Genomic DNA, 55,121 nt, shown 5'->3' on the forward strand with positions numbered 1-55,121 from the left:
ACGCGGAAAACCCGTCGCTGTCGGCAAGCTCGATCTCGATCCTGTCGCCGAAGCGCGTGAACACCGCCAGGCTCTCGATCATGTGATAGCCATCGGCGCGCCTGCCGGTGACGTGCAGCGCGAGATTTATCTTGGCGTGCGCATGCCACGCCCGGACAGTGATGCCGGAATCCACGGGGTCGGTCGCGAAGGGGATGATGTCAGTCCTTGGCCAGCCGGTATTCGCCGGTCTTCGGGTCCTTGACCAGCGTGCCAATTGTGCCGTTGGTAGCCTGCTTTTCGGTGCGCCGTATCTTGGCCGTCACGCGCTCGGCTTCCCTGACGAAGGAGCGATAGCCGAAATAGGCGAGCAGGCCGACTGTGATGAAGAAAATGATCTGTAGCATGTCAAACTCCTCCCTCACAAGGCCGACTGCGGCGGCCGGTCGGGTCGGTCAAGCTTTCAAGTTAAACGCTTTTACCGGTTTTTCAAAGCCCGAAGCGCGCCCATAATGCGCGCTCTTCCGCCGCATCGATCACGCTGCTTGCGGCAGCCGCGGCGATCTCGGGCGCCGAAAAACCCGCTCTGCTCGAGCCGAACCAGCCGAACCGGCCGAACAGGCCGCGCGGCGCCGTGATCAGTTTGAGCTGGGTCTTTGGCCCGAAACGGGTCTTCAGCACGCTGCGCATATCGCCGAGCGCATCGACAAGGCCGAGCTCCAGCCCCTTCTTACCGGTCCAGAACAGGCCGGTGAACAGGTCCGGGTCGTCCTTGAGCTTGGGGCCGCGCCGGTCCTTGACGAGATCGATGAAGGTCTCGTGGACATCGAGCTGCAGCGCCTTCAGCCGCTCGATATCTTCCTTCTTCTCGGGCTTGAACGGATCGAGCACCGCCTTGTTCTGGCCGGCAGTATGGACGCGGCGTTCGACGCCGATTTTCTTCAACAGCTCGGGAAAGCCGAACGAGGCCGACACCACGCCGATCGAACCGACGATGGAGGACGGATCGGCAAAGATCTCGTCGCCGGCGATCGCTATCATGTAGCCGCCCGAAGCCGCCACGTCCTCGACGAAGACCAGAACCTTTTTGTTCTTCTCGGTCGCCAGATCGCGGATGCGTCTGAAGATCAGCCGCGACTGCACTGGCGAGCCGCCTGGCGAATTGATCGAAATGGCGACCACGGGCGCATCGAAGGAAAACGCCTTCTCGATAGGGCCGGCAGTGGATGCGAGCGACAGGCTCGGCCGGAACTGGCCGCCGCCGGGCATGATCGTGCCGTGCAGCCGGATAACAGGAATAACGACGATGTCGGAGCGCCAGGATTTCGGCAGCAGGCGGTTTAGGAAGCGTTTCACGGGGTCTCCGGTCAATTGGCTTGAAGGCATGTAGGGATTCGCCGGCCAACGGCAATGCCCGCGCCGCTTGCTGGTAGAAAAGGCTCAGTCGCCGAACAGCGAAGCCAGCCCGTTGTTGATCATCTCGGTCCGCTCCGTTGGTCCGTCGCCCGATTGCGCATGCAGCATGAGCGGCGGGCGGATCGACAGTTTTCCGCGTGAGCCGAGTATTGCCCTGACGACGATGCGGATCGCCGCTGCTTCGGGGCGAGGGTGGACGGCCAGCATCTCGGCGTCGCCGAAGCGGCCTGATATCGCATCGAGGATGGCGCCGAGCTGATCGGGCCTGGCAATCACGGCAAGACCGCCGCGCGGCCTGACCACAGCAGCCGCACTTCGAATCCAGCTGTCGAACAGCCGATCCTCCATGACATGCGCCGCCTTCCTGAGAGGGTCGGGCGTGGCGCGATCCTCGGCGGCGTTGAAGGGCGGGTTCATGATGACGAAATCGAAGGAGTTGTCGGCAAGCCCAGTGGCTGTTCGCGCTTGGCCCGACAGCGCAACATCGGCGGCGAGCACCGAGGCGCGGTCGTTGAGATGCGCATTGCCGGGATGGGCAAGCGTCGTTGCGGCGAAGGCTGCCATTTCCGGAGACCGTTCGATGAGCACGGCCTCGGCATCAGGACAGCGCGACAGCACGGCCAGGCCTGCGGCGCCAGCGCCCGCGCCGAAATCGGCAAGGCGCCCGGCGAAGGAGGACGGCACGGAGGCCGCTAGCATCATGGCGTCCATGCCGGCGCGATGGCCGGCTTGTTTCGGCTGCACCAGCCAGAACCGCCCGCGATGGAAGGCATCGACCGTATGGGCCGGCGTGTCCTGGACAAGGGTGGCGCGCGCCGCGGCCATTATTTCTGGCGCATCTCATTGGCGATGCCGGCATCCGTCAGGATGCGCCGGGCCGCATCGGCCTGTTCGGCTTCGACCATGATGCGCCGGGGCAAGATGCCGATCGAACCGTCGAGCACGCTCATGTTCTGGTCGGCGACGAAACAGCCGATGCCGGCATCGCGTAACAGCGATTCGACAAAGGAGATGATCACGGCATCGTTGGTGCGGATAAGCTCTATCATCGGACGAAACTCGCAGGTTGCAGCGTCTATGTAAACGTGGGTGGCTCCCGCCGCCACCTCGACCGCGCCAAATCGCCTCTTGCCGTGCCTGTGGGTACCGCCCTAGAGTCTGCAGCGGTATCGGGGTGCCGTCGTGCGCGTGACTTAAGACGGGAGTTTGTCGTGGGTGTCGTTCTCAACATCGAAAACGGGAAGCGGGAAGCCGCATCCATCAAGGATCTCATCGATCTGACGGCGACCGATATGGGGCGCGTCAACAAATTGATCCTGTCGAAGGCCGGTTCTGACGTCGAGATGATCCCGGAGATTGCCAACCATCTGATCTCTTCGGGTGGCAAGCGGCTGAGGCCAATGCTGACGCTCGCCTCAGCCCAGATGTTCGGCTATTCCGGCGAGGGCCATGTCAAGCTCGCCACATCAGTCGAGTTCATGCACACCGCCACGCTCCTCCACGACGATGTCGTCGACGAGAGCGGCATGCGGCGCGGCAAGAAGACCGCCCGCATGATCTGGGGCAACCAGGCGAGCGTGCTGGTCGGCGATTTCCTGCTTGGCCAGGCTTTCCGCATGATGGTCGATGTCGGTTCGCTGGAAGCGCTCGACATCCTGTCCAGCGCCGCCTCGATCATTGCCGAGGGCGAGGTGATGCAGCTCGCCGCCGCCAAAAACCTCGAAACCACGGAGGATGAGCATTTCGCGGTGATCAAGGCCAAGACCGCGGCCCTGTTCTCGGCCGCCGCCGAGGTCGGCCCAGTCATCGCCCAGGCGACGCGTAACGATCGCGCGGCGCTGCGCTCCTATGGCATGAATCTCGGCCTTGCCTTCCAGCTGATCGACGATGCGCTGGATTATGGCGGCACCAGCAAGGATCTGGGCAAGAATGTCGGCGACGACTTTCGCGAAGGCAAGGTGACGCTGCCGGTGATCCTCGCCTACCGGCGCGGCACCAAGGCCGAACGCACCTTCTGGAAGCGCGCCATCGAGGACAATGTCACCGACGACACCGGGCTGGAAAAGGCGATCGGATTGATGACCCGCCACGGCGCGATCGCCGACACCATCGGGCGCGCCGGCCATTTCGGCGAGATCGCCCGCGACGCGCTGGCGCCGCTCGAAGCGACGCCGCAGAAATCGGCGCTGGTCGACGTCATCGATTTCTGCATCAGCCGGGTGAACTGAAGGACATCGCCGATATTTGGCCGGCACGGCGACCGCTCGTCATTTTGGTTGCCCCGGAAGAACCGTTGCAGCGAGCAGGCTGACAACGATGCCTGCCGCAGCGAGCCAGATAGCGACCTCGATACCGTCGGCGATAGCGATCTTCAAGGCATCACCTGTCAATTCGCCGACATGGCGGTTGGCAATCGCGATCAACACCGCCATGCCAATCGCATTGCCGACATTGAGCATGGTGGAGGCCATCCCCGATGCGACACCTTGCTCGTCATGGGAAACACCCGAGGCGGCGGCGATCCACATCGCAGTCCAGACGATGCCTTGTCCCACGCCCGAGATGACCAGGCCGGGCACGAGGGACATATAGCTGCTGTCGGCGTTTGCGCCCGATACCATCAAGGCCGTCCCGATCGCGCCGACGACCATGCCGCCGACCAGCGTGGCACGCGTCGAAAACCGCGTTGCCAGACGTTCACCGACCTGCGTGCCGGCCGCGATGGCGACCGATGGCACCAGGAACGCCAAGCCGGTCTGCAAGGCGGTGAAGCCATGCACGTTCTGCAGCAGCACTGTGAGAAAGTAGGGCAGCGCCCCGAATGTTCCCATGTAGAGGAAGGTGATCGTCATGCCGGCGACGAGGCTGCGGTTGTGGAATAGGCGCAGCGGCATCAGCGGGTCGGTGCTCCTCGCCTCTATCACCGCGAAGGTGGTCAGGAAAATTACCGCCAGCAAGGCGCTGGCGATGATCGCGGTCGACCCCAGCCATATTCAGGCCCCTGAACCAGCGTGAAAACAAGCAGGGTCGCGCCGGTGGTGACGGTCAGCGCGCCCGGCAGATCGAAGCTGCGGTGTTCGTGCCGCTTGCTGTCACGCGGAATGATGGCGAAAGCCGCGACGATGGCGACCCCAGCCAAGAGCACGTTGACATAGAAGATGGACGGCCAGCCGAAGGCGCTGGTGAGAAGCCCTCCCGCCAGCGAGCCGAGCGTCAGGCCGCTCGCTCCGGCGCCGCCCCAGACCGCGAGCGCGCGGTTGCGTTCCGGCCCCTCGGCAAACAGGCGATTGATCAGCGAGAGCGTGGCTGGGAACAGGAACGCGGCTCCGATGCCTTGCACCGCACGGGCCGCGATGATGACTTCCGGCGACCAGGCGAGGCCGCCGACCAGGGATGAAAGCGCGTAGAGCCAAAGCGCGAAGATGAAAACGCGCCGCTGGCCGATCAGGTCGGCAGCCCGGCCGCCGAACAGCAGGAAGCCACCGGTGAATACGGTGTAGGCGCTGACCACCCACTGCAGGGTCTGGCCCGAAAAGCCCAGCCCCGCGCCGATTTCCGGCAACGCCACGAAGACGATGTTGAGGTCGAGTGCGATGATGAGCTGCGCGAAGGCGAGCAATGCCAGCGTGGCGCCGCGCTTCGCGCCGATCCCTCCTGTTGCCGCGGCGCCGAACGGCGCACCTTGATCGAGTGAACTCATGTCAATCTCCATATCGATGATTCTTTGTCGATCGGCAAAGAATTGAGTTTGCAATCCGAAGTCAAGCGGATTATTTGTTGATTGATAAAAAATGGAGATCGCAATGGCGGGAAGGCCAAGGGAGTTCGATCGGGACCAGGCGCTGGAGAAGGCCCGCGACGCCTTCTGGACGCGCGGCTATGAGGGCACCTCGATGGCCGATCTGGTGTCGGTGCTTGGTTTGGCCTCGCCGCGCATTTATGCGGCGTTCGGCTCGAAGGAGAGCCTGTTTCGCGAGGCGGTGGCGCTTTACGAAGCCAATGAAGGCGGCTTCGCCACTCGGGCGCTGGCGGAGGAACCGACCGCCCGGCAGGTCATCGAGCGGATGTTGCGAGAAGCCGTCGAGACATATACGAGGCCGGGGCGGCCGCAGGGCTGCATGGTGGTGTCGGCCGCGACGAACTGCGCCGTTGAAAACGACAGTGTGCTTCACTGGCTGGCGGAGCATCGCCTAGCCCGCACCGCATCGATTGTCGAGCGGCTGAAGCAGGGCGTTCGCGACGGAGAGCTGCAGCCGGATACGGATGCCGAAACATTGGGCGATTACTACGCAACGCTGATGCACGGTCTCTCTGTGCAGGCGCGCGACGGAGTGCCGAAAGAGCGGCTACACGCTCTGGTCACCGTCGCGATGCAGTCGCTGGACGCAAGACCTTCGGGGAAACCCTGAATTTCACGCATGTGGATGGGCCGACTGTGCAGCGCGGTCCGGCACGCGGATATCGGATACCTGTATACAAAAATCCGGCTTGCCGCAGATCCTTCAACGGAGCATCGCCTGCTCATTTGGATTTATCGGCCGATCTTTTCGGATTGACTTCTGGCGTCGGCGGGTCAGGTGTTTGCATGACGACTGGCTTTGGCGGTTCCGGCTCCGTAGCCGGCGCCTCCGGGCCGCCCTTGCCCAGCGCGACCGACAGGCCGAAAACCTTCGATTGACGGTCCACCGGCGCAAACAGCAGCTCGAAATTGACCTGCATGGGGACGGAGGGAAAGAAACCGGCCATGTGTAGCATGCCGTTCGGTTCGATCTGTGGCAGCAGGGTGAGTTGCGGCTCCAGCACGGCGCATCGGGGCGCCGGTGCCGCAGCAGGACAAGCACGGCGGTCTGCTAGGCCGGCAAAGTGCGATCTACGGCCGCGGTCGGCTGCCCTTAGCGTGCTTTGTTAAGCGCATGACCCGATTGTGAATTCGGGCCGGGTTGAAGCATGACCCCAAAAAGGCCATGCTTTGCTTGGAAAAGATCGAGTCTACGGCGATCCCGCTGACGCGGGCATGGCTTTGACTGAAAGGGATACGATGCGGCAAGGATTCGCGCACTGGCTGACAGGGCTGGCAATTGTGACGGGCATGGCGATTTCCGGTCTGCCGGCCCTGGCCAAAGAGACCACCGAGCCAGTTAATATCACATCGTTCTCGGGAGCCTATCTTGCCGCGCGGGTAGCCGAAGGCGACAATGATCTCGACAGTGCCATCGCCTACTACAAGCAGGCGCTCGCGTTCGCTCCCGGTGATACCTCGTTGCAGCAAAGCCTGATGCTGTCGCTGATCGCGCAAGGGCGCTTCGAAGAATCTCTGGTCTATGCCGACAAGCTCAAGACGGTTCCCGACGTCGAGCGGTTCTCGCGCCTGGCGCTGGCCGTCGGCTCCTTTAACAAAAAGGATTTCACCAAAGCCGAATACTGGCTCAAGCTTTCGCTCGAATCCGATCTCGACCGGCTGATCTCCGGTATTATGACCGGCTGGGCCAAGCAGGGCGCCGGCGACGCCAGCGAGGCCATGGCCTCCATCGACAGGCTGCAAGGGCCGGACTGGTTCGGCCTCTTCAAATCCTTCCATCGTGCGTTGATTGCGGATGCGTCGGGCCTGCCCGAAAAGGCGGATGCGATCTACGCCGCGACCCTGCAGGACACCGCGACCGGTAGTGCGGCGCCCGAAACATGGATGCGCAATGCGCAGGCCTATGCCTCCTTCCTTGCCCGCAAGGGCGACAAGGACAAGGCGCTGTCCGTGCTCGATCAGGCCGAGGCATTTGCACCCGGTAAGGTCGAGATATCAGCGCTTCGCGACAGGATCACCAAGGGCGAGAAGGTCGAACCCTTCGTTGCCGGCCCGTCCGATGGCGCCTCGGAAATTCTGCTTGATCTCGCCACCGCGCTCAATCGCGGTGGCGGCGAGCCGTTCGTCCGCCTCTATCTGCAATATGCCCTGGCACTGAAGCCCGACAGCGACGCGGCCCTTGTACAGCTAGCCGCCGTTTCCGAGCAGTTGAAGGACGGCGAGGGCGCCATCGCTTTCTATCGCCGCATTCCGGCCAGTTCGCCGCTGAAGGAGCTTTCGGAACTGCAGCTCGGTCTCAACCTTGCCGATCTCGACCGCCATGACGAGGCCATCTCCCATCTGAAAGCCCTTGTCGAAGCGCATCCCGACGACATGCGCGCCTATCAGGCGCTCGGTGGCGTCTATGCCTCGAAGGAGGATTTCCGCTCCGCGGCCGGTCTCTATGACAAGGCGGTAGCGATGCTGAACACCCCGACCCGCGCCGACTGGAACATTTTCTACCAGCGCGGCATCGCCTATGAGCGGCTGAAGGAGTGGCCGAAGGCCGAGCCGAATTTCCGCAAGGCGCTGGAATTGTTCCCCGACCAGCCGCAGGTTCTGAACTATCTCGGCTATTCCTGGGTGGACATGAACATCAACCTCGAGGAAGGCCTTCAGATGATCCAGAAGGCCGTCGACCTCAAGCCGAGCGACGGCTACATCGTCGATTCGCTGGGCTGGGCCTATTTCCGCCTGGGCAGGTTTGATGACGCGGTGCGCGAAATGGAGCGTGCCGTGTCGCTGAAGCCGGAAGATCCGGTGCTGAACGATCACCTCGGCGATGCCTATTGGCGCGTCGGTCGCAGGCTGGAAGCCACTTTCCAGTGGAACCAGGCCCGCGACCTGAAGCCGGATCCCGACGTGCTCGCCGCGTTACAGCAGAAACTGCTGAAGGGCCTGCCACCGATCGAATCCAACACGGCGCAGGAAACCCCGAAGGTCAAGCCCGAACCGGCGCCCGCGCCGAAGGGCTGACCCTTCGCCTTGACGCTTGGCGGGCGGCGCTCTAGAGCCTGATCCCGAAAAGTTGCAGACTTTTCGGACAAGATCATGCGGTCTCATCCAACAGGTGCCGCATCCCGCCGCTCCGTCGAGGCCGCCGTGACCGTTGATATCCCAGCCCATATGCATCCCAGCCGCTCGTTCCAGGGGCTGATCCTGACCTTGCATAACTACTGGGCCGACTATGGCTGCGTCGTACTCCAACCCTATGACATGGAAGTCGGCGCCGGCACATTCCATCCGGCGACGACGCTGCGCGCGCTCGGGCCAAAGCGCTGGAACGCGGCCTATGTGCAGCCTTCGCGCCGGCCCAAGGACGGGCGCTACGGCGAGAACCCGAACCGGCTGCAGCACTATTACCAATACCAGGTTATCCTGAAGCCGAACCCGCCTAATCTGCAGGAGCTTTATCTCGGCTCGCTGGCGGCCATCGGCGTCGATCCGCTTCTGCATGACATCCGCTTCGTCGAGGACGACTGGGAAAGCCCGACGCTCGGCGCCTGGGGGCTGGGCTGGGAGTGCTGGTGCGACGGCATGGAAGTGTCGCAGTTCACGTATTTCCAACAGGTCTGCGGCATCGAATGCGCGCCGGTGGCGGGCGAGCTTACCTACGGGCTGGAGCGGCTGGCCATGTATGTCCAGGGCGTCGACAATGTCTACGACCTAAACTTCAACGGCCGCGACGGCGCCGACAAGGTGACCTATGGCGATGTCTTCCTGCAGGCCGAGCAGGAATATTCGCGGCACAATTTCGAATTCGCCAACACCGCGATGCTGCTTCGGCATTTCGAAGACGCCGAAGCCGAGTGCAAGGCGCTGCTCGAAGCCGGCGCGCCTTTCTCCCCCCTCGAGGGGGAGATGCCCGCGAAGCGGGCAGAGGGGGTTGCCTCAGAAGGCACCGCAAGTAGGACGTCGAGCACTACCCGAGCGACCCCTCCCGGCCAGACTTCGTCTGGCCACCCTCCCCTCAAGGGGGAGGGGAACCACCGCCTGGTATTCCCCGCCTACGACCAGTGCATCAAGGCCAGCCACGTCTTCAACCTGCTCGACGCGCGCGGCGTGATTTCCGTCACCGAGCGGCAGAGCTACATCTTGCGGGTGCGCAATCTGGCGAAAGCCTGCGGCGAGGCGTTTTTGCTGACGCAGGCAGGTGGACTGGCGGCTTAGCTCCAGAGGCAATTTGCGATTTCGACTGAAGCGCTGATTGGCAGTACGGCTTGGCCGCTGGAACCAGCCATCGTCCGCAGCGCCTGTCTAACGCCAGGCATCGTGAACGTGCCATGAGCCTGCGCCGCGAAACAGGCGCTGAGCGCGAGGATCTGCAGGAATGTCGATGCCGTCTTCATGGTCGTTCAGCCAATAGTTCTCTGCCTGAGCGTTGGTCGCTTCAGCGCTGCGTTCGGTTCATGGAAATCTGTGATCCAAGGACGGATAGCCCCGCTTCGACCCGACAGGCAGCGGAATATATTTGGAAATCGTCGGTAAACATGCCGATTGCATGGGGAAGGGTGACAGCAGCCAGCCGAGTTGCTATGCCCCGCCCGGACCATTTTGCCGCGTGAGCACAATCAATGCCCGACCTGCTTTTAGAACTCCGCTCGGAAGAGATTCCTGCTCAGCCGCGTGACCGCAGCGCCGAAGGCGCGAGGACGCGCAAACAGGAAAATGACATGCGGGCGGAGAAACTCTGATGCCGGATCTGTTGCTCGAACTTCGCTCCGAGGAAATTCCCGCTCGCATGCAGCGGAAGGCTGCAGGCGACCTCAGGAAGATGATGACGGACGGGTTGGTCGCGGCCGGGCTGACCTATGAGGCGGCGCGCGAATATTGGACGCCGCGCCGGTTGGCGCTCGACATTCGCGGCGTGACCGCGCGCTCGAAGGACATCAGCGAGGAGATCAAGGGGCCCTCGACCAAGGCTCCCGAACAGGCGGTGCAGGGTTTTCTGCGCAAGGCCGGTCTCTCCTCGATCGCCGAGGCGCATATCCATGCCGATCCGAAGAAGGGAGACTTCTATGTCGCCCATATTGCGAAGCCGGGCCGGGTGGCGGAAGAAATCATCGCCGAGTTGGTTCCAGGCGTCATCCGCGATTTTCCATGGCCGAAATCGATGCGCTGGGGGCCAGCCTCGGCGAAACCCGGATCGTTGCGCTGGGTGCGGCCGCTGCAATCCATCCTCTGCACCTTCGGTCCGGAAACCGAGGAGCCGGTGGTCGTCGATTTCGAGATCGACGGCATCCGCTCGGGCAATGTCACCTATGGCCACCGTTTTCACGCGCCGGGCACAATCATCGTGCGCCGCTTCGACGACTATGCCGCCAAGCTGGAGGCGGCGAAGGTCGTGCTCGACGCCGACCGGCGCAAGGAGATCATCCTTTCCGACGCCAGGAATCTCGCCTTCGCCAACGGGCTCGACCTTGTCGAGGACGAGGGGCTGCTCGAGGAAGTGTCAGGCCTGGTTGAATGGCCTGTGGTGCTGATGGGCGAGTTCGAGCAGGACTTTCTCGCGATTCCGGCCGAGGTGATCCGGCTGACCATCCGCGCCAACCAGAAGTGTTTCGTGACGCGGCCGCAGGGCGTCGGTGAAGAGCTTTCCGACCGCTTCATCCTGACCGCCAATATCGAGGCCAAGGATGGCGGCAAGGAGATCGCCTACGGCAACGGCAAGGTGGTGCGCGCGCGGCTGTCCGACGCGCTCTATTTCTGGAAGACCGACCAGAGCGACCTGCCTGATCTCGACCGGTTGCAGGTATCGGCGGAAAAGTTCGGGCTCGATCTCAAAAAGCCGCTCGACCAGCGCATGGCCCGCCTCGACCATCTCGGCGTCACCTTCCATGCCAAACTCGGCACCCAAGGCGAGCGGGTGGAGCGGATTGCACGGCTTGCTGAGGAGTTGGCGCCGATCGTAGCGAGTTCAATCTCCCGCCTTGAGGGGGAGATGCCAAGTGGTGGCAAAGACGGCAGGCCAGAGGGGGTCGCCCCGCGTGAAGCGCCGGCATCCTCTGTCCGCGATAGAGCGTTGCGTCAGGGCGTACCGACCCCTTCTGTCGCCTTCGGCGACATCTCCCCCTCAAGGGGGAAGATTCCCGCACTCGCATGGCGCGCCGCGGTGTTGGCCAAGGCCGATCTCACCACCGAGGTGGTCGGCGAATTCCCCGAATTGCAGGGCGCTATGGGCCGCAAATATGCGCTGCTGCAAGGCGAGCATCCCTCGGTCGCCACCGCAATTGAGGAACACTACAAGCCGCAAGGTCCATCCGACCGCGTACCGACAGATCCAGTGTCGGTGGCCGTCGCGCTCGCCGACAAGCTCGATACGCTCGTCGGGTTCTGGGCGATTGACGAAAAGCCGACGGGGTCGAAGGATCCCTATGCGCTGAGAAGAGCGGCGCTGGGCGTGGTGAGGATTTTGGTTGAGAATCGTGTCCGGCTTGCGCTGACATCTCTCTTCGACCGCGCTTACCAGTTGGCGAACTATCTCGCGTCGGGACGGCCCTTTAGCGCCGATCTCCTCGCCTTCTTCCACGACCGCCTGACGGTCTATCTCCGCGATCAGGGTGCGCGGCACGATCTGATTGACGCGGTGTTGTCAGCGGGCTCGCGCCCAATCTCCCCCCTAGAGGGGGAGATGTTGGCGAAGCCGACAGAGGGGGGCGCTGTCCCGCCAACCTCTCATCCTGTCGCGCCCCCCTCTGCCCTGCCGGGCATCTCCCCCTCTAGGGGGGAGATTGGCCAATCGCCGAACGACGACCTCCTGCAAATCGTCCGCCGCGTCCAAGCACTTGGCTCCTTCCTCGACACCGAGGACGGCAGGAACCTGCTTGCCGGCACCAAGCGTGCGGCCAACATTCTGGCCGCCGAGGAGAAGAAGAAAACGACGATTGCCGAACGTTTTGAGCCGGCTCTGTTCAGGGAAGAGGCCGAGAAAGCGCTGTTTGCCGCGGTGAATCAGGCCGAGAGAGAAGCCGGCGAAGCGATTCAAAACGAAGACTTTTCCGCCGCCATGCTGGCGCTTAGCGCGTTGCGTGAACCGGTTGATTCATTCTTTGAACGCGTTCTCGTGAATGATGAGGACCAGGCCGTGCGTGCCAACCGCCTCGCACTGTTGGCACGCATCCGGGCAGCGACCGACCAGGTTGCGGATTTCTCGAAGATCGCCGGCTGAGGCTTGGGAAATATTTCTTTCCCAATAGCCGATTCGAGCCGGCTTACAGTCATTTGAAAATGATCTCCGCGTGGCACAAGGGACATGTTCCCCAACCCACGGAGGCTTCCATGAATTCCGCTCGCGACATCGAAGAGACAGAAGAAATCGCCGCCGACGCGCTTGAGCCCGTTTCCGAAACAACCCTCGACGAGGCCGCCGCTGCCGCGATCGAAGCTGCCGATCTGTCTAATGATGATGATGAGGACGGTGACGACGACGAAAGCCAAGCGACGGCTGAGGAAGGCGCTGCAGACGACAAAGCCGCCACCCTCTCGGATGAGGACGAGGAAGACGAAGAAGATGACGACGACGAGGAAGACGAAGACGACGGCGTGAAGGCCGAAGCGTCGGACGCTGACCAAGAGGACACCGACGAAGAGGAAGAGTCGGACGCCACCGACGCGGACGAAGAGGTCGCGGCCTAGGTTTTTTCAGGCGGCGAAATTTTACTCAGTGAACCAGACGGCGCGCGAGCGTCGTCCTGGCCACGGACGGCTATCTGGCCTGGTCGATCTCGGGAATGGGCGTCGGTTGCGGCGTTGCCGGCTCAGGCGGGCTGTTCGTTGCCGTTATCTTTTTGTCGGATTTGGTGGCCGCCCCAGGTGCGGCAGCGGTTGTCGCGGCAGGTGCGGCGCTCGGGGCCGGCTTTACGAAGGCATCGCCGACGATGCCGCCGCGAATGATCATCGGGCTTTGCATGAAATCATGCTTGGGCTTGGGCTGGCTCGGGATCGCAGCAACTTTTTCATAGGTGACATCAGGCACTGGTTCGCCGAGCGCCACGATCGATGGCGTCGAGGGGCTCCCAGCCACCTTCACCGGTTCAGGCGCGCCGAGCTTGACGACGGACGGCGTCGAGGATGGTGCACCGGGAACAACGAAGGACGAAGCGTGTGCTCCGCCCGCCGCCAGAGCGAGACCAAGCGCTCCCAGGATACGCACCCAGACCATGATAGATCCCCTGCCCAACACGCAGGCAGCATACTGTCCGGGAATTGATGCGGGCTTGCGAGGAAAGCTAGCATTTTAGCGATTTAGTAATTCGCTAACGCCCGGACTTGCCCCGTAAACGTCACCGTATTACGCACCCACATCTGTGAGGTCCCACATCTGTGAGGTCCCGCATCTGTAAGGTGATGAGAGTGGCTGAGATACTTGCCGCCGGCGAGGCGATGGAGCGGGCGCTGGCGCTGCTCGAAGGCGGCGATGTCGTCGCCATTCCGACGGAAACCGTGTACGGGCTGGCCGCCGACGCCACCAATGGCGTCGGCGTGGCGCGCATCTTCGAGGTCAAGGGCCGGCCGCGCTTCAACCCGCTGATCGCCCATGTTGCCGATCTGGCGATGGCCGAGCACATCGCGCTGTTCGATTCCCTTTCGAAAAGACTGGCGCAGACATTCTGGCCGGGACCGCTGACGATGGTGCTGCCGCAGCGGCCCGGCAACGGCATTCATCCGCTGGTCACCGCCGGGCTGGATACGATCGCGCTGCGCATGCCGAAAGGCTTTGGCGGCGAACTGATCGCCAGGCTCGGACGCCCGCTCGCAGCGCCGAGCGCCAATTCCTCAGGCAAGATCAGCGCCACGACAGCCGAGGCAGTGGCGGCGGATCTCGGTGCAAAAATCAAGCTGGTGGTCGATGGCGGCGCAACGTCCGTCGGGCTCGAATCGACGATCGTCAAGATCGAGGGCGGAAAGCTGCGGCTGCTGCGACCGGGAGGCATTGCCGCCGAGGAGATTGAAGCGGTCGCCGGCACGACGCTGTCGCGCGGTGCGACGGGCATCGAGGCGCCGGGCATGCTCGCCTCGCATTACGCGCCGGGTGCTGCGGTGCGGGTCAACGCCGCAAAAGTCGCAAAGGGCGAAGCCTTGCTGGCGTTCGGCCCCCGCCGTGCCGAAGGCTGGCAAGGTGCTGCCGCTTTGCGCAACCTGTCGGAGACCAGCGACCTGCGCGAAGCCGCGGCCAACCTCTTTGCCCACATGCAGGATCTCGATCGCAGCGGCGCCAAGACAATCGCCGTCGAGCCGATTCCGTTCGACGGGCTGGGCGAGGCGATCAACGACCGGCTTTCGCGCGCTGCCGCCCCTCGTGACAAGATCGATTGGGCACCATAGTTTCCACCTATGAACGACATAGCCCGGGATATCGACCTCGCCCTCATCGACCGTTTTGCGGCAGTCGTCGGCGACAAATACGCGCTTCGGGACCAGCAGGATATCGCGCCTTATCTCATAGAAAGGCGCGGCCTTTGGCATGGCCGAACGGCGCTGGTGCTGAGGCCGGGCAGCGTCGACGAGGTTAGCCGCATCATGCGGCTGGCGACCGAGACGGGAACGCCGGTCGTGCCGCAAAGCGGCAACACCGGGCTGGTCGGCGCGCAGGTGCCGGATATGTCCGGCCGCGAGATCGTGCTGTCGCTGTCGCGGCTGAACCGCATCCGTGAGATCGACCTCCTCTCCAACACCGTCACCGTCGAGGCCGGTGTCATCCTGCAGACGCTGCAGGAAGCGGCCGACGCCGCCGACCGGCTGTTTCCGCTGTCGCTTGCCGCGCAGGGCTCCTGCCAGATCGGCGGCAATCTCTCTTCCAATGCCGGTGGCACCGGCGTGCTTGCCTATGGCAATGCGCGTGAGCTCTGCCTCGGGGTCGAAGTCGTGCTGCCGACCGGCGAGGTGTTCGACGATCTGCGCAAGCTGAAGAAGGACAACACCGGCTACGATCTGAAGAACCTGTTTGTCGGCGCTGAAGGCACGCTCGGCGTCATCACCGCCGCCGTGCTCAAGCTTTTCCCCAAGCCCAAGGGGCGCGAGGTGGCCTTTGCCGGCCTGTCCTCGCCGGAGGCGGCACTGTCCCTGTTCAGCCTGGCGATGGATCGCGCCGGCGCTGCTCTCACCGCTTTCGAACTGATCGGCCAGAGGCCCTACGATTTTACGCTTCTGCACGCGCCAGGCGTCGTGCGGCCGCTGTCCGGGGATTGGCGGTGGTATGTGCTGATGCAGATCTCGTCGGGGCGCTCGGCGGAGGATGCGAGAGCCCTGATCGAGGAGGTGCTCTCAGCCGGCCTCGAGCAGGGGATCGTCGGCGATGCAGTGATTGCGGCGAGCATCGCGCAGGGCGATGCCTTCTGGAATTTCCGCGAGGTGCTGCCCGAGGCGCAGAAGCCAGAAGGCGCCTCGATCAAGCACGACATCTCGGTGCCGGTGGCGGCCATCCCGCAATTCATCGAAAAGGCGGCCGGCGCCGTTCAATCGGTCAGCCCCGGTGCGCGGGAGGTGTGTTTCGGCCACATGGGCGACGGCAATCTCCACTACAATATCTCCCGGCCGGTCGGCGGCGATGACGAAGCGTTTCTCGGGCTCTATCACGCCATGAACAAGGCCGTGCACGATGTCGTGCGCAGCTTCCACGGCTCGATCTCGGCAGAGCACGGCATCGGCCAGTTGAAGCGGGATGAATTGATCGCGACAGCGCCGCCGATTGGGATCGAGCTGATGCGCAGGGTGAAGACGGCCTTCGATCCGGCCGGCATCATGAATCCCGGTAAGGTTATCTGATTCTTTCGCCGTCTTGTGCCTGGTCGTATTCCGATAACCATCCCCTCGAGATCAGCAAAATTTAACCGACTTTCTTAAGCGCTGCGATAAGAAGCCCGCGCTAATGTTTCTCCACAACGAGGCTGGAAAAACCGGCCCGGAGAACCGGAAGACCGGCTCTCAGGAGAGACAGGAAAGGCACAATATGAACACTGGACTGAAGCCAGTCTGGGCCGGGCGCAACATGCGCCTCGACCCATTCCGCCTGCCGCAGGTGGTGAGCTACGCCACGCGCGACGATTATGGCGACGTTACCTTCACCATCGACCACCGTGGCGCCGTCATTCGCCGCATGCTGGAGATGAGCGGCGTGCCGGCGTTCATCGCTCTGCCCGCCAACGCGTTTCGTGGTGTGGCCGCCCGCGCGATGGAGGATCCGGATGGCAATGTCACGGTGACGCTGGAACTTCTGCACAATGATCCGATGCTGTCGGTGCCGCTGCTGGTGGCCGACGATCTCGAGGATGTCGCCGCCGACTGGCGTGCCTGGGCCGATGCCTACCGTCTGCCGATGCTTCTGATCGAATCGGACGGCATCGCCCGCACGCTGGAGGAATCGCTTGGCGCCGCCATCAAGACATTGCCGGCGCAGAACCGCCGCAAGGGTCGGGTTTCGACCACGCGTCGTCCGCGCTTCCTCGCCCGTCGCAGGGCCGGCGATCTCGGCCTCAGGCTGGTGATTGGCGGCCAGGAGATTATTTCGCGCGAGTAGTCCACATGCGCCTCTTCCTTCTCCCCTTGTGGGAGAAGGTGGCCTCGCGAAGCGAGGTCGGATGAGGGGTGTTCCAGGAAACGCGAACGCCTCATTTCTTCCAACACCCCTCAACCGTCTTGGCGCTGCGCGCCAATCCACCTTCTCCCACAAGGGGAGAAGGGAACGGGCCCCTACACCAGCGGCTTAAGCGCCACCCACAGTGCGCCGCCGATCATGCCGAGGAAGATCAGCCAGCCGACCTGGTTGTTCGATCTGAACAAGAGCATGCACTGGTCCGGATCGTCGATGTCCAGCACTGCGATTTGCCGCGCCATATGCGCTCCGGCGGCGACCAGTCCGGCCAGCGCCGGCACGGGCGCCTGTGCCGACGCGAAGGCGATGGCGAAGCAGACCAGCGCCCCGCCATAAAGCCCGACGAGCCAAGTCTTGGTGTTGTCGCCGAACAGGCGTGCGGTCGAGCGCACGCCGACGATGGCGTCGTCTTCCTTGTCCTGATGCGCATAGATCGTGTCGTAGCCGATCACCCAGAGGATCGAGCCGATATAGAGCATGACGGGCGGGCCGTCGAGATCGCCGAACTCGACCGCCCATCCCATCAGCGCACCCCAGGAAAAAGCAAGGCCGAGAACCAGTTGCGGCCAGTTGGTATACCGCTTCATGAATGGGTAGATGGCGACGATGGCGAGCGAGCAGATGCCGAGCAGGATGGCGAAGCTGTTGAACTGCAGGAGCACAGCGAGTCCAATCAGTGCCTGGATAACGAGAAACGCCCAGGCCTGCCGGCGTGTGACCTTTCCCGCCGGCAGCGGCCGTGAGCGCGTACGTTCCACCTGGTTGTCGATGTCCTGGTCGACCAGATCGTTATAGGTGCAGCCGGCGCCGCGCATGGCGATGGCGCCAATCAGGAACAGCAGCAGGTACAAAGGTGTCGGCAGCAGCGAGAGCAGCGGATCGGTAGGGCGTGAATAGGCACTCGCGGCAAGGGCTGCCGACCACCAGCACGGCCACAGCAGCAACTGCCAGCCGATCGGCCGGTCCCACCGGGCAAGCTGCGCATAGGGCCACAGCCAGCGCGGCAGAATGCGGTAGACCCAGTGGCCGCTCGGCGCATCGGCGACGCGGCCCTGGGCAGCTTTCGATTGGATGGGTTCCATCGTGCTGGAGTGGCAGCAGAGGCGAACGCCGTCAAGCATCAAGCAGGCCGACCCATTCTCGTTCCCGTGTGGAATTGCTTCAAACTCTCCCAAATGTCTTGACCCATCGTCCGGGGCGCAATAGCGCAGTCCTGATCGTGGAATGGCAAGGGATCTGGGCATGCGTGTTTTGTTGATCGGCTCCGGCGGCCGCGAGCATGCGCTGGCCTGGAAGATCGCGGCCTCGCCGCTGCTGACGAAGCTTTACGCGGCCCCCGGCAATCCGGGCATCGGCCACGAAGCCGAGCTGGTGACGTTAGACATTGCCGATCATGCGGCGGTGGCCCGGTTCTGCACGGAGAAAAACATCGACCTCGTCGTGGTCGGGCCGGAAGGGCCGCTGGTTGCCGGCATTGCCGACGACCTCCGCGCCGCGAACATTCGCGTCTTCGGCCCATCCCGGGCGGCGGCGCGGCTGGAAGGCTCGAAAGGCTTCACCAAGGACCTCTGCGCGAAATACGATATCCCGACCGCCGCCTATGGCCGCTTCGGCGACTTGGCGTCGGCCAGGGCCTATGTCGAAAAGATGGGCGCGCCGATCGTCATCAAGGCCGATGGCCTCGCCGCCGGCAAGGGCGTCACCGTCGCCAAGACGTTGGCCGAGGCGCTGGCCGCACTCGATGCCTGTTTCGACGGGTCCTTCGGACAGGCCGGCGCCGAGGTGGTGGTCGAGGAGTTTCTCACCGGCGAGGAGGCGAGTTTCTTTTGCCTGTGCGACGGCGCCACCGCGTTGCCGTTCGGCACCGCACAGGATCACAAGCGCCTCAGTGACGGCGACATCGGCCCGAACACCGGCGGTATGGGGGCTTATTCGCCGGCTCCGGTGATGACGCCGGAGATCATCGACCGGACCATGCGCGAGATCGTCGAGCCGACCATGCGCGGCATGGCCGAACTTGGCGCACCGTTTTCCGGCGTGCTGTTTGCCGGGCTGATGATATCAGGCGAGGGGCCGAAGCTGATCGAATACAACACCCGTTTCGGCGACCCGGAATGCCAGGTGCTGATGATGCGGCTGAAGGACGATCTCCTGGTCCTGCTCAACGCTTCTGCCGACGGCCAACTTGCACATACCTCGGTGCGCTGGCGCGACGAGGCGGCGCTCACCGTGGTGATGGCGGCAAGCGGTTACCCCGGCACGCCGGAAAAGGGCTCGGTCATCCGCGGCGTCGAAGAGGCCGCGGGCGATGGCGTCGAGATCTTTCACGCCGGCACCGCCATCAACAGCGGCGCGCTGGTCGCCAATGGCGGCCGTGTGCTCGACGTCACGGCTGTCGGCGGCACGGTCGGCGAGGCGCAGAGACGAGCCTATGCCGCGCTCGACCGGATCGATTGGCCGCAAGGTTTTTGCCGCCGCGACATCGGCTGGCAGGCCGTCGCGCGCGAGCAGGCGCGCTGACGCCGAACGGCTTTCAACTTTCAGCGCTGGCGATGGTCGAACTCGGTTGATGCGGTGCTGACCGGATCGCCGGCGGCGGGCGTGGCTTCAACCGCTGATGCCAGGTGCTTTTCGTTCCGCGTCCAGGCCACATATTCGGCAATCCCGCGCGGAAGGCGCAGCAACGTCTTCACAGCAGGCATTTGAAAGTTGCTGCGGAACTTGGCCCAACGGGCGCTGAACATGGCGGTCATTTCGGTGAAGGTCGGTGGTGCCACCACGGTGGCGTAGGTGATGGCATTGCCCGCAAGGCCGGCCTCGCGCGAGAGAGGCACCGGTATCGAGGCAAGGTAATCCGGCTGCACATCGATCAGGCCGCCGAAAGGCCATTGCGCGCGCAATGTGGCGGCATCCATCGGTGCGACATTGACGTCGATATCGTTCGGCGTGCCGGCCACCCGGTAAGGACAGCGGAACCGGCCGCAATTGGCTTTTGCCGAGAACTGCCAGAGTGCGTAGCCTTGCCAGTTGCCCATCGGAAAATGCACGCCGATGTCCGGCTTGTAGCGCGCATACCAGAGCGGCAGCCGCGACAGGAGCCGGTATTTGTACTTGTTGTCGGCGATGTGCCTGGCGGTCTTGCCGTTGGTGTAGAGCACCGGAAAGCGGCCCAGCCGCCGATGCACATGGCGGACGAATTCCTCTGCATCCTCGAGCGACATCCATTTCGTGGGGTCGTCATCCTCGATGTCGAGGGCGAGCAGGTCATCCGGACCAGGTTTCGCGAAGTTGAGGAAATTATTGGCCTGTCCCACGGGGTTGCCGGGGCGGGCGAGATGGTAAGCGCCCCATTTCAGGCCGAGCGCCTTGGCCACCACCTTGCGCGTCTGGAACAGTTCCTGTGCCACCGCATGGCGCTTCCACAACGCCTTGCAGAGCCGCGTCTCGGTCTCGTCGCCGAAACAGAAATAGGCTGGCGGCATCCCGTCGGACGCCTTGTTGATGAAGCCAACGATCCGCTTGTCGGTCGCAAGTCCAGCCCAATCGATGGAATTGTATTCGTAGGCGTCGATCACCAGCGCCCGGTTGGCATCCTTCCACGGCTCGGAGAAATCCGAGGCTTTTGCCGGCCCCGACGCCATTGTCATCGCAGTCGCGACGACGAGGGGCCCTAGACGGCGAAGAGGATGCGCCGGCGGCTTCAAACAGCAGATCCTTGCTGGCCAAAGCCTAATCCTGAACCGCCATGGTTAAGGAAATGCTTTCGGCCGCCCGCGGCGAATGCCGCAATTCTGCCGGTGGTGGCTTTGCTGGTCATCAACGGCGGGAGAGCGGTTGGGTCTGGAGCGGGTCGGGCACCGGCGCTTGCGGCAGCGTTCCCTCGGCCTCGCGTTTGCGGTTATGGGCCAGCGAGCACTGCGGCGAACACAGCGTGCCGCGATCCGACCAATAGGCGGCGCCGTCCTCGATCTTGCCCCGATAGTGACGAAAACCTGCCGCTCGATAGGGCAGGCCGCATTCGATGCAGCGATACGCGTCAGGTCTGGCGAGCACGGGCGGTCCGATCCGGTATTCTTGATCTGTCGCCGGTCGAGCTGTCCGGCTTTGCCGATTTTAGCTTGAACAGCTCCAATTGCAAAATCCGCGTGACAAAATTTGACGTTTACGTAAAAAGAAGGTGGGAGAGGTGACCCAAAAAGCAGATGGTTTTGTGTTGGCACGGATTTTAAGTTGCCCTGCCGGACAGAGGAGGAGCGAGCAGCATGTACCGGGCACCGGTCGAGGAAATCGCCTTCACGCTGAAGCATGTCGCCGGCCTGCGGCCGGCGCTTGACGCCGGCACCTTTGGCGACCTTGACGAAGACATCGTTGACGCCATTCTGGCGGAAGCCGGCCGCTTCGCCACAGAGGAGGTCGCGCCGCTCTACAAGATCGGCGATGAACAAGGCCCGGTGCTAAAGGGTGCGGCCGTCACCATGCCGCCTGGCTGGAAGGAACTTTATCGCCGCTGGATCGACGGCGGCTGGAACGCGCTGTCGGCACCGGAGGAATTCGGCGGCCAGGCGCTGCCGACCATGCTGGGCGTCGCCGCGCTCGAAATGTGGAACTCCGCCGCGATGGCCTTCGGCATCGGCCCGACGTTGACCATGGGCGCGGTCGAGGCGCTCGACAAGCACGCCTCACCGGCGCTGAAGGCAAAATACTTGAAAAAGCTCGTCTCCGGCGAATGGATGGGCACGATGAACCTGACGGAGCCACAGGCGGGCTCGGACCTGAATGCGTTGCGCGCCCGCGCCGAGCCGGCTGGCGACGGCACCTACCGCATCTTCGGGCAAAAGATCTTCATCACCTATGGCGAGCACGATTTCACCGACAACATCGTCCATCTGGTGCTGGCGCGGCTGCCGGACGCGCCGGCCGGCACACGTGGCCTTTCGTTGTTCCTGGTGCCGAAATTCCTTGTCGGCGACGATGGCGCGCTGGGCGCGCGCAACGATGTCTTCTGCTCCGGGCTGGAGCATAAATTGGGCATCCACGCCTCGCCGACCTGCACCATGATCTATGGCGATGGTTTCGAAGGGATGGCGCCCGGCGCGATCGGCTGGCTGATCGGCGAGGAAAACAAGGGCCTCGCCTGCATGTTCACTATGATGAACAATGCGCGGCTCGCCGTCGGCATGCAGGGCGTGGCGGTCGCCGAAACGGCCACGCAGAAGGCGCTCGCCTACGCCAATGACCGCCGGCAAGGTAAGGCCGCGAACTATAATGGCAACGGCATGGCGCCGATCGTCCATCACCCGGACGTGCAGCGCAACCTCCTGACCATGAAGGCGCTGACCCAGATTGCACGCGCCATCAGCTATTCCTGTGCGCATGCCATCGACAACGCGCGGATATCCAGTGGCGATAAAGCCGCCCACTGGCAGGAGCGTGCCAATCTGTTGACGCCGCTGGCCAAGGCCTTTTCCACCGATGTCGGCGTCGAGGTCGCCTCGCTCGGGCTGCAGGTGCATGGCGGCATGGGTTTCATCGAGGAGACGGGTGCGGCAGCACTTTATCGCGACGCGCGCATCGCGCCGATCTACGAAGGCACCAACGGCATCCAGGCGATCGACCTGGTGACGCGCAAGCTGCCGCTTGGCAGTGGCGAGCATGTGCATGGCTACATCGCCGAACTGAAAGCCATCGCCAATCAAGTGCGGACCTCAAATCTTCAAGGTTTTGGCCGCACCGCCGATGCTCTCGACCAGGCGCTCGACGACCTCGGCCAGGCGACGCGTTTCCTGCAAGGGCTGCTTGCCGACGGGCGCTCGGACGAGGCGCTGGCCGGTGCGACGCCGTATCTGCGGCTGATCTCGCTTGCCGCGGGCGGCGCCTATCTCGCACGCGGCGCGCTTGCCGACCAAAGCCGCGTCGCCCTTTGCCGTTTCTTCGCCGAAAACCTGCTTGGCGAGGCGGGCGCGCTGAAGGAGCGCGTCATCGGCGGCGCCGAAAGCCTTGCCGCTGCCGGCAAGACACTGATTTCTGCCTGACATCCACAAGGTTGCCGTTTCACGAACAGGCTGACGTTCACAAAGGATCACCCGTGACAGACCATATCCTCGTCGAGCGCCAGGGCGCCATCCAGATCATCCGCATGAACCGTCCGGACAAGAAGAACGCGCTGACGCGCGCCATGTATGCGAAAATGTCGGCGGCGCTTGCCGGGGGCGACGCCGATCCGGCGATCCGCGTCCATGTCTTCTTCGGTGTTTCAGGCGCCTTCTCGTCCGGCAACGACCTTGCCGATTTCATGGTCGTCGCCACCGGCGGCGAGGGCGGCACCGAGGTCTGGGATTTCCTGATGGCACTGGCCAGGACGGAAAAGCCCATGGTTTCCGGCGTCGATGGCATCGCGGTTGGCATCGGCACCACGCTCAACCTGCATTGCGACCTGACCTTCGCCACGCCGCGCACAATGTTCCGCACGCCCTTCGTCGATCTCGGCTTGGTCCCCGAGGCGGGGTCGAGCCTGCTTGCGCCGCAGATTCTCGGCCGGCAAGCCGCCTTCGCGCTGCTTGGCCTCGGCGAAGGTTTTTCTGCCGAGCGGGCGAAAGCTGCCGGACTGATCTACGCGGTGGTCGAGGAAAACGAGCTCGAAGCCTCTGTGCTTGCCGCCGCCAGCCAGATCGCGGCCAAGCCGCCGCAAGCGCTGAAGATCGCGCGTGACCTGATGCGCGGCTCGCGCGAAGACCTCATTGCCCGCATCGGCCAGGAAAGCGAGCATTTCCGCGAGCGGCTCAAATCCCACGAGGCCCGCGCTGCTTTGATGGCCTTCATGACACGGAAGAAAGGGATAGGCTGACTGCCGTGTGGCCTGATGACGGGGCCATGGTGTTGGCGATTTTACAGGGCCTGCGGCCACCGTTGGGCGGCTTGCATGACGGTGAGGATTTCGACAGTCTCGCCGTTGACGCGATAGGGGACGAAATACGGAATATCAGCCAAAATGAGTTCGCGCGTCGCCTTGATGCGCCCGATGCGCCCCATGGCCGGCTGCTCGGCGAGATGTTCCGCCGCTGTCACGATGCGCGCAATGACTCGGGCGGCCGCCTCGGGGTTGTCTTTCTCGATGTGTGCGCCGATTTCGTCAAGCCGACGCAGCGCTCGCATGGTCCAGCGGATTCTTTTGCGGCTCATGCTTGCCGGGCGGACTTGACGTATTTCCCGACAACAGCGGCTACATCACGGTCACTGGCAAAATCGCCGCGCTCGGCTTCGGCCAACCCGGCCTCTATCTCGGCGAGTTGCCATTCCTCACGGACTACAAAGTCCTCAATGGCTTGCGCAGCCACATGGGAGCGCGAGCGGGTCGAGCTTTTCGGCAAGCTGGTCAAGCCTGTTTGCGGTTTCGTCCGGGACGCGCACGGTAAAGGCCGTCATGGTCATAACTTTCATTTGGTTCATTATGATTATTGGTGAACCAAGGTGGTTCGTCCAGGACTCCCCCTAAGATGCCCTTGGGGCATTCCTGGCGCGAGTTATTTCAAACGCCGGCCGGCGCCGTGTAGCGCGCTACAGTAAAACGATGCCATATTGCCGCGCGCCCAGCTCTCCCTTACCCATCGGTGAAGCTGCTTAAGGGACCACCCTCTCAGGGATAAAGCCTTGTCTTGTCCCAGCCGCCCTCAGCGTTACGGGAAAAGACGAGGCGGTCGTGCAGCCGGAAAGGCCGATCGTGCCAGAACTCGATCGTCTGCGGCACGATACGGAAGCCCGACCAGTGTTTGGGTCGTGGGATCTCGCCGATCGCATGGCGCGCCGTGTACTCCGCGACGGCTTTTTCCAGTGCGAAACGGCTTTCCAGCGGTCGCGATTGTTTCGAGGCCCAAGCGCCGATGCGGCTGCCGCGCGGACGCGTCGCATAATAGGCGTCCGCTTCCGCCTCGGTAACGATCTCCACCGGCCCGCGTGCGCGCACCTGCCGGCGCAACGATTTCCAATGAAAGCACATCGCCGCCTTCATGCTGCCAAGAATCTCGCGGCCTTTGGCGCTCTCGAAATTCGTATAGAACACAAATCCGTTTTCATCGAACCCCTTGAGCAGCACCATCCGCACATTCGGCATGCCCTCGGCATCGACGGTCGCCAGCGCCACGCCGTTGGGATCGTTGATCTCACTTTTCGTCGCGTCGTCGAGCCATGTGGCAAACAGGCGGAATGGCTCGGCAGCCTCGGTAAAGTCACCGCTTGTTAACTCAGTTTCGCTCATAGTTTTTCCAAATTCTATTGCCGGCCGGGGAGATTGCCGATTGTCGCGCATCGCGCAACCTTTTGACAGCAGGCAATGGAGCCTTATTGCTTCGGCCAGCGCCCAGGCTGCGGTCAAGGTCGCGATCGTGCTGGTCGCCTTGCCGCTTGCCGCCTGCGGTGCCGGCGGCTTCAGTTTGGAGCAGGCGGAGGTCGACCGTACGATCCTGACCAGCAGCACGCCTGCTGCTGCCTCAGCGATCGATCAGGATCGCGCCTCGGACCAGGCGACGATCCGCAACGCGGTGTCTTCCGCCGACATCCAGGAACTTGGCGGGCAGGCCGTTCCCTGGGCGAATTCCGATACCGGTTCGCGCGGCTCGATCACAGAACTGACCGAGTCTAGGGGCAACGGCCAGCTTTGCCGCCGCTTCACCGCCTCGCGCGAAAGCTTCGACGGCGTAGCCCTGTTCAAGGGCGAGGTGTGCCTGGCCGGCGCCGGCGCCTGGCGGATGCAAGGCTTCAAAGCGCTCTGATTTTCCGCCATCATATGACCGCGCGCCACTGGAATTTCTTCCTATGCGAGCGCATATAGATGGCAATCGTGGACTCACTCCTTCTCCAGGGCAGGAAGCATGCGCGACCCCTATGAGGTGCTGGGCGTTGCCAAGAACGCATCGGCCAAGGACATAAAATCGGCGTACCGCAAACTCGCCAAGGAGTATCATCCGGACCAGAATCCGGATCCCAAGGCGAAGGAGCGGTTTGCCGCAGCCAATCAGGCTTACGAGATCGTCGGCGACGAGAAGAACCGTGCGGCTTTCGATCGCGGCGAGATCGACGCCGACGGCAAGCCGCGGTTCCAGGGCTTCGAGGGTGCCGCCGGCGGCGCCGATCCGTTCGCCGGTTTTCGCCGGCAGCAAGGGCCGGGCGGCTCGCGCTTCGAGTTTCGCTCAAGCCGTCCGGGCGGCGATCCGTTCGACGGCAACAGCGACATCTTCAGCCAGATATTCGGCGAGACCTTCTCTCGCGGTGCCGGTGCGGGCACCGGCCGGCAGGCGCCGTCCGGCGCCGACCTGAACGTGACGCTCGACGTCACCATCGAGGAAGCGGCGACCGCGGAGAAGGTGACGGCGATGTTCCCCGACGGACGCAAGGTCGCCGTCAAGCTGCCAGCCTATGTCGAGGACGGCCAGACCATCCGGCTGAAAGGCCAGGGCGAGCAAGGGCCGGGGCAGCCGGGCGACGCGCTGGTCAAGATCCGCTTCCGGCGGCACCCGCGCTATCGAGTCGAAGGCCGCGACCTCCATGCCGACCTGCCGGTTGCACTGGCGGATGCCGTGCTGGGCGCCAAGGTGGCGGTCGAAACGCCGACCGGCAAGCTAGCGGTCAATGTTCCCGCCTGGTCGAGCTCGGACAAGGTCCTGCGGCTGAAGGGCAGGGGCTTGCCGGAAAAAGTCGGCGGACACGGTGATCTCTACGCCCATGTGAGGCTGATGCTTCCCGAAGGGGGCGACAGCGATCTCGAAGCGCTGATGCGCAACCGGAAACGCTAGCGCATGACTCCCTAAAATCGAAGGCCGGCGTCGCAAAAAACGGAATCGATTTTCGGAAAAGATCATGCGCAAGGGTAGGTGCTACGGCGTCCTTTGTGCGTCCAAAGGGACGCGCAGCGCTGTGGAGCGATGCTTTTGTCCCCTGAACTGTTCCGTGTTGAGCGCTTGAAGGGGCTCTGTGCCTGTGCGATAGCCACTCCACAAAGCAGAAGATATTGCGGAGAGTGCTCACATGGCGGGTGGACAAGGCATTATGGCCGGCAAGCGCGGGCTTGTGCTTGGCGTCGCGAACAATCGGTCGATCGCCTATGGCATAGCCAAGGCCTGCGTCGACCACGGCGCCGAGATCGCGCTGACCTATCAGGGCGAGGCGTTCAAGAAGCGCGTCGAGCCGCTGGCGGCGGAACTCAACGCCCATGTCGCCGGCCATTGCGACGTGACCGATCCCGCAACGCTGGATGCGGTGTTCGACGACATCGCCAAGCATTGGGGCAAGCTCGATTTCCTCGTCCACGCCATCGCCTTTTCCGACAAGGACGAACTGACAGGCCGCTATGTCGAGACGACGCGCGACAATTTCCTGCGCACCATGGACATTTCCGTGTATTCCTTCACCACTATCGCCAAGCGCGCCGAGGCGCTGATGCGCGAGGGCGGCTCGCTGCTGACGCTGACCTATTATGGCGCGGAAAAGGTGATGCCGCACTACAACGTAATGGGCGTCGCCAAGGCGGCGCTCGAAGCCAGCGTGCGCTATCTGGCCGTCGACCTTGGCGCCAGGAAGATCCGCGTCAACGCCATCTCGGCCGGGCCGATCAAGACGCTTGCGGCCTCCGGCATCGGCGATTTCCGCTACATCCTGAAGTGGAACGAATACAATTCGCCGCTGAAGCAGACGGTCACTCAGGAGGAAGTCGGCGATTCAGCCGTCTATTTCCTGTCCAACCTTTCACGCGGCGTCACCGGCGAGATCCACCATGTCGATTCCGGTTACCATGTCGTCGGCATGAAGGCAGTCGACGCACCTGATATTTCGACCGTCAAGGAATAGACCCGCCTCGAATATACTCTCCCGCCTCCAGCCTGCTCTCGACCGCTCTCCGGATGACCTAATGTTTCCGCTCGTCTACATCGCGCGCCATGGCCAGACGGTGTGGAACGCCGAGTCCCGGCTGCAAGGACAGGCCGACACCGATCTCAACCCGCTCGGCCGCGAGCAGGCGACCCGCAATGGCCATCTGCTGGCCGAATTCGTTCATAACCCCGAAGATTTCGATTTTGTCGCCAGCCCGATGCGGCGAACGCGTGAGACCATGGAACGCATTCGCATGGCGATGGGGCTCGATCCCCAAGCTTACCGCACGGATCCGAGCCTTGTGGAAATGAGTTTCGGCGACTGGCAGGGTTTCACCTTTCCCGAACTCGAGGCCCGGCATCTGGGCTCGCGCAGGGAGAGGGGCTTCGACAAATGGAATTTCCTGCCGCCCGGCGAGGGCGCCGAAAGCTATCAAATGCTGCTCGAACGGGTAAAGCCGTGGTTCGACGCGCTGGACCGCCAGACGGTCTGCGTGACCCATGGCGGCGTCGTGCGCGCCCTGTTCCGCATGGTGCTGGGAATGCCCGAGAAAGAAGCCGCAAACCTGAATGTGCCGCAGGATCGCTTGCTCAAGCTGGAGGGACGACGCCTGGAGTGGCTCTAAGGGTCGAAACCCAATCACTCTGAACGACCGTGTTCAGCCCCTCTCGTTCTCGCTTCACACCGGCCGGTAAAGCCGTCCGACGTGCTGACTTTGAGGACACCTGCCGATCTTGACGCCGTGGCGACGATCATCGCGGTCCCGATCCGGTCGAGGGCTGCGAACAAGCTCTGGCTCGATGGAGCTCCGGGCATGAGTCAGGCCGAGATCTAGCCGGAACTCTTCACCGGCCATTTCGACTATGGAGCCGCCCATTTGCCGAGCAGGCGTGGTGCGCTGCCCGACGGAGTGTGTCGTGAACGAAGGCCTGAAGTCGGCTGAACGAGTTTGACCGAGACGATGATCCCGAACCGAGGGTTCGGATAAGATCGTGGTCAAACGACTTTCATCCCGGCCTTTCGGATGGGTCAGCCGGAAAGCCTCTATTCGGTTGAATCCGGCAATTGCATATCGGTGATGACGTTCTCGCCGTTTGTCTCGTCGTAGGCGATGACGATATCCATGCCGGGTTTCAGCGCTTCGAGATCGGTTTCGGCGTTCAGCTTGTAGGATTTGCCGTCGTCGAGTGTCAGCGTCAACGTGTCCTTATCGATCTCTTTGATCAGGCCTTCGGTTTGGCCGGCGAAGGCGGCGGTGGAAATCAGCAACATGGCGGCAACGGCGCCGATTGGGATACGCATCATCGTCCTCTTATCATTGCGCCGACACGGTGGCGGCGGGTGTTCAACAGACGGATCGAAGGAAGCAGAAACCAACCGAATGTGTCAAAACTAAATCCGCCAGATCACAGTTTGACCACTGCCGAAAACGCCAATAGAACGCAGGCTACAGCGCCGCGTGTCCCGTTGGACGCGCGCAGGACGCTGTAGCACTTTGATTTTGCGCATGACCCCGAAGATCGCTCCGATTTTCGGTTCATGCGCTAAGCCGGCTCTGATGCCGGCAGGGCTGGTTTTCATGTCTCACAATACGTTTGGCCACCTTTTCCGCGTCACCACCTGGGGCGAAAGCCATGGCGCAGCGCTCGGCTGCGTGGTCGACGGCTGTCCGCCCGGCATCCGCTTCACGCGCGCGGAGGTCCAGGCCGACCTCGACAAGCGCCGTCCGGGTCAATCGCGTTTTGTGACGCAGCGTCGCGAACCCGACGAGGTCAAGATCCTGTCCGGCTTCATCATGGATGAGGACGGCGAGACCATGATCACCACCGGCACGCCGGTGTCGATGCTGATCGAGAATGTCGACCAGCGCTCCAAGGACTATGGCGAGATCGCCCGCCAGTACCGGCCTGGTCATGCCGATTACACCTACGATGCCAAATACGGCCTGCGAGATCATCGCGGTGGCGGCCGGTCTTCGGCCCGTGAGACGGCGGCGCGAGTGGCGGCCGGAGCCTTGGCCCGCAAGGTCGTGCCCGGTATGGTCGTGCGCGGTGCGCTGGTGTCAATGGGAGAGAAATCGATCGACCGCGCCAACTGGAACTGGAATTTCGTCGGCGACGCCGAAAATCCGTTCTTCACGCCCGACCCGGCATCGGTCGCCGTCTTCACCGCGTATCTTGACGGCATCCGCAAGGCGGGTTCCTCGGTCGGCGCGGTGATCGAGATCGTCGCCGACGGCGTTCCGGCAGGCCTCGGCGCGCCGATCTATGCCAAGCTCGACCAGGACATTGCTTCGGGCCTGATGTCGATCAATGCCGTCAAGGGTGTCGAGATCGGTAATGGCTTCGAGGCCGCCCGCATCACCGGCGAAGAGAATGCCGACGAGATGCGCATGGGCAATGACGGCAAGCCGGTCTTCCTCTCCAATAGTGCGGGCGGCATCCTCGGCGGCATCTCGACCGGCCAGGCGATCGTCGCGCGCTTCGCCGTCAAGCCGACCTCGTCGATCCTGACCCCGCGAAAGTCGACCGACAAGGATGGTAACGACGTCGAGATCATGACCAAGGGCCGGCACGACCCGTGCGTTGGCATCCGCGCGGTGCCGATCGGCGAGGCGATGGTTGTCTGCGCGATCGCGGATCACTATCTGCGTCATCGGGGACAGACAGGGAAGGGTGTAGGGCAGTAGGGCAGAATGTTACGCCGCCCGCCGAGACAGCCAATTTTTTCCTTTTTCCTACTGCCTTACTGCCCTATTCCCTACTCCCCTAGCTAGCGAGCGTTTATGCCTTACGACCAGAAGAAGATCGTAGAAGCCCTGCGTGCGTTCGAACGCGGCGAAATCGTCGTCGTCATGGACGATGACGGGCGCGAGAACGAGGGCGATCTGATCGTCGCCGCCGTCCATTGCACGCCGGAAAAGATGGCGTTCATCGTCCGCAACACCTCCGGCATCGTCTGCACGCCGATGCCGCGCGAGGAAGCCAAGCGCCTGAATCTTTCGCCGATGGTCGCCGACAATGACTCGGCCCACACCACCGCCTTCACCGTCAGCGTCGATTTCAAGCACGGCACGACGACGGGCATTTCGGCCGACGACCGCACATTGACCGTGCGCAATCTTGCCAATGGCAATGTCGGCGCGTCTGATTTCGTCCGCCCCGGCCACATCTTTCCGCTGATTGCGCGCGAAGGCGGCGTGCTGATGCGTTCTGGCCATACCGAAGCCGCGGTCGATTTGTGCAAGCTTGCCGGCCTGCCGCCGATCGGTGTTATTTCCGAGCTGGTCAATGATGATGGCACTGTGATGCGCGGCCCCCAGGTCCAGGCTTTCGCCGAAAGGAACGGTTTGAAGCAGATTTCGGTCGCCGACCTCATCGCTTACCGCCAGCGCAAAGAAACGCTGGTCGAGCGTGTCGCCTGTTCCGACATTGACACGCCTGGCGGCAAGGCGCAGGTATTCACCTACACGCTGCCTTGGGACTCGATGCACCATGTGGCAATCGTCTTCGGCGACATCCGCGACGGCGAGGAAGTGCCGGTGCGGCTGCATTCCGAGGACGTTGTGACGGACGTCTTCGGTACCAGCCACAGGCTGGACGGCATCATGAAATCGATGGGCGAGCGCCGGCGCGGCGTCATCGTCTATCTGCGCGAAGGCTCCGTCGGCGTCGCCCATCAGGAGCGCAACCGGCCAGCTGCCGGCGACCGCGAAGACCATGAAGAGGCGCGCCGCCGCGAGAACGAATGGCGCGAGATCGGCCTCGGCGCGCAAATCCTCAAAGACCTAGGCATTTCGTCGATCAACCTGATCGCCTCGCGCGAACGCCACTATGTCGGCCTCGAAGGTTTTGGCATCCACATCGCCAAGACCGAGATTCTTTAGCCTGGCCTAGCGGCGCTGGCATGCGTCCGGCCCTGCTCAGGACCGGACGCATAGGAGCCTATTCGGCAGGAACCGCGGCAGCGTCGCATGCGGAGGTGTCGCAATCCGCCGTGGCAAGGCTGCGCATGCCGAGCAGCACGATAACCAGCGCGATTGCGCCCGCCACCACCGACACCAGGAACCCGCTCTGTGCGCCGAAGGCGTCCACCACCCATCCGGCGGCGAAGGAGCCGAGCGCCATGCCGATGCCTATGCCGGTCATGACCCAGGTGACGCCCTCGGTCAGCATCGCCTCCGGCACGCGCCGCTCGATCAGGCCGAATGCCGTGATGAAGGTCGGCGAGATCGCCACACCGCTAACGAAGACGGCCAGTGCCAGAAGAGGCACCGTGTCGGCGACGAGCAGCGGCAGCGTGGTGAGCGCGATGATGGCGATCGCGATGGCAAGCTGAATTTGCAGCGGTGTTTTTAGGTTCAGGGCGCCGATGATGATGCCGACGACGAAAGATCCGAGGGCGTAGACGCCGATGACGAGGCTGGCGGCGCCCGGCTGGCCGAGCTCCCCGGTGATTGCCACGGTGCTCACCTCAGTGGTTGCGAAGGTCGCGCCGATGAAGATCAGGGCCAAGGTGATGATTTGGACCGGCCGCAGGCGGATTGCCGAGCCGCGCGAGCCCTGGTCGACCGGTCGCACTCGCGGCTCGGTCGAGCGCTGCAGGATGAAGGCTGTCGAGCCGAAGGCGAGGAACAATGTGCTCGCCAACATTCCCGCTTCCGGGAAAAGGGCGACGCTCAGGCCCACCGATAGCGATGCCCCGGCGATGTAGACCAGCTCGTCGGCCGCCGACTCGAAGGCGAACGCGGTGTTCATCTCGGGGCGATCCCGAAAGAGCTCTGTCCAGCGCGCGCGCACCATTGCCGGGATGCTGGGCATTGCGGCGGCCACCAGCGCTGACACGAACAGTGTCCATATCGGCCAGTCCTGATTGGCCGCCGCAACCAGCACCACGAAAGCGAGCACGGAAATCACAGTGGTGGGCACCACAATCCGCGCCTGGCCGAGGCGGTCCACCAGCCGCGATATCTGCGGCGCGACGAAAGCATTGGCCAGCGCATATGTCGCTGAGACGGCGCCGGCCAGCCAGTACTCGCCGTGCGTCTGCGACAGCATCGCAACGATCCCGATCGGAGCCATGGCCATCGGCATCCGGGCAACGAAACCGGCGGCGGCGAAGCCCTTGGCTCCCCTTGCCTTGAAGATTTCGCGATAGGGATTGGGCATGAGAATACTCCTGGATTCTTGAGGCCGAGCCACTTATATACGTAGCGTATGCAGACCAGATAGTGGCATACGACGCGTATGTCAATTGATATACGAGGCGTATGTGAAGGAATGAGCGAATGGCGCACAAACCGCGCAAGGAGATGATCGCCGAAACCCGCGCCAAACTGGTCGCGGCCGCGCGCCATGCCTTTGGCACCGTGGGCTATGCCGAGGCCTCGATGGATGACTTCACCGCCTCGGCCGGGCTGACGCGCGGCGCGCTTTATCATCACTTCGGCGACAAGAAGGGCCTTCTCCAGGCGGTCATCGCCGAGATCGACGCGGAAATGTTGGCCCGGCTGAAAATCGTTTCGGCCAGGGCGGACACTCTCTGGCAGGGATTTGTCGACGAATGCACCGTCTATATCGAGATGGCGCTGGAGCCGGAGATACAGCGTATTGTCCTTCGCGATGGACCGGCGGTGCTCGGCGATCCTTCGCAATGGCCGAGCCAGAATGAGTGCATCCGCTCGATGAGCGAGAACCTTCAAAAGCTGAGGGACGAGGGAACCATCGTTGCCGTTGATCCCGAAGCCGCAGCGAGGTTGATCAGCGGCGCCTCGCTACATGCCGCGCAGTGGATCGCAAATTCGGAAGATCCCGAAGCGACGTCGAAAAAAGCGGTGCAGGCCTTCAACGTGCTTTTGGAGGGGCTGCTCAAACAAGGCCACAGGATTGGCCGTCCGCAAGTACTGGCTGAGATTGGAGAAGAGGGCCATCCCTAAGGGAAGTTCGGGGCATGTGCGACGGTTCCCGCTGCACCCCCCCAGCGTCTAGCACCTAAACCCTGTTGAACGTCTGCCTTTGGTGGCGCCAGACATGGTCAAAGCCGGTGAGCGCGCCTATATCGGGGGCATGGTCACAAGGCTTTACACTCACCCGATCTTTCTCGAACACATAACGCCGCCCGGTCATCCGGAGCGGCCCGACCGATTGCGCGCCATCGAACGCGTGCTCGACGACGAGGCCTTTGCGGCCCTTGATCGTGCCGAGGCGCCGGAAGGCGACGAGGCCACCATCCTCTACGCACATCCGCAGGAATTCGTCGAGCGGGTCCGCGCTACGATACCGGACACCGGTATCGCTCGCGTCGATGCCGACACCACCGCCAGCCCGAAAAGCTGGCAGGCGGCTGTGACGGCGATCGGTGCCGCCAACGCGGCTGTCGACGATGTTTTTCGGGGCAACGCCGCCAATGTATTCGTCGCCGCCCGGCCGCCCGGCCACCATGCCGAAAAGACGACGTCCATGGGCTTCTGCCTGTTCAACACGGCGGCGATCGCGGCGCGCTACGCGCAAAGGCAGCACCAGGCCGAGCGCGTGGCCATCGTCGACTGGGACGTCCACCACGGCAATGGCACGCAAGATATTTTCTGGGACGATCCGTCGGTGCTCTATTGCTCGACGCACCAGATGCCGCTTTACCCAGGGACCGGGGCCGCGAGCGAAACCGGCGCCGGCAACATCGTCAACGCGCCGCTGGCGCCGCAAACCGGTAGCGAGGTTTTCCGCGACGCTTTCCTGTCGCGCATCTTGCCGGCGCTCGACAGTTTCGCGCCCGACCTCATCATAATTTCCGCCGGCTTCGATGCGCACCACCGCGATCCGCTGGCCGAGATCAACCTGACCGAGGGCGATTTCGACTGGGCAACCGGCCAGTTGATGCAGCGCGCCGGTCGCCACAGCGACAACCGGCTCGTCAGCCTGCTCGAGGGCGGCTACGATCTGCAGGGATTGGCATTTTCGGTCGCCGCCCATGTCGAGCGACTGATGAAAGGATAGACGATGGCTGGTGAGACCAACGAAGACGTTAAGGCAATGAGCTTCGAGCAGGCGCTCGACGCGCTGGAGAAAATCGTCGATGATCTGGAGCGCGGTGACGTGCCGCTCGACCAGTCGATCCGCATCTATGAGCGCGGCGAGGCACTGAAGGTCCATTGCGATCGGCTGCTCAAGGCGGCCGAGGACAAGGTCGAAAAGATCAGGCTTTCACGCGACGGTAAGCCGGTGGGGACAGAGCCGCTGGACGCGGAGTAAAGCACGGTCTCGAACGACAATTTCGCCTCGCGGCTTTTGGACATGATCATGATTGAGGATAAAATTCATCCCGTTTGAAAACGGCTCCAGGACGATAGGAGATTGCGAACGATGTGCAGAAACATCAAGACCCTGTTCAATTTCGATCCGCCGGCAACCAACGACGAGGTCCGCGATGCCGCACTCCAGTTTGTCCGCAAGCTGAGCGGAACGACGCGGCCGTCGAAACAGAACCAGCATGCGTTCGACCACGCCGTCGAGGCCATAGCCGCGTCGGCGCGCGAATTGCTAGACAGCCTCGAGACGACACAGCATCCGCGCAATCGCGAAGAGGTGGCGGCCAAGGCGAAAGCCAAGTCTGCACTCCGCTTCGCCTGAGGAAGACCGCATGAGCTTCTTCCCCGGAAACGACCCTCTGCCCGGTGACGCCTTCGCCAGCGACCAGATCGAACTGATGGTCATTCCGAACGCCAAGGACATTGGCGGCTTTCAGGTTCGGCGTGCGTTGCCGACCGCCAGGCGCCGGCTGGTCGGTCCCTTCATCTTCTTCGACCGCATGGGTCCGGCGATTTTGCGGGCCGGCCAGGCGCTCGATGTCCGTCCGCATCCCCATATCGGCCTGTCGACGGTGACTTACCTGTTCGACGGCAAGATCAGGCATCGCGATTCGCTCGGCACCGAAATGGTAATCCAGCCCGGTGACGTGAATTTGATGACCGCCGGCCGCGGTATCGTCCATTCCGAGCGTACGCCACAGGAGCTGCGCGGGGCGCCGATGTCGGTTTCCGGCCTGCAGACATGGCTGGCGCTGCCCGACGATAAGGAGGAGGTCGACCCGATCTTCGAGAATACGGCGGCCATGCGTCTGCCCGAAATCGACGCCGAAGGCGTCAGCGGGCGCGTCGTCATCGGCGCCTTTTCCGGGCTGCGGTCTCCGGTCGTGACCGCTTCGGACACGCTCTATGCAGACGTCAGCCTGGCGCCCGGGGCCAGCGTGAAAATCCCTGCCGATGCCGAGGAGCGCGCCATCTATACGTTGGAAGGCGAGGTTTCGATCTCCGGCGACCGCTTTCCGGCAGAGCGGCTGCTGGTGTTCCGGCCCGGCGACGAGATCGTCGTGTCCTCGGAAAGTGGAGCGCATTTCATGCTGTTCGGCGGCGCCTCGCTCGGCTCAAAGCGCTACATCTGGTGGAATTTCGTGTCATCGTCGAAGGAACGCATCGAACAGGCGAAAGAAGAGTGGAAGACAGGCCGCTTCGATATCGTTCCTGGAGATGAAGAAGAGTTCATTCCGCTGCCGGACAATTAGAGCGCCGCGCGTCCTTTTGGATGCGTTAAGGAAACCCTAACACTTTGAATCTACGCCGCGTCACTCGCACGCATTTACATTCGCCGGCCAGCGGCCTATTTCGCACGTGGATAAAAAGCAGGCCCTACCACCAGTGAACGCAAAGCTCCATACGCCACTTCTCGACAAGGTCCGCATCCCGGCCGACCTCAGGACGCTTGACGAACGTGATCTGCCGCAGTTGGCATCGGAGCTTCGCACCGAGTTGATCGACGCCGTGTCCCACACCGGCGGACATCTCGGTGCTGGCCTTGGCGTGGTCGAACTGACGGTGGCATTGCACTATGTCTTCAACACGCCAGACGACCGGCTGATCTGGGATGTCGGTCACCAGGCCTATCCGCACAAGATCCTGACCGGCCGCCGCGACCGTATCCGCACGCTGCGGCAAGAGGGCGGCCTGTCCGGTTTCACCCAGCGCGCCGAGAGCGAATACGATCCGTTCGGCGCCGCCCACTCCTCGACCTCTATTTCCGCCGGCCTCGGCATGGCAATGGCACGCGATCTCTCCGGTGGCCGTAACAATGTCATTGCCGTTATCGGCGACGGCGCCATGTCGGCCGGCATGGCCTATGAGGCGATGAACAATGCTGGCGCGCTCGATGCCCGTCTGATCGTCATCCTCAACGACAACGACATGTCGATCGCTCCGCCGACTGGCGCAATGAGTGCCTATCTGGCCCGCCTTGCGTCGGGCAAGGCCTATCTGGGCTTGCGCGATTTCGGCAAGAAGCTGACGTCCTATCTCGGCGAACGCGCAGATCGCGCCATCAAGCGGGCGGTCGAGCATGCGCGCGGCTACGTCACCGGCGGCACGCTGTTCGAGGAAATGGGTTTCTATCACATCGGCCCGATCGACGGTCATAATCTCGAGCACCTGATCCCGGTGCTGAAGAACGTCCGCGACAATGCCGACGGCCCGGTGCTGATCCATGTCGTAACCCAGAAGGGCAAGGGCTATGGACCGGCCGAGGCGGCCGCCGACAAATATCACGGCGTCAACAAATTTGACGTCATCACCGGCGCGCAGGCTAAGGCGCCGGCCAACGCGCCGAGCTACACGAAGGTCTTTGCCGAAAGCCTGATCCAGGAAGCCCGCGAAGATGATCGCATCGTCGCCATCACCGCCGCCATGCCGAACGGCACCGGCCTCGACCTCTTTGGCGAGGCGTTCCCGTCGAGGACCTTCGATGTGGGTATCGCCGAGCAACATGCGGTGACTTTTGCCGCCGGCCTTGCCACGGAAGGCTTCAAACCTTTCGCTGCGATCTATTCGACCTTCCTGCAGCGCGCCTACGACCAGGTCGTTCATGACGTCGCGATCCAAAAACTGCCGGTGCGCTTTCCGATCGATCGCGCCGGCTTCGTCGGTGCCGATGGGGCGACCCATTGCGGCGCCTTCGATACGACTTTTTTGGCGACGCTGCCCGGTTTCGTCGTCATGGCCGCGGCGGACGAGGCGGAACTGCGCCACATGGTGCGCACGGCGGCAAGCTATGATGAAGGCCCCATTGCCTTCCGCTACCCGCGCGGCAACGGTGTCGGCGTCGACCTGCCGGAGCGTGGCTCGGTTCTCGAAATCGGCAAGGGCCGTATCGTCAGGGAGGGCACCAAGGTTGCGCTGCTTTCCTTCGGCACGCGGTTGCAGGATTGCCTGGCTGCGGCCGAGGAGCTCGGCGCGGCAGGGCTTTCCACCACGGTCGCCGATGCTCGTTTCGCCAAGCCGCTCGACGAGGACCTGATCAGGCGGCTGGCGCGCTCGCACGAGGTGCTGGTGACGGTGGAAGAGGGCGCGGTCGGCGGCTTCGCCAGCCATGTGCTGCAATTCCTGGCCCATGACGGGCTGCTGGAAAACGGCCTGAAGGTACGCCCGCTTGTGTTGCCCGACGCATTCACAGATCACGCCAAGCCCGAAAAGATGTATGCCGACGCCGGGCTGGACGCCGCAGGCATCGTGCGCACCGTCTTCGTGGCGCTGGGACGCACCGCCAGCGCGCAAAGCGCCTGAATCAAAATCTCAACGGCTTGCATTGCCGAGGTTGCGACCAAGCTTCGGATTGGAGATATCGTCGAAACGATCGCGGAAACGGAAGCTGACGCCGATATGGTGGTGATCGGCAAGCGTGGCGAAGGCGCCGATTTCGCAAAACTGCATCTGGGCTCGAACCTTGAGCGCATCGCCCGCTCGAGCTGTAAGCCCATCTTCGTCGCATCGCGGGCGTTGATGCCCATCGAGAGCTTCCTGATTGCCTTCGACGGCGGCACGAGCAGCATGAAGGCGGTTGACCACGTCGCTCGAAGCCGGTTGTTCGCGGGCCTGTCCTGCCGGCTTCTGATGGTCGCGCAAGACACGCCGGAAGCCCAAAAGCGGCTTCAGGATGCCGGTTCGGTCCTTCCGGCCCGGTGGCTATTCCGTCAAAGCCGAGATCGTTCCATGGCAACCCGACGCTGTCATCGCCGGTACGGTCGAAGACGAAGGGATAGACCTCTTGGGAGCATACGGGCACTCGCGCATCCGTAGTTTCGTCATCGGCTCTACGACAACTGAGATGATACGGTCGTGCAAAGTGCCGGTGATTCTTTTCCGCTAGAACGCGCGCTGCCGAGCGGCGGGCGAAAGCGCAGAATAGGTTCAGCTTGATGGACGGCGCGGATGTTGCCCGTCTTCTTGTAGATTTGTGATGCCCTGGTCCGTCTCATCGAGTGTTCCATATCGCTTGGAAGCAGGCGTTGAGTTCAGGATCACTCCTCGCCAGCGTGCCTTCGAGGAACGGCGTTCATGATGGCCTCCGCCAGTTCTTCGAGGACGGAAGTATCGCCTTTCGATGCGGCAAATAGCCTGAACTGCGCTTCTGGCAACTCTGGCAGGCCGTAGCTTTCGGGTACCCTGACCAGGCCGTTTCTCAGCTGACTGACGATCATCGGCGCTACAGCGAAGCCTGAGATGGCAGCCGCCCTCAGGCTGGCGTTGCTGGCGCAGATCATCACCGTGCGCTGGCTGATCCCGGCCTTGGCAAGCCGTTCAAGAGCAACTTCCCTGTAGGGGCAAGGTTCCGGCAACACAGCCAACGGCAGCGGGTCCGGAAGATCCACGCCGGTATGATCCGCCCATGCCCAGACAAGGGGCTCGCGCCACAGGAGGCGCCCCATCTCCCCACCCTCACATTGTGATCCGAGCACCAGTTCGATATTGCCCTCCTTCATCTTCGAGAGCAGCGCACCCGGAATCCCGACTTGCACCTCGACCTGCAAACCGGGGCGATCAGCGCCGAACGCCTGCAAGGCGCGAAGGATGGGGACCTGTGCGAAGTCTTCCGAGAGGCCGACGCGAACCCTGCCGTGAAAGGGTGCCTGCGCCAGATCGGCCAAAGCATCCCGGTTAAGGGCGAGCATCGCCCGGGCATAGCCGAGCAGGCGCTCGCCATCGGGCGTCACGTCCAGTGAGCGCGTCGTTCTGTTGAGTAACGGCTTTCCGACCTGCTCTTCGAGACGGCGCAGGTGCCCACTGACAGCCGACTGCGTAAGGTTCAGTCGCGCTGCTGCCCGACTGAAGCCGCCTTCATCGAACACGGCGACGAACGTCTTGAGCAGGACCAACTCCATCATATATTCTGACCCATGATGAATATGGTCGATATTCTCAATTTCTATATCGAATTAAAATATGGCGCAATGCGGTTCGTCACAATAAGCAAGGATGATCCATGACCAAGCTGCTGCATATCGTTTCCTCGCCCCGCAAAGAGTGTTCCGCCTCGCGTGAGGTCGCCGAGGCCTTTGTTCAAAGCTACCGTGCTCGGCGACCCGACCTGGAGATTTCAACGCTCGACCTATGGGATGTCGACCTGCCGGAATTCGGTGAGGACGCGATGTTGGCCAAATATGCCGGGCTCAGCGGCACGCCGCTTACCCCTTCTCAGCAGCAGGCATGGGCCACATTGCAAGAATTGGCGCAGCAACTGCACTGGGCGGATATTCTCCTGCTGTCGACGCCCCTGTGGAATTTCAGCATTCCCTACAGGCTCAAGCACTTCATCGACCTGGTATCGCAGAAGGACATCCTTTTCTCGTTCGATCCTGAACACGGGTTCGGAGGACTGCTCCGGGATAAGATCGCAGTGGTCGTCTATGCGCGAGGTCTCGACTATGCGGCGCAGTCCATCACTCCGGCGCAGCGCTTCGATTATCAAAAACCCTATATACAAGCGTGGTTGCGCTTCATTGGTATCGAAGATGTCCGCAGTCTGATCATCCAGAAGACCCTCTTCGGACCCGATATCGACCATGCGGCTCGCCAGGATGCACGGGAGGCCGCGTCACGGCTGGCGGAAGACCTACTGTCGCGGACGACAGAGGCAATTGCGTGATTATGAAGCGCTTGCTGCGGACAAGAAGGGCGGCTCTGGAGACTCGAAGCTCGCCTTATGTTGGATCGAGCCGGTCGGCGCAAGGGGTCGTCTTCGGCCCTTCTGCACCGGTACTGAATGTCGGCTTTTTCCGCTAAAGCGCGTCGCATTTGAACGGATTCTTGCGACGCTCTTAAAGTTTGTTTTACGCATGCGTCGTCGCAAAACCGCTACGCACCCTCGGTTCAAGCCCGAGGGCATGTTTTTGCGCGGCATGCATTAGAACCACATGTCGCGCACGCAGCGACCATCGCGCGGCAGGTCCTCGAACGTGAGGAGGCCATCGAAATGGTCGATTGGCAAGTCGACGACGGTGTCAGGCGGCGCAAGCCTCACATTGACGGCGATCCGAGTGCGACCGGCGGCACTGGCGCGCAAACCACGCCAGGCCAGCACACAGGCGCATGTCGGACAGCATATCGTTCCCGACATTGTGCCGGACCCGGTGCGATATTCAACAGATTGTGGCGCGGCGCTGATGCGCTCGCAGCTTTCGCAAGATGTTCGTTGTTTTTCCTCAATATCCTTGCCTACATGACAGGCTTTCGCCATGAAGGCCGATGAACTCCCATTTGCCAGCCAGCCCACGCCAGCGGCTCGACGAACTTCTCGTCGCGCGCGGCCTGTTTCCCAGCCGCTCTCGCGCCCGCGACGCGATCGAGCGCGGTACGGTGACGGCCGATGGCGTCATTGCCCGCAAGCCCGGCCAGACCGTCCTGGCTGATTGCCTCATAGCAGTCGATGATCCGGCGCTGGGTTACGTGTCGCGTGCTGCGCTGAAGCTGATCGCCGGGCTCGATCATTTCGGTCTCGATCCCGCCGGCAGCGAAGCGCTGGACGTCGGCGCCTCGACCGGAGGCTTCACACAGGTCTTGCTTGAACGCGGCGCGGCACATGTCACGGCGATCGATGTCGGGCATGGCCAGATACATCCGGATATCGCTGGCGATCCGCGTGTGACGGTGATCGAGGGATTGAACGCCCGTGATCTTTCCGCCGCCGATCTTGCCGATCGGATTCCGGATTTTATCGTCTCCGATGTCAGCTTCATCTCGTTGAAACTGGCGTTGCCGCCGGCGCTCGCCATTGCCAGCAGCGGCGCCAGAGCAATATTCCTGGTCAAGCCGCAATTCGAGGCGGGCCGCGAGGCGATCGGTAAGGGCGGGTTGCTGAAAGACCCATACGATGCCGCGCGGGTGGCCGGCCTGCTGCAGGATTGGCTGGACGGCGTCCCCGGCTGGCGCTCGCTGGGATTGCATCTGTCGCCGATCGAAGGCGGCGATGGCAACCGCGAGTTCCTGCTCGCCGGGATCAAGGACGCCGGAGTCGAGAGTAAGGGGATCGGAGGCCGATGAACGGGCGCTTCACGATCACAAGGCTGGGCTCCCAGGGCGACGGTGTCGCCGAGACCGAAACCGGCGAGCTTTTCATTCCGTTCACGCTGCCCGGTGAAACCGTCACCGCCGCGCGCGAAAGGGACCGTGCCACGCTGATGGCGGTGCTGGAAGCGTCGCCGCTTCGTATCGATCCCGCCTGCCGACATTTCACCGAATGCGGCGGCTGCGCCATCCAGAATCTTGAGGCCGAAGCTTATCATCAGTGGAAGCGCGACAAGGTTGCGCATGCGCTCAACAGCAAGGGCATCGCCAGTGACGTTGAAGCGCTGGTGCCGTGCGCGCCGCAGACGCGTCGACGCGTCGTGTTCACCGCCCGACGGAGCGAGGCCGGCATGCTGCTCGGCTTTGTTCGCGCGCTGTCGTCCGAAATCATTTCCATCGAGGAATGCCCGATCTCGCTACCCGAGATCGTCGCAAAGCTCGACCGTCTGAAAGCACTCGCCGAATTGGTTTGCGCAACGACGAAATCGTTCCGCATGACGGTCACGGTGACCGGTTCCGGCCTCGATGTCGCGGTTAACGAGTCCGGCAAGCTTGGTGAGAACCAACGCCGCGTCGCCTCCAACTTCGTCATCGCTCAGGGATTGGCCAGGCTTTCGATCGATGGCGAGACCATCATCGAGCCCAAGAAGCCGGTTGTCATGTTCGGCAACGTCGCTGTCGAGGTGCCGCCGGGCGCTTTCCTGCAGGCCACCGCGGCCGCCGAGCAGGCGATGGCGGACATCGTCGGCCGGCACCTTGCGCGCGCCAAAAAGGTCGCCGATCTCTTCGCCGGTTGCGGCAGCTTTGCGCTACGCCTTGCCGCGGAGTCGGAAGTCCATGCGGTGGAAGGCGATGCGGCAGCGCTTTCGGCGCTCGACCGGGCGTTCCGTTTCGCCAGCGGTCTGAAACGAGTGACCAGCGAACGCCGCGACCTGTTCCGGCGGCCGCTTACATTCCAGGAACTGAATGCCTTCGATGGCATCGTCTTCGATCCACCCCGCGCCGGCGCCGAGGACCAGTCGAAGCAGATTGCCCGTTCCGACGTGCCGCTTGTCGCTGCGGTTTCCTGCAATCCGGTGACGCTGGCGCGCGACCTGCGCATCCTCATCGACGGCGGCTATGCGCTGAAAAGAGTGACGCCGATCGACCAGTTCCTGTGGTCACCGCATGTCGAAGCCGTCGCGCTTTTGGAGAAGCCGAAACGACGGCGGTAACAGGTTTGCATTTGTTTGAGCTTGAATTGCGCGTAAAATGAGCATATTTTTATCGCACGCTGTTCAAAATATGCTAGGAAGCTATCATGAATGCCGCAGCTCTCGAAATTCGAGCATCGCGCTTTGGCGAGGAACGGACGCCATTTCTTTCGGCAAGACGGGTGGCTGAATTGCTGGGCGTCAATCTGACCGAACTGGCGGGCCTGATCGGCGTAGCGCGCAACACGCTTGCCGCCAAGACCGGCGCGCGCAAGGTCGATGCCGCATTGAGTCCGATTGTCCGTATCCTGGCGATGGCAGGCGAGATGGCCGGTGATGAACAGCGTGCGGCGATTTGGTTCAAACATCAGCCGATCCCCGGCTGGGCGGGAAAGACCGCCTACGATCTCGTTAGAGAGGGCAAGACGGACAAGGTGCTTGCCTATCTGGAGGCAGTCCGCTCCGGCATCTATGCCTGAAAACAGACTCAGCCTATGGCGTGCCTTCGTGCCGCGTTGGGCGCATTTGCCGCTTTCCGGCGAAGGAGCGGCCCGCTTTGGCGGGCGCTGGAATCCGGTGGGCAGTCCGACCATCTATGCTGCGCGGGAATTGTCCACCGCTTGGGCGGAGTACAACCAGGGTTTTGTCCAGCATCCGGCGCTGATTGCGCAGCTCGAACTTTCAGGCGCGCGGCTGGCCGACCTGACGGACGCTGATGTGCTGACCAAGCTCGGCGAGACGGCGGACATTCACCGATGTGAATGGCGCGACATCATGGATCAAGGCCTGGTGCCTGAGACACATACGCTGAGAGATCGCCTGATTGGCGATGGGCAGCACGGTGTGATCTACCCGTCCATCATGTCGCCGGGCGGAACATGCGTCGCACTCTGGCGATGGAACGAGAGCAACGCACCCCGTCTGAAGGTCATTGATCCCGACCATCGCTTGCCGAAAACGCCGGCTTCATGGCTTTAGGGTTGTTCGAACCGGCCGCGCCGCCGCGAGCACACCAGCGTCCATTTCTTTCAGCGTCTTCGGCTTGCCGCTATGAGGCAGCGACGCAAATACGTCCTCGGACCGCGTTGCGGCAAAGGCCGGCGCAGACCTCAGCAGGACGCCTTCCGGAGTGTCCTCGACCAGAAGGCGTGTGCCGGCTCCCCATTGCCTCCGCTTGCGGATCGCGCTGGGCAGGGTGACCTGCCCCTTGGTCGAGACAGTGGTTACGAGCCTTTCCGGGTTAGCCATAGCGGTGCATCCTCTGAATGTAAGACAAAACCAGCAGCAGCTTCTATCAAACCCTTGTGCCGCCGACCGTCATCTGGTTCATCCTGAGATGCGGCTGGCCGACGCCGACTGGCACGCCCTGGCCGGCCTTGCCGCACATGCCGATGCCGGTGTCGAGCTTCATGTCGTTGCCGATCATCGAAACGCGGTGCATGGCGTCAGGCCCATTGCCGATCAGCATTGCGCCCTTGATCGGCTGCGTCACCTTGCCATTTTCAATCATATAGGCCTCAGTGCAGCCAAACACGAACTTGCCCGAGGTGATGTCGACCTGACCGCCGCCGAAGGAAACGGCATAGATGCCGTTCTTGACCGACGCGATGATTTCGCCCGGCTCCATGTCGCCTGAGGTCATGTAGGTGTTGGTCATGCGCGGCATCGGCTGGTGTGCATAGCCTTCGCGCCGCCCGTTGCCGGTGGCCTTCATGCCCATCAGCCGGGAGTTCTGGCGATCCTGCATATAGCCGACAAGCTTGCCGTCTTCGATCAGCACGTTGCGGGCCGAAGGTGTTCCTTCATCATCGACGGTCAGCGAGCCGCGCCGCTCGGGCATGGTGCCGTCGTCGACGACAGTGACACCCTTCGCGGCCACCCGCTGGCCCATCAGCCCGGCGAAAGCCGATGTTTTCTTGCGGTTGAAGTCGCCTTCCAGCCCGTGGCCGACGGCCTCGTGCAGCATGACGCCCGGCCAACCGCTGGACAGGACAATGTCGAATGTGCCGGCGGGCGCGGGGATTGCTTCGAGATTGACCAGCGCTTGCCGCAGCGCCTCCTTGGCCGCGTGCTTCCAACTCTCCTCGACCAGAAATTCGCCAAACGCCTTGCGCCCGCCCATGCCGTAGGAGCCGCTCTCCTGGCGGTCGCCATTGCCGACCACCACCGACACGTTGATCCTGACCAGCGGGCGGATGTCGCGCACCACCTGGCCGTCGGCGCGCACGATCTCGACATGTTGCCAGGAGGCGGCGAGCGAGGCCGTCACCTGTCGCACGCGCGGATCCTCGGCTCGCAGCCACGCATCGATTTCCTGAAGGAGCTTGGCCTTCGCCTCGAAGGAGGGCGCCGGGATCGGGTTCTCGTCGCCGTAGAGGTGACGGTTGGTGCGGGCGGGCGCCGCGGCAAGCGTGCCGGAATAGCCGCCCTTCACCGTTGAGACCGCGTCGGCTGCGCGCAGCAGCGATGCTTCCGAAAGATCGCTGGAATGCGCGTAGCCACTCGCTTCGCCCGCGACGGCGCGCAGACCAAAGCCTTGATCTGTGTTGAAGTTGGCGGTCTTCAGCCGCCCGTTGTCGAACATCAGCGCTTCGCTTTCGCTGTATTCTAGGAATAGCTCGCCGTCGTCGGCGCCTTTGATGGTCTCGGCGACGATCTGTTTGATGCGATCGTCGGAAATGTCGAATTGGCCGATCAGGCTGTTCATGGCAGGTCCGTCCGTGGAAAGAGATTGTCCTCACGATGTAGGCGCGAAGGTGCGCCCAGACAATTGGCGAGGACCATTGTCATCGCCAAAGGCCAGTCACAATCGCTTTTCCTCTGTAGGATCTTGGGTTCTGACCGGTTCTCAAGGCAGGGCGGCGAACCCGTCGGCGAAACCCTTGAGCTCGACTGGGATGCCGATGCCTTCCTCCGGCGTCTGGAAGACGATGAAGGTGGCTGACGTTCCGGTCTTCAGCGTGTCGAGCAGCGGCTTTTCGAGAATGACCTCGGCATAGCAGCCGTCCTGGAAGCAGCGCACGAAATAGGCCCGGCCGATGTCCTTGCCATCGACATTGAGGCCGAGCCCGTTGGGCAGCAGCACGCCGAGCGGCGCCAGCACGCGCAGGATTTCAGCCTTGTTGTCGGCGGTGCGCAGCACGACGACGGAAAGCCCCATCTCGGGACGGTCCTCGGCGACGACGTTCTGCATCATCACGCATTGTTCTGATGTGGCGCCGGCCGGAGTGTCGCAGATGATCGACCATGCGCCATGCGTCGACCGCACCTTGCCGCTTGGCTGCGCAGCATTGGCCTGGCCGATGCCAGACAAGCCAACGCCAGATAGGCCAAAGCTAGACACGGCAGCGAGAAGAATGACCTTCGCCAAGCTTCTCGAAAGCCCAAGTCTCGAAAGCCCACGTCTCCAAAGCCCAAGTCTCCAAAGCCAAGAGTTCATGACGGCTCCATTGCGAATCACGGCACTTTAAGCCGCGCCAAGGGCAAGTAAAGGATGAGACCACTGCCGGCCGGCCTCGACCAAGGCAATTGTGCGCTTTTCCGTGCCAAATTCGCCCGAATTGCGACAGCCCGGCGCATTTTGCCAGGACAGTCCGCCGCTCGGGCTTCCGCGATCCGCCACCGCCGCGGCCGCCGCCAAAATGCGCAGCCGCGCTTGCGCGCAAAAATGCCGCACGGTTTCCTCCGCTCCTTTCTTGCGGAGGCAAATAGAGTATGGTTTGAACCAGCCTCGGGACTGTCCGGGATTCCCGTCCCGGCGTTGTTCGATATGCTTGCGGTCCGATCGCGAGGAACTGGGAGATAATGACGGCAATGAGAAAATTCCTAGCAGGCGCCAAACTCCTAGCGAGCGCTTGGGCTGCCGCCACATTGTTCACCGGCGCATCCGCCCATGCGGCCCAGCCTGCGCCGTGGGAAATGACCTTCCAGCCCGCCGCCACCGACATGATGCGGCAGATCGCCTGGTTCGAGCAATACACGCTGTGGTTCATCGTGCCCATCACCCTCTTCGTGCTCGCTCTTATCGCCTATTGCATCTTGAAATTCCGTGCCAGCGTCAACTCGATCCCGTCGCGCACCAGCCATAACACGCTGATCGAGGTGATCTGGACGGTTGGGCCGGTCGTCGTGCTGCTCTGTCTCGCCATTCCTTCGTTTCAGCTCCTGACCGCGCAATACACACCGCCGGAAGAAGCCAAGCTGACCATTAAAGCGACCGGCAACCAGTGGAACTGGGACTACGAATACCAGACCGAAAACACGCTTTCCTTCAACTCCGCGATCCTGGTGGATTCTGACCGCGCGGCGGCCGGCAAGGAGGATCGCGCCGTTTATCCGCGCCTGCTCGCCGTCGACAACGAGATGGTGGTGCCGGTCAACACCATGACCCGGGTGCTGGTGACGGCGGCGGACGTGATCCACGCCTTTGCCATGCCATCCTTCGGCATCAAGACCGACGCGGTTCCGGGCCGCATCAACGAGGTCTGGTTCAAGGCGGAAAAGGAAGGCCTCTATTACGGCCAGTGTTCGGAGCTCTGCGGCAAGGACCACGCCTTCATGCCGATCGCGATCCGCGTCGTCTCCGACGCCCAGTACAAGACCTGGCTGGCGGCAGCCGGCACCGACCTTCCCGGCGCCAACAAGGCGCTGATGGCCGAGGTCGACAGCAAAGACAAGGTAGCGGCCGCCGGCAACTGATGCCGCGACCAGAAAAGATCAGGGAACGGAGCCGAACATGGCAGACGCTGCAGCTCACGACGATCACGACCATAAGCCGTATCATGGCTGGGTCCGGTGGGTGTATTCGACCAACCACAAGGATATCGGTACGCTCTATCTGATCTTCGCGATCATGGCGGGCTGCGTCGGCGGTGCCCTTTCGGTCGTCATGCGCATGGAACTGCAGGAGCCGGGGATCCAGATTTTCACCGGCCTGGCGCAGATGGTCTACGGCTTGAATGCCGACGCCGCGCTCGATGGCGGCAAGAGCATGTACAATGCCTTCACCACTGCGCATGCGCTGATCATGATCTTCTTCATGGTCATGCCGGCGCTGATCGGCGGTTTCGCCAACTGGATGGTGCCGATCATGATCGGTGCGCCCGACATGGCTTTCCCGCGCATGAACAACGTCTCGTTCTGGCTGCTGCCACCGGCTTTCATCCTGCTGATCATCTCGGCCTTCGTGCCGAGCGCGCCTGGCGCCTACGGCGTCGGCGGCGGCTGGACGATCTATCCGCCGCTATCGACGTCGGGCCAGCCGGGACCGGCGATGGACCTTGCGATCCTGTCGCTGCACATCGCCGGCGCGTCGTCGATCCTTGGCGCCATCAATTTCATCACCACCATTTTCAACATGCGCGCGCCTGGCATGACGCTGCACAAGATGCCGCTGTTCGCCTGGTCGGTGCTGATCACCGCTTTCCTGCTGCTGTTGTCGCTTCCGGTTCTGGCCGGCGGGATCACCATGCTTTTGACCGATCGCAACTTCGGCACCACCTTCTTCGCGCCGGATGGCGGCGGCGACCCGATCCTGTTCCAGCACCTGTTCTGGTTCTTCGGGCATCCGGAAGTCTACATCCTGATCCTGCCGGGCTTCGGCATCGTCAGCCACATCGTCTCAACTTTCTCGAAGAAGCCCATCTTCGGCTATCTCGGCATGGCCTACGCCATGGTCGCGATCGGTGCGGTCGGCTTCATCGTCTGGGCGCATCACATGTACACGACCGGCCTGTCGCTCGACACGCAGCGCTATTTCGTCTTCGCCACCATGGTTATCGCGGTGCCGACGGGGGTGAAGATATTCTCGTGGATCGCCACCATGTGGGGCGGGTCGATTTCGCTCAAAACCCCGATGCTGTGGGCGATTGGCTTCATCTTCCTGTTCACTGTCGGCGGCGTTACCGGCGTCCAGCTTGCCAATGCCGGTCTCGACCGCCCGCTGCACGACACCTACTACGTGGTCGCGCATTTCCATTATGTGCTGTCGCTGGGCGCAGTCTTTGCCATCTTCGCCGGCTGGTACTACTGGTTCCCGAAGATGACCGGCTACATGTATTCGCCTGTCATCGCCAACACCCACTTCTGGGTCACCTTCGTCGGCGTCAACCTCGTCTTCTTCCCGCAGCACTTCCTCGGCCTGTCCGGCATGCCGCGCCGCTACATCGACTATCCGGATGCGTTTGCCGGCTGGAACATGGTGTCGTCCTACGGCTCGTATATTTCCGCCGTCGGCGTGGTCATCTTCCTCTACGGCGTGTTCGAGGCGTTCCAGAAGAAGCGGGTAGCTGGCGCCAATCCATGGGGCGAGGGTGCAACGACGCTTGAATGGCAGCTGCCTTCGCCGCCGCCCTTCCACCAGTGGGAACAGCTGCCGAAAATCAAATAGGCGGCTGCCGGGGCGAATACGGAACCGCCGGTCCGCCCGGCGGTTTTGGCCAACGGAATGATGGACTTTAAGTACGCATGGCCCTTGTCGACGACACATTGACTGACGAACCGGGCTTTCGCATGTCGGAAGCGACGGCGGGCGATTTCTTCGCCCTGTTGAAGCCGCGCGTCATGTCGCTGGTGGTGTTCACTGCCTTTGTCGGCCTGGTCGCGGCACCCGTGACTATCAATCCGCTGCTGGCGGTGATCGCTATCCTGGCTATTGCTATCGGTGCTGGCTCGTCCGGCGCGCTCAACATGTGGTATGACGCCGATATCGATGCGGTGATGACCAGGACCGCCGGCCGTCCTGTGCCGGCCGGCCGCATCCGGCCCGGCGAGGCGTTGAGTTTCGGCCTGGTGCTGTCGGTGCTGTCGGTGATGACGCTCGGCGTGCTGGTCAACTGGCTGTCGGCGACGCTGCTGGCCTTCACCATCTTCTTCTATGCGGTCGTCTACACGATGTGGCTGAAGCGCTGGACGCCGCAGAACATTGTCATCGGCGGTGCTGCCGGCGCCATTCCGCCGGTGATCGGCTGGGCCGCGGTGACCGGAACGGTCAGCCTGGAAAGCGTCGTCCTATTCCTGATCATCTTCCTGTGGACGCCGCCGCATTTCTGGGCGCTCGCTCTCTTCAAGTCCGAGGACTATGCCAGGGCCGGCATCCCGATGATGCCGAATGTCGCCGGCCAGGCTTCGACCCGACGCCAGATCTTTGCCTACGCGCTGATCCTCGCGCCAGTTGGCGTGCTGCCATGGGCGCTCGGTTTCACCACGCCCGCCTATGGCGTCTTTGCGGCGCTGCTCGGTGCCGGCTTTGTCTGGTATGCGTGGAAGGTGCTGCAGATGGCGGACGACGACCATGTGATGAAGCCGGCCAAGGCATTGTTCGGCTACTCGCTGCTCTATCTCTTCGCCATCTTCGCCATCTATCTTGCCGACTGCGTTGTCGGGCGCGCGCTGGCGGGCGGAGCATGACCATGGCCGACAAGAAGCTTGAACTCGTCACGCTGACGGAGCGCCAGCAGAAGGCCCGGCGCAACCGTTCGGTAGCCATAGGCCTGGCGCTGGCGGTGCTTGTCGTCATCTTCTATATCGCGACCGTCGTGAAGTTCGGTCACAACCTCACCGGAACGATGTGAGGCTCAGGATGAACCGCAAAACAGTGACCCATCCTCAAAAGAAGAACACCAACCGCATCGTCGCCGGCGTCTGCATCGCCTTTTTCGGCGGCATGATCGGCATGGCCTATGCCGCGGTGCCGCTCTACGCGATGTTCTGCCAGGCGACCGGATACGGCGGCACCGTGAAACGCGCAACGCAGCAATATGCCGACCGCGTGCTCGATCGCGATATCACCATCCGCTTCGACGCCAACACAGCCGGAGTGCCATGGCAGTTTGAGCCAGTCGCCCGCTTGACCACCATCAAGATAGGCGAGACGGCGCAGGCGCATTATAGCGCCACCAACAAGTTCGTCCGGGCCACTACCGGCCGCGCGACCTTCAACGTGCAGCCGGAACTGGCGGGATCTTACTTCAACAAGGTCGAGTGTTTCTGCTTTACCGACACGACGTTGAAGCCTGGCGAGACGCTGGACATGCCGGTCGTGTTCTATGTAGATCCCGACATCGTCAATGCGCCGGAACTGAAGGACCTGAAGACGATTACCCTGTCCTACACGATGTTCCCGGTCGAGAAGAACGAGAAGAACAAACCGGTCGCGTCGTCGGCGCCGGCCGAAGGCACAAGCAACAAAGTTTCACATACCGAACGAAGCCTCGGGGGTTGATATGGCAGACGCGCACGCAAAACCACAACATGACTACCATCTCGTCGACCCGAGCCCGTGGCCGTTCCTTGGCTCGGTCGGCGCGCTGGTCACCGCGATCGGCGGCGTCTGTTACATGCAGTATCTCAAGGGCGGCGATTTCCCGATCTTCGGCTTCAACATCGCCAATCCGTGGCTGTTCTTCATCGGCCTTTTGATCGTTATCTACACCATGTACGCCTGGTGGTCGGATACCATCAAGGAAGCGCATGAAGGCCACCACACGCATGTCGTGTCGCTGCATCTGCGCTACGGCATGATCATGTTCATCGCTTCCGAGGTGATGTTCTTCGTCGCCTGGTTCTGGGCTTTCTTCGACGCCAGCCTGTTTCCCGGCGAGGCACAGCAATACGCCCGCGCCGCCTTCACCGGCGGTGTATGGCCGCCGAAGGGCCTCGAGGTTCTCGACCCCTTCCACCTGCCGCTCTACAACACCGTCATCCTGCTTTTGTCGGGGACTACGGTGACCTGGGCGCACCACGCGCTCATTCATGGCGACCGTAAGGGGCTGATCAACGGCCTGGTGCTGACCGTCGGTCTCGGCATGCTGTTCACCATGGTGCAGGCTTACGAGTACATTCACGCCCCGTTCGGCTTCAGGGATTCGATCTACGGCGCCACTTTCTTCATGGCGACCGGCTTCCACGGCTTCCATGTCATCATCGGCACGATCTTCCTGCTGGTCTGCCTGGTCCGTGCGATGAAGGGCGATTTCACGCCCAAGCAGCATTTCGGCTTCGAGGCGGCCGCCTGGTACTGGCACTTCGTCGACGTGGTCTGGTTGTTCCTGTTCGCGTCGATCTATGTCTGGGCGTCCAGCGGCGCGGTCATTGAAGGCCACTGAAATCTTCTTGAGGAAATAGACGAGGTGGCTGCGGCGACGTGGCCGCCTTATCTTTTGGGGCGAAGGGCACTAAGGTATCGCAATGAGCGACGACAAGGCGATCTGGCCACCAATCGATCCGATTTCGGCTGGCCTGCACGGCCGCTGCCCGCGCTGTGGCGAGGGACCGCTGTTTTCCGGCTTCCTCACGGTCGGAAAACGCTGCGCCAATTGCGGCCTCGACTATTCCTACGCCGATGCCGGCGACGGGCCGGCGGTGTTCGTCATACTGATCATCGGCTTCATCGTCGTCGGGCTGGCGCTGTGGATGGAGGTGACGCTGAACCCGCCGCTCTGGCTGCATCTCGTGTTGTGGATACCGCTAACGCTGGTGCTTTGCCTGGGCGCGCTCAGGCTGATCAAGGGTGTGCTCTTGACGCTGCAATACCGCAACAAGGCGGCGGAGGGCAGGCTGGACCTCAGCGAATGAGCACGACATCCGCTTCAGTGGCAGGCCTTTCGCGACCAAAGACGGCATTGCTGCTTGGCCTAGGCCTCGTGCTGTTCTTCATTTTGCTTGGGCTGGGCACCTGGCAGGTGCAGCGCCTCTACTGGAAAGAGGGTCTCATTCAGACTATCGACCAGCGCACGCACTCGGCGCCTGTGCCGTTGGCCGAGGTCGAAAAGCGGTTCACCTCCACCGGCGACGTCGACTACACGCCGGTGACGGCATCAGGCACTTTCCTGCATCAAGGCGAGCGACATTTCTTCGCGACCTGGGAAGGCCAGTCGGGTTTCGATGTCTTCACGCCCTTGCAGCTGGAGGACGGCCGCGTCGTTCTGATCAATCGCGGCTTCGTACCGTACGATCTCAAGGACGCTGCCAAGCGCCCGCAAAGCCAGGGTGCGGGCCAGGTGACTGTGACGGGGCTCGCCCGCAATCCGCTGCCGGCAAAGCCCTCGATGATGCTTCCCGACAATGATCCGCAGAAGAACATCTTCTACTGGAAGGATCGCGACGCCATGGCGGCCAGCGCCGGTCTGCCGGCCGGCGCGGGGCTGGTGCCATTCTTCATCGACGCGGACGCCACGCCGAACCCGGGTGGGCTGCCGGTCGGCGGCGTTACCATCATCGACCTGCCGAACAGCCATTTGCAATATGCCGTAACCTGGTACGGCCTTGCCGCGGCCCTTGCCGGCGTCCTCATCTTCAGGCTTCGCCGCCCGGCGAAAGAAGAATGATCGGCACCGGCGCCCTTGACAGGGCAGGGGTGCGCACCTCATTTCGCGCCTTGAGTTCAAGACTTGAGTTCATGCTACGACCAACCGGCCGGTAATCATGCTTCACACGACCACAAAGCCACCGCTGACAATAAGGCTCTGCCAGCCGCGGGGCTTCTGCGCCGGCGTCGACCGCGCCATCCAGATCGTCGTGTTGGCGCTGAAGAAATACGGCGCGCCGGTCTATGTCCGCCACGAGATCGTGCACAATCGGTATGTCGTCGAGGGGCTGCAAAGCCTGGGTGCGGTGTTCATCGAGGAACTCTCCGAGATACCGGCGGAGCATCGCCAGAGCCCGGTCGTCTTTTCGGCGCATGGCGTGCCGAAGTCGGTGCCGGCGGACGCCCAGGCGCGCAACCTCTTCTATCTCGACGCCACCTGCCCGCTGGTGTCGAAGGTCCACAAGCAGGCGATGCGCCATCAGCGGCTCGGCCGCCATGTGCTTCTGATCGGCCATGCCGGCCACCCGGAAGTGATCGGCACGATGGGGCAATTGCCGGACGGCGCCGTCACCTTGATCGAGACCGAAGCCGACGCGGCGAATTTGGTGCCCGCAGACGCGCAGGCGCTCGGTTTCGTCACCCAGACGACGCTGTCGGTCGAGGACACCGCCGGCATCATTCGGGTGCTTAAGGATCGTTTTCCCGATTTGCATGCGGCGGCAGCGGAATCGATCTGCTACGCCACCACCAATCGCCAGGAAGCGGTCAAGGAGACCGCCGCGGGCTCCGATCTCTTCCTGATCGTCGGCGCCCCCAACTCCTCCAATTCGCGGCGTCTCGTCGAAGTGGCCGAGCGCGCCGGCGCCTCGATGTCGCTTCTCGTGCAGCGCGCCTCCGAAATTCCGTGGACTGACATTGCCGGCATCTCGACGCTCGGTCTGTCGGCGGGTGCTTCAGCGCCGGAAATCATCGTTGACGAGATCATCGATGCATTCCGGCAGCGCTTCAACGTGACGATCGAGCTGGCGGTGACGGCGACAGAGACCGAGGATTTTCCGGTGATGCGGGTCCTGCGCGATGTCGAACTGACGGCGGCCGACATGGCCTTCGTCAACGGAGCCGCGTGAAGAGCCCATGGCGGTCTACACCGACGTCAACGAAGGCGAGCTCGGCGCGTTCCTGAAGGCCTATCCGGTCGGCGATCTCCTGTCCTACAAGGGCATCGCCGAAGGGACCGAGAACTCGAATTTCCTGCTGCACGCGACCAGCGGCTCCTACATACTGACGCTTTACGAAAAGCGCGTCGACAAGGCCGACCTGCCGTTCTTCCTCGGCCTCATGACCCATCTCGCTAGAAAAGGAATTTCCTGCCCGCTTCCGGTGACCGCGCATGATGGCCACGTCATCGGAACGCTTGCCGGCCGGCCGGCGGTCATCATCACTTTCCTCGAAGGCCTTTCGCTGCGGCGGCCGACATCAGCGCATTGCGGCGAGGTCGGCAAGGCGCTGGCGGCGCTGCATCTCGCCGGCGCCGACTTTCCGATAACCCGTCCGAATGC

General features: G+C 62.7%; 61 protein-coding genes and 3 pseudogenes (2 of these 64 only partly in view). 42 read left to right on the top strand and 22 right to left on the bottom strand.

Annotation, left to right across the window (positions count from 1 at the left end; genetic code table 11):
• The 5 genes from EN807_RS17040 to EN807_RS17060 form a co-directional block, all read right to left on the bottom strand.
• Nucleotides 1-175: the 5' end (the start) of a 4-(cytidine 5'-diphospho)-2-C-methyl-D-erythritol kinase gene (locus tag EN807_RS17040; RefSeq protein WP_135935946.1), read on the bottom strand. The gene continues 728 nt to the left of window position 1, outside the view; only the first 175 of its 903 coding nucleotides appear in the window; its start codon is at nt 173-175; its stop codon lies beyond the left edge, outside the window.
• 25 nt (nt 176-200) lie between these two features.
• On the bottom strand, nt 201-386 hold the full coding sequence (locus EN807_RS17045; protein WP_127319597.1) for a hypothetical protein: 186 nt from the start codon (nt 384-386) through the stop codon (nt 201-203).
• Between the two features lie 82 nt (nt 387-468).
• The gene (locus EN807_RS17050) at nt 469-1,335 is read right to left on the bottom strand and encodes a S49 family peptidase (RefSeq protein WP_065006299.1); all 867 of its coding nucleotides are present in this window, start codon (nt 1,333-1,335) and stop codon (nt 469-471) included.
• Nucleotides 1,336-1,419: 84 nt separating this feature from the next.
• The gene (locus EN807_RS17055) at nt 1,420-2,220 is read right to left on the bottom strand and encodes a tRNA1(Val) (adenine(37)-N6)-methyltransferase (protein WP_135935947.1); all 801 of its coding nucleotides are present in this window, start codon (nt 2,218-2,220) and stop codon (nt 1,420-1,422) included.
• A complete protein-coding gene (locus EN807_RS17060; RefSeq protein WP_127319601.1) occupies nt 2,220-2,444 on the bottom strand; it encodes a DUF2007 domain-containing protein in 225 nt (74 codons plus the stop codon). Before EN807_RS17060 ends, EN807_RS17055 begins: the two co-directional genes overlap by 1 nt.
• A gap of 162 nt (nt 2,445-2,606) precedes the next feature.
• Here EN807_RS17060 and EN807_RS17065 point away from each other — a divergent pair, with 162 nt between their 5' ends.
• On the top strand, nt 2,607-3,623 hold the full coding sequence (locus EN807_RS17065; protein WP_135935948.1) for a polyprenyl synthetase family protein: 1,017 nt from the start codon (nt 2,607-2,609) through the stop codon (nt 3,621-3,623).
• 39 nt (nt 3,624-3,662) lie between these two features.
• Here EN807_RS17065 and EN807_RS36610 read toward each other — a convergent pair whose 3' ends face one another.
• Together EN807_RS36610 and EN807_RS36615 are read right to left on the bottom strand one after the other, a co-directional pair.
• The gene (locus EN807_RS36610; protein WP_246684178.1) at nt 3,663-4,352 is read right to left on the bottom strand and encodes an MFS transporter; all 690 of its coding nucleotides are present in this window, start codon (nt 4,350-4,352) and stop codon (nt 3,663-3,665) included.
• A complete protein-coding gene (locus tag EN807_RS36615; RefSeq protein ID WP_246684180.1) occupies nt 4,340-5,095 on the bottom strand; it encodes an MFS transporter in 756 nt (251 codons plus the stop codon). Before EN807_RS36615 ends, EN807_RS36610 begins: the two co-directional genes overlap by 13 nt.
• Before the next feature lie 103 nt (nt 5,096-5,198).
• On the opposite strand from EN807_RS36615, the gene EN807_RS17075 reads away from it, so the two are divergent.
• Nucleotides 5,199-5,804 carry a TetR/AcrR family transcriptional regulator gene (locus EN807_RS17075; protein ID WP_135935949.1) on the top strand — a complete coding sequence of 202 codons (606 nt, stop codon included), beginning with the start codon at nt 5,199-5,201 and terminating at the stop codon, nt 5,802-5,804.
• 112 nt (nt 5,805-5,916) lie between these two features.
• Here the strand turns inward: EN807_RS17075 and EN807_RS17080 are convergent, their stop codons facing one another.
• A complete protein-coding gene (locus EN807_RS17080) occupies nt 5,917-6,198 on the bottom strand; it encodes a hypothetical protein (RefSeq protein WP_065010124.1) in 282 nt (93 codons plus the stop codon).
• Between the two features lie 235 nt (nt 6,199-6,433).
• On the opposite strand from EN807_RS17080, the gene EN807_RS17085 reads away from it, so the two are divergent.
• The 5 genes and pseudogenes from EN807_RS17085 (at nt 6,434) to EN807_RS17105 (ending at nt 12,868) form a co-directional block, all read left to right on the top strand.
• Nucleotides 6,434-8,209, top strand: coding sequence for a tetratricopeptide repeat protein (locus EN807_RS17085; protein ID WP_135935950.1), 1,776 nt, complete (start codon nt 6,434-6,436; stop codon nt 8,207-8,209).
• A gap of 126 nt (nt 8,210-8,335) precedes the next feature.
• Nucleotides 8,336-9,403 (top strand): glycine--tRNA ligase subunit alpha, encoded by a 1,068-nt coding sequence (locus EN807_RS17090; protein WP_246684233.1) that lies wholly within the window; start codon nt 8,336-8,338, stop codon nt 9,401-9,403.
• 523 nt (nt 9,404-9,926) lie between these two features.
• Nucleotides 9,927-11,828: pseudogene (gene glyS, locus EN807_RS17100) on the top strand (glycine--tRNA ligase subunit beta); the annotation flags it as partial.
• A gap of 36 nt (nt 11,829-11,864) precedes the next feature.
• On the top strand, nt 11,865-12,401 hold the full coding sequence (locus EN807_RS37645) for a DALR anticodon-binding domain-containing protein (RefSeq protein ID WP_348640250.1): 537 nt from the start codon (nt 11,865-11,867) through the stop codon (nt 12,399-12,401).
• 110 nt (nt 12,402-12,511) lie between these two features.
• Complete coding sequence (locus tag EN807_RS17105) at nt 12,512-12,868, top strand: ATPase (modular protein) (protein ID WP_135935954.1); 357 nt, start codon at nt 12,512-12,514, stop codon at nt 12,866-12,868.
• Between the two features lie 70 nt (nt 12,869-12,938).
• On the opposite strand, the gene EN807_RS17110 is transcribed toward EN807_RS17105, so the two are convergent.
• Nucleotides 12,939-13,394: a hypothetical protein gene (locus EN807_RS17110; RefSeq protein ID WP_135935955.1), complete on the bottom strand. Its 456-nt coding sequence runs from the start codon at nt 13,392-13,394 to the stop codon at nt 12,939-12,941.
• A 191-nt stretch (nt 13,395-13,585) separates the two neighbouring features.
• On the opposite strand from EN807_RS17110, the gene EN807_RS17115 reads away from it, so the two are divergent.
• The 3 genes from EN807_RS17115 to EN807_RS17125 all read left to right on the top strand — a co-directional run bounded on the left by EN807_RS17115 (nt 13,586) and on the right by EN807_RS17125 (nt 16,748).
• On the top strand, nt 13,586-14,557 hold the full coding sequence (locus EN807_RS17115) for an L-threonylcarbamoyladenylate synthase (RefSeq protein ID WP_189522475.1): 972 nt from the start codon (nt 13,586-13,588) through the stop codon (nt 14,555-14,557).
• A 9-nt stretch (nt 14,558-14,566) separates the two neighbouring features.
• On the top strand, nt 14,567-15,997 hold the full coding sequence (locus EN807_RS17120) for an FAD-binding oxidoreductase (RefSeq protein WP_135935956.1): 1,431 nt from the start codon (nt 14,567-14,569) through the stop codon (nt 15,995-15,997).
• Nucleotides 15,998-16,181: 184 nt separating this feature from the next.
• Nucleotides 16,182-16,748: a DUF6101 family protein gene (locus EN807_RS17125; protein ID WP_135935957.1), complete on the top strand. Its 567-nt coding sequence runs from the start codon at nt 16,182-16,184 to the stop codon at nt 16,746-16,748.
• A 173-nt stretch (nt 16,749-16,921) separates the two neighbouring features.
• Here the strand turns inward: EN807_RS17125 and ubiA are convergent, their stop codons facing one another.
• Nucleotides 16,922-17,905, bottom strand: a complete 984-nt coding sequence (gene ubiA / locus EN807_RS17130; protein ID WP_135936469.1) for a 4-hydroxybenzoate octaprenyltransferase — start codon at nt 17,903-17,905, stop codon at nt 16,922-16,924.
• 160 nt (nt 17,906-18,065) lie between these two features.
• On the opposite strand from ubiA, the gene purD reads away from it, so the two are divergent.
• On the top strand, nt 18,066-19,343 hold the full coding sequence (purD, locus tag EN807_RS17135; RefSeq protein WP_135935958.1) for a phosphoribosylamine--glycine ligase: 1,278 nt from the start codon (nt 18,066-18,068) through the stop codon (nt 19,341-19,343).
• A 20-nt stretch (nt 19,344-19,363) separates the two neighbouring features.
• On the opposite strand, the gene EN807_RS17140 is transcribed toward purD, so the two are convergent.
• Together EN807_RS17140 and EN807_RS17145 are read right to left on the bottom strand one after the other, a co-directional pair.
• Nucleotides 19,364-20,464 (bottom strand): GH25 family lysozyme, encoded by a 1,101-nt coding sequence (locus EN807_RS17140; RefSeq protein WP_189522521.1) that lies wholly within the window; start codon nt 20,462-20,464, stop codon nt 19,364-19,366.
• 175 nt (nt 20,465-20,639) lie between these two features.
• Nucleotides 20,640-20,876, bottom strand: a complete 237-nt coding sequence (locus tag EN807_RS17145) for a hypothetical protein (protein ID WP_135935960.1) — start codon at nt 20,874-20,876, stop codon at nt 20,640-20,642.
• A 209-nt stretch (nt 20,877-21,085) separates the two neighbouring features.
• On the opposite strand from EN807_RS17145, the gene EN807_RS17150 reads away from it, so the two are divergent.
• On the top strand, nt 21,086-22,855 hold the full coding sequence (locus tag EN807_RS17150) for an acyl-CoA dehydrogenase (RefSeq protein WP_135935961.1): 1,770 nt from the start codon (nt 21,086-21,088) through the stop codon (nt 22,853-22,855).
• Between the two features lie 53 nt (nt 22,856-22,908).
• Nucleotides 22,909-23,667 (top strand): crotonase/enoyl-CoA hydratase family protein, encoded by a 759-nt coding sequence (locus EN807_RS17155; RefSeq protein ID WP_135935962.1) that lies wholly within the window; start codon nt 22,909-22,911, stop codon nt 23,665-23,667.
• Between the two features lie 41 nt (nt 23,668-23,708).
• Here the strand turns inward: EN807_RS17155 and EN807_RS17160 are convergent, their stop codons facing one another.
• The 3 genes and pseudogenes from EN807_RS17160 to pdxH all read right to left on the bottom strand — a co-directional run bounded on the left by EN807_RS17160 (nt 23,709) and on the right by pdxH (nt 25,074).
• On the bottom strand, nt 23,709-24,002 hold the full coding sequence (locus EN807_RS17160) for a type II toxin-antitoxin system RelE/ParE family toxin (protein ID WP_065010176.1): 294 nt from the start codon (nt 24,000-24,002) through the stop codon (nt 23,709-23,711).
• Nucleotides 23,999-24,251, bottom strand: a pseudogene (locus tag EN807_RS17165) (CopG family ribbon-helix-helix protein). The gene EN807_RS17160 and the pseudogene EN807_RS17165 overlap by 4 nt, the downstream one beginning before the upstream one ends.
• A gap of 205 nt (nt 24,252-24,456) precedes the next feature.
• On the bottom strand, nt 24,457-25,074 hold the full coding sequence (gene pdxH, locus EN807_RS17170) for a pyridoxamine 5'-phosphate oxidase (protein WP_135935963.1): 618 nt from the start codon (nt 25,072-25,074) through the stop codon (nt 24,457-24,459).
• 40 nt (nt 25,075-25,114) lie between these two features.
• On the opposite strand from pdxH, the gene EN807_RS17175 reads away from it, so the two are divergent.
• The 4 genes from EN807_RS17175 (at nt 25,115) to EN807_RS17190 (ending at nt 28,308) form a co-directional block, all read left to right on the top strand.
• A complete protein-coding gene (locus tag EN807_RS17175; RefSeq protein WP_135935964.1) occupies nt 25,115-25,588 on the top strand; it encodes an RT0821/Lpp0805 family surface protein in 474 nt (157 codons plus the stop codon).
• Nucleotides 25,589-25,687: 99 nt separating this feature from the next.
• On the top strand, nt 25,688-26,608 hold the full coding sequence (locus tag EN807_RS17180) for a DnaJ C-terminal domain-containing protein (protein ID WP_135935965.1): 921 nt from the start codon (nt 25,688-25,690) through the stop codon (nt 26,606-26,608).
• 232 nt (nt 26,609-26,840) lie between these two features.
• Entirely contained in the window at nt 26,841-27,659 is an 819-nt protein-coding gene (gene fabI, locus EN807_RS17185) for an enoyl-ACP reductase FabI (protein WP_127316591.1), read from the top strand.
• A 61-nt stretch (nt 27,660-27,720) separates the two neighbouring features.
• Entirely contained in the window at nt 27,721-28,308 is a 588-nt protein-coding gene (locus tag EN807_RS17190; RefSeq protein WP_135935966.1) for a histidine phosphatase family protein, read from the top strand.
• A gap of 419 nt (nt 28,309-28,727) precedes the next feature.
• Here the strand turns inward: EN807_RS17190 and EN807_RS17200 are convergent, their stop codons facing one another.
• Entirely contained in the window at nt 28,728-28,985 is a 258-nt protein-coding gene (locus EN807_RS17200; protein WP_135936470.1) for a DUF1344 domain-containing protein, read from the bottom strand.
• A 277-nt stretch (nt 28,986-29,262) separates the two neighbouring features.
• Between EN807_RS17200 and aroC the strand changes: the two genes are divergently transcribed.
• Complete coding sequence (gene aroC, locus EN807_RS17205) at nt 29,263-30,372, top strand: chorismate synthase (protein WP_135935967.1); 1,110 nt, start codon at nt 29,263-29,265, stop codon at nt 30,370-30,372.
• A 96-nt stretch (nt 30,373-30,468) separates the two neighbouring features.
• Nucleotides 30,469-31,569: a 3,4-dihydroxy-2-butanone-4-phosphate synthase gene (gene ribB, locus EN807_RS17210; RefSeq protein WP_135935968.1), complete on the top strand. Its 1,101-nt coding sequence runs from the start codon at nt 30,469-30,471 to the stop codon at nt 31,567-31,569.
• 58 nt (nt 31,570-31,627) lie between these two features.
• On the opposite strand, the gene EN807_RS17215 is transcribed toward ribB, so the two are convergent.
• Nucleotides 31,628-32,851 carry an MFS transporter gene (locus tag EN807_RS17215; RefSeq protein WP_135935969.1) on the bottom strand — a complete coding sequence of 408 codons (1,224 nt, stop codon included), beginning with the start codon at nt 32,849-32,851 and terminating at the stop codon, nt 31,628-31,630.
• A 119-nt stretch (nt 32,852-32,970) separates the two neighbouring features.
• On the opposite strand from EN807_RS17215, the gene EN807_RS17220 reads away from it, so the two are divergent.
• The 8 genes and pseudogenes from EN807_RS17220 to EN807_RS37655 all read left to right on the top strand — a co-directional run bounded on the left by EN807_RS17220 (nt 32,971) and on the right by EN807_RS37655 (nt 38,869).
• Complete coding sequence (locus tag EN807_RS17220) at nt 32,971-33,618, top strand: TetR/AcrR family transcriptional regulator (RefSeq protein ID WP_135935970.1); 648 nt, start codon at nt 32,971-32,973, stop codon at nt 33,616-33,618.
• A gap of 130 nt (nt 33,619-33,748) precedes the next feature.
• A complete protein-coding gene (locus EN807_RS17225) occupies nt 33,749-34,675 on the top strand; it encodes a histone deacetylase family protein (protein WP_135936471.1) in 927 nt (308 codons plus the stop codon).
• Between the two features lie 3 nt (nt 34,676-34,678).
• Complete coding sequence (locus tag EN807_RS17230) at nt 34,679-34,930, top strand: exodeoxyribonuclease VII small subunit (protein WP_029355594.1); 252 nt, start codon at nt 34,679-34,681, stop codon at nt 34,928-34,930.
• Nucleotides 34,931-35,041: 111 nt separating this feature from the next.
• The gene (locus tag EN807_RS17235; protein WP_023716908.1) at nt 35,042-35,308 is read left to right on the top strand and encodes a DUF2277 domain-containing protein; all 267 of its coding nucleotides are present in this window, start codon (nt 35,042-35,044) and stop codon (nt 35,306-35,308) included.
• Between the two features lie 10 nt (nt 35,309-35,318).
• A complete protein-coding gene (locus EN807_RS17240; protein WP_135935971.1) occupies nt 35,319-36,239 on the top strand; it encodes a pirin family protein in 921 nt (306 codons plus the stop codon).
• A gap of 133 nt (nt 36,240-36,372) precedes the next feature.
• A complete protein-coding gene (gene dxs / locus EN807_RS17245) occupies nt 36,373-38,286 on the top strand; it encodes a 1-deoxy-D-xylulose-5-phosphate synthase (protein WP_135935972.1) in 1,914 nt (637 codons plus the stop codon).
• Between the two features lie 69 nt (nt 38,287-38,355).
• A pseudogene (locus EN807_RS37650) lies at nt 38,356-38,427 on the top strand (hypothetical protein); the annotation flags it as partial.
• Nucleotides 38,428-38,656: 229 nt separating this feature from the next.
• Nucleotides 38,657-38,869: a universal stress protein gene (locus EN807_RS37655; RefSeq protein ID WP_348640245.1), complete on the top strand. Its 213-nt coding sequence runs from the start codon at nt 38,657-38,659 to the stop codon at nt 38,867-38,869.
• Between the two features lie 151 nt (nt 38,870-39,020).
• On the opposite strand, the gene EN807_RS17260 is transcribed toward EN807_RS37655, so the two are convergent.
• Nucleotides 39,021-39,884 (bottom strand): LysR family transcriptional regulator, encoded by an 864-nt coding sequence (locus EN807_RS17260; RefSeq protein WP_135935973.1) that lies wholly within the window; start codon nt 39,882-39,884, stop codon nt 39,021-39,023.
• A 98-nt stretch (nt 39,885-39,982) separates the two neighbouring features.
• On the opposite strand from EN807_RS17260, the gene EN807_RS17265 reads away from it, so the two are divergent.
• Nucleotides 39,983-40,645 carry an NAD(P)H-dependent oxidoreductase gene (locus tag EN807_RS17265; RefSeq protein WP_135935974.1) on the top strand — a complete coding sequence of 221 codons (663 nt, stop codon included), beginning with the start codon at nt 39,983-39,985 and terminating at the stop codon, nt 40,643-40,645.
• A 258-nt stretch (nt 40,646-40,903) separates the two neighbouring features.
• Here EN807_RS17265 and EN807_RS37660 read toward each other — a convergent pair whose 3' ends face one another.
• On the bottom strand, nt 40,904-41,236 hold the full coding sequence (locus tag EN807_RS37660) for a hypothetical protein (RefSeq protein WP_348640246.1): 333 nt from the start codon (nt 41,234-41,236) through the stop codon (nt 40,904-40,906).
• A gap of 8 nt (nt 41,237-41,244) precedes the next feature.
• On the opposite strand from EN807_RS37660, the gene EN807_RS17275 reads away from it, so the two are divergent.
• The 4 genes from EN807_RS17275 (at nt 41,245) to EN807_RS17290 (ending at nt 44,234) form a co-directional block, all read left to right on the top strand.
• The gene (locus EN807_RS17275) at nt 41,245-42,039 is read left to right on the top strand and encodes a TlyA family RNA methyltransferase (RefSeq protein ID WP_135935975.1); all 795 of its coding nucleotides are present in this window, start codon (nt 41,245-41,247) and stop codon (nt 42,037-42,039) included.
• A complete protein-coding gene (locus EN807_RS17280; RefSeq protein WP_135935976.1) occupies nt 42,036-43,277 on the top strand; it encodes a class I SAM-dependent RNA methyltransferase in 1,242 nt (413 codons plus the stop codon). The genes EN807_RS17275 and EN807_RS17280 overlap by 4 nt, the downstream gene beginning before the upstream one ends.
• Nucleotides 43,278-43,363: 86 nt before the next feature.
• Entirely contained in the window at nt 43,364-43,735 is a 372-nt protein-coding gene (locus EN807_RS17285) for an antitoxin Xre/MbcA/ParS toxin-binding domain-containing protein (protein WP_029355607.1), read from the top strand.
• Nucleotides 43,728-44,234, top strand: coding sequence for an RES domain-containing protein (locus tag EN807_RS17290; protein ID WP_135935977.1), 507 nt, complete (start codon nt 43,728-43,730; stop codon nt 44,232-44,234). Before EN807_RS17285 ends, EN807_RS17290 begins: the two co-directional genes overlap by 8 nt.
• Here the strand turns inward: EN807_RS17290 and EN807_RS17295 are convergent.
• From EN807_RS17295 to EN807_RS17305, 3 genes are all read right to left on the bottom strand, one after another.
• Complete coding sequence (locus EN807_RS17295; RefSeq protein WP_135935978.1) at nt 44,223-44,504, bottom strand: AbrB/MazE/SpoVT family DNA-binding domain-containing protein; 282 nt, start codon at nt 44,502-44,504, stop codon at nt 44,223-44,225. The genes EN807_RS17290 and EN807_RS17295 overlap by 12 nt on opposite strands.
• Nucleotides 44,505-44,550: 46 nt before the next feature.
• Entirely contained in the window at nt 44,551-45,963 is a 1,413-nt protein-coding gene (gene tldD / locus EN807_RS17300; protein ID WP_135935979.1) for a metalloprotease TldD, read from the bottom strand.
• A gap of 141 nt (nt 45,964-46,104) precedes the next feature.
• Nucleotides 46,105-46,695 carry an invasion associated locus B family protein gene (locus EN807_RS17305; protein ID WP_135935980.1) on the bottom strand — a complete coding sequence of 197 codons (591 nt, stop codon included), beginning with the start codon at nt 46,693-46,695 and terminating at the stop codon, nt 46,105-46,107.
• 374 nt (nt 46,696-47,069) lie between these two features.
• On the opposite strand from EN807_RS17305, the gene coxB reads away from it, so the two are divergent.
• From coxB to EN807_RS17355, 10 genes are all read left to right on the top strand, one after another.
• Entirely contained in the window at nt 47,070-47,954 is an 885-nt protein-coding gene (coxB, locus tag EN807_RS17310) for a cytochrome c oxidase subunit II (RefSeq protein WP_135935981.1), read from the top strand.
• A gap of 37 nt (nt 47,955-47,991) precedes the next feature.
• Entirely contained in the window at nt 47,992-49,644 is a 1,653-nt protein-coding gene (ctaD, locus tag EN807_RS17315) for a cytochrome c oxidase subunit I (RefSeq protein WP_095486177.1), read from the top strand.
• Nucleotides 49,645-49,721: 77 nt separating this feature from the next.
• Nucleotides 49,722-50,663: a heme o synthase gene (locus EN807_RS17320; protein WP_135935982.1), complete on the top strand. Its 942-nt coding sequence runs from the start codon at nt 49,722-49,724 to the stop codon at nt 50,661-50,663.
• A gap of 2 nt (nt 50,664-50,665) precedes the next feature.
• Nucleotides 50,666-50,827: a hypothetical protein gene (locus EN807_RS17325; protein WP_077381685.1), complete on the top strand. Its 162-nt coding sequence runs from the start codon at nt 50,666-50,668 to the stop codon at nt 50,825-50,827.
• A gap of 8 nt (nt 50,828-50,835) precedes the next feature.
• A complete protein-coding gene (locus tag EN807_RS17330; protein WP_135935983.1) occupies nt 50,836-51,477 on the top strand; it encodes a cytochrome c oxidase assembly protein in 642 nt (213 codons plus the stop codon).
• Between the two features lies 1 nt (nt 51,478).
• Nucleotides 51,479-52,360: a cytochrome c oxidase subunit 3 gene (locus EN807_RS17335; RefSeq protein WP_135935984.1), complete on the top strand. Its 882-nt coding sequence runs from the start codon at nt 51,479-51,481 to the stop codon at nt 52,358-52,360.
• 82 nt (nt 52,361-52,442) lie between these two features.
• Nucleotides 52,443-52,829 carry a DUF983 domain-containing protein gene (locus tag EN807_RS17340; protein ID WP_135935985.1) on the top strand — a complete coding sequence of 129 codons (387 nt, stop codon included), beginning with the start codon at nt 52,443-52,445 and terminating at the stop codon, nt 52,827-52,829.
• Nucleotides 52,826-53,581, top strand: coding sequence for an SURF1 family protein (locus EN807_RS17345; protein WP_189522476.1), 756 nt, complete (start codon nt 52,826-52,828; stop codon nt 53,579-53,581). Before EN807_RS17340 ends, EN807_RS17345 begins: the two co-directional genes overlap by 4 nt.
• A 97-nt stretch (nt 53,582-53,678) precedes the next feature.
• Nucleotides 53,679-54,689, top strand: coding sequence for a 4-hydroxy-3-methylbut-2-enyl diphosphate reductase (gene ispH / locus EN807_RS17350; protein ID WP_029355631.1), 1,011 nt, complete (start codon nt 53,679-53,681; stop codon nt 54,687-54,689).
• Nucleotides 54,690-54,696: 7 nt separating this feature from the next.
• Nucleotides 54,697-55,121 carry the 5' end (the start) of a homoserine kinase gene (locus tag EN807_RS17355; protein ID WP_135935986.1) on the top strand. It continues 538 nt past the right edge of the window, so only the first 425 of its 963 coding nucleotides appear in the window; it begins with the start codon at nt 54,697-54,699; the stop codon falls past the right edge of the window.

It is taken from the genome of Mesorhizobium sp. M5C.F.Ca.ET.164.01.1.1 (assembly GCF_004792125.1).
Taxonomy (GTDB): Bacteria; Pseudomonadota; Alphaproteobacteria; order Rhizobiales; family Rhizobiaceae; genus Mesorhizobium; species Mesorhizobium wenxiniae.

Coding starts and splice junctions, on each gene's coding strand:
- EN807_RS17045 (WP_127319597.1), bottom strand. CDS start 386: ATGCTACAGATCATTTTCTTCATCACAGTCGGCCTGCTCGCCTATTTC.
- EN807_RS17055 (WP_135935947.1), bottom strand. CDS start 2,220: ATGGCCGCGGCGCGCGCCACCCTTGTCCAGGACACGCCGGCCCATACG.
- EN807_RS17060 (WP_127319601.1), bottom strand. CDS start 2,444: ATGATAGAGCTTATCCGCACCAACGATGCCGTGATCATCTCCTTTGTC.
- EN807_RS36615 (WP_246684180.1), bottom strand. CDS start 5,095: ATGAGTTCACTCGATCAAGGTGCGCCGTTCGGCGCCGCGGCAACAGGA.
- EN807_RS17075 (WP_135935949.1), top strand. CDS start 5,199: ATGGCGGGAAGGCCAAGGGAGTTCGATCGGGACCAGGCGCTGGAGAAG.
- EN807_RS17085 (WP_135935950.1), top strand. CDS start 6,434: ATGCGGCAAGGATTCGCGCACTGGCTGACAGGGCTGGCAATTGTGACG.
- EN807_RS37645 (WP_348640250.1), top strand. CDS start 11,865: ATGTTGGCGAAGCCGACAGAGGGGGGCGCTGTCCCGCCAACCTCTCAT.
- EN807_RS17105 (WP_135935954.1), top strand. CDS start 12,512: ATGAATTCCGCTCGCGACATCGAAGAGACAGAAGAAATCGCCGCCGAC.
- EN807_RS17110 (WP_135935955.1), bottom strand. CDS start 13,394: ATGGTCTGGGTGCGTATCCTGGGAGCGCTTGGTCTCGCTCTGGCGGCG.
- EN807_RS17120 (WP_135935956.1), top strand. CDS start 14,567: ATGAACGACATAGCCCGGGATATCGACCTCGCCCTCATCGACCGTTTT.
- EN807_RS17125 (WP_135935957.1), top strand. CDS start 16,182: ATGAACACTGGACTGAAGCCAGTCTGGGCCGGGCGCAACATGCGCCTC.
- ubiA (WP_135936469.1), bottom strand. CDS start 17,905: ATGGAACCCATCCAATCGAAAGCTGCCCAGGGCCGCGTCGCCGATGCG.
- purD (WP_135935958.1), top strand. CDS start 18,066: ATGCGTGTTTTGTTGATCGGCTCCGGCGGCCGCGAGCATGCGCTGGCC.
- EN807_RS17140 (WP_189522521.1), bottom strand. CDS start 20,464: ATGGCGTCGGGGCCGGCAAAAGCCTCGGATTTCTCCGAGCCGTGGAAG.
- EN807_RS17150 (WP_135935961.1), top strand. CDS start 21,086: ATGTACCGGGCACCGGTCGAGGAAATCGCCTTCACGCTGAAGCATGTC.
- EN807_RS17160 (WP_065010176.1), bottom strand. CDS start 24,002: ATGAGCCGCAAAAGAATCCGCTGGACCATGCGAGCGCTGCGTCGGCTT.
- pdxH (WP_135935963.1), bottom strand. CDS start 25,074: ATGAGCGAAACTGAGTTAACAAGCGGTGACTTTACCGAGGCTGCCGAG.
- EN807_RS17180 (WP_135935965.1), top strand. CDS start 25,688: ATGCGCGACCCCTATGAGGTGCTGGGCGTTGCCAAGAACGCATCGGCC.
- fabI (WP_127316591.1), top strand. CDS start 26,841: ATGGCGGGTGGACAAGGCATTATGGCCGGCAAGCGCGGGCTTGTGCTT.
- EN807_RS17190 (WP_135935966.1), top strand. CDS start 27,721: ATGTTTCCGCTCGTCTACATCGCGCGCCATGGCCAGACGGTGTGGAAC.
- EN807_RS17200 (WP_135936470.1), bottom strand. CDS start 28,985: ATGCGTATCCCAATCGGCGCCGTTGCCGCCATGTTGCTGATTTCCACC.
- aroC (WP_135935967.1), top strand. CDS start 29,263: ATGTCTCACAATACGTTTGGCCACCTTTTCCGCGTCACCACCTGGGGC.
- ribB (WP_135935968.1), top strand. CDS start 30,469: ATGCCTTACGACCAGAAGAAGATCGTAGAAGCCCTGCGTGCGTTCGAA.
- EN807_RS17215 (WP_135935969.1), bottom strand. CDS start 32,851: ATGCCCAATCCCTATCGCGAAATCTTCAAGGCAAGGGGAGCCAAGGGC.
- EN807_RS17220 (WP_135935970.1), top strand. CDS start 32,971: ATGGCGCACAAACCGCGCAAGGAGATGATCGCCGAAACCCGCGCCAAA.
- EN807_RS17225 (WP_135936471.1), top strand. CDS start 33,749: ATGGTCACAAGGCTTTACACTCACCCGATCTTTCTCGAACACATAACG.
- EN807_RS17230 (WP_029355594.1), top strand. CDS start 34,679: ATGGCTGGTGAGACCAACGAAGACGTTAAGGCAATGAGCTTCGAGCAG.
- EN807_RS17235 (WP_023716908.1), top strand. CDS start 35,042: ATGTGCAGAAACATCAAGACCCTGTTCAATTTCGATCCGCCGGCAACC.
- EN807_RS17240 (WP_135935971.1), top strand. CDS start 35,319: ATGAGCTTCTTCCCCGGAAACGACCCTCTGCCCGGTGACGCCTTCGCC.
- EN807_RS37655 (WP_348640245.1), top strand. CDS start 38,657: ATGCCGGTTCGGTCCTTCCGGCCCGGTGGCTATTCCGTCAAAGCCGAG.
- EN807_RS17260 (WP_135935973.1), bottom strand. CDS start 39,884: ATGATGGAGTTGGTCCTGCTCAAGACGTTCGTCGCCGTGTTCGATGAA.
- EN807_RS17265 (WP_135935974.1), top strand. CDS start 39,983: ATGACCAAGCTGCTGCATATCGTTTCCTCGCCCCGCAAAGAGTGTTCC.
- EN807_RS37660 (WP_348640246.1), bottom strand. CDS start 41,236: ATGGCGAAAGCCTGTCATGTAGGCAAGGATATTGAGGAAAAACAACGA.
- EN807_RS17275 (WP_135935975.1), top strand. CDS start 41,245: ATGAACTCCCATTTGCCAGCCAGCCCACGCCAGCGGCTCGACGAACTT.
- EN807_RS17280 (WP_135935976.1), top strand. CDS start 42,036: ATGAACGGGCGCTTCACGATCACAAGGCTGGGCTCCCAGGGCGACGGT.
- EN807_RS17285 (WP_029355607.1), top strand. CDS start 43,364: ATGAATGCCGCAGCTCTCGAAATTCGAGCATCGCGCTTTGGCGAGGAA.
- EN807_RS17290 (WP_135935977.1), top strand. CDS start 43,728: ATGCCTGAAAACAGACTCAGCCTATGGCGTGCCTTCGTGCCGCGTTGG.
- EN807_RS17295 (WP_135935978.1), bottom strand. CDS start 44,504: ATGGCTAACCCGGAAAGGCTCGTAACCACTGTCTCGACCAAGGGGCAG.
- tldD (WP_135935979.1), bottom strand. CDS start 45,963: ATGAACAGCCTGATCGGCCAATTCGACATTTCCGACGATCGCATCAAA.
- EN807_RS17305 (WP_135935980.1), bottom strand. CDS start 46,695: ATGAACTCTTGGCTTTGGAGACTTGGGCTTTGGAGACGTGGGCTTTCG.
- coxB (WP_135935981.1), top strand. CDS start 47,070: ATGAGAAAATTCCTAGCAGGCGCCAAACTCCTAGCGAGCGCTTGGGCT.
- ctaD (WP_095486177.1), top strand. CDS start 47,992: ATGGCAGACGCTGCAGCTCACGACGATCACGACCATAAGCCGTATCAT.
- EN807_RS17320 (WP_135935982.1), top strand. CDS start 49,722: ATGGCCCTTGTCGACGACACATTGACTGACGAACCGGGCTTTCGCATG.
- EN807_RS17325 (WP_077381685.1), top strand. CDS start 50,666: ATGGCCGACAAGAAGCTTGAACTCGTCACGCTGACGGAGCGCCAGCAG.
- EN807_RS17330 (WP_135935983.1), top strand. CDS start 50,836: ATGAACCGCAAAACAGTGACCCATCCTCAAAAGAAGAACACCAACCGC.
- EN807_RS17335 (WP_135935984.1), top strand. CDS start 51,479: ATGGCAGACGCGCACGCAAAACCACAACATGACTACCATCTCGTCGAC.
- EN807_RS17340 (WP_135935985.1), top strand. CDS start 52,443: ATGAGCGACGACAAGGCGATCTGGCCACCAATCGATCCGATTTCGGCT.
- EN807_RS17345 (WP_189522476.1), top strand. CDS start 52,826: ATGAGCACGACATCCGCTTCAGTGGCAGGCCTTTCGCGACCAAAGACG.
- ispH (WP_029355631.1), top strand. CDS start 53,679: ATGCTTCACACGACCACAAAGCCACCGCTGACAATAAGGCTCTGCCAG.